Source organism: uncultured Phocaeicola sp. (assembly GCF_948499155.1).
GTDB lineage: Bacteria > Bacteroidota > Bacteroidia > Bacteroidales > Bacteroidaceae > Phocaeicola > Phocaeicola faecalis.
Map to the genome: position 1 here is coordinate 1 of NZ_CAOOSE010000002.1, position 57671 is coordinate 57671.

Sequence of the window (57671 nt, forward strand, 5' to 3'; positions counted from 1 at the left end):
CACATCAAAAGAGCTGCAAGCACAATTAATCCAATAAGTAATAAATACATTTTCTTTATTTTGATTTAGTGTTAATAATCAATTTCTCCAAAAATCTTATTTGGTCTGCAAAGTAAGCGTTTTTTTTTGGATATTTCAAATTTAATTTTTTAATAATTTCAAGAGCCTTTGAATATCTTTGTTGTTTAACGTATATTTTTGCCAATGTCTCGGTAAAATAACTCTCATCTTCCGTTTCCGGCTCTTTTTCTTCCACTTCCGATTCATCGGTCGCCTCTTGTGAAGATAGAAGGGGTTCGTCTGTATTGCTTTCCAAAAAATTGTCTATCAAATCCTGTCCTTTCAATGGCGGAATTTCGGCAACCGGAACTTTCTCTTCCGTTTCGGTCAATAGATAAGATGTATAGTCCGCCGTTATGTCCATCGGCAGTTGGGTGACATCTCTCTGTTCTTCCTCCGGCTGCCCGGCCAGAAATGCATCTATCAATGAGAGTGTACGGTCAAGCCCCAATAAATCGGAAGTCTTTGCTTCTCCTTCCGAGGGCATAATGGTAAACCGCTCGCCTTCAATCAAATAAAACAGCACTTTACGGTCGGCTATATACAAGGCCGCTTTCCTCAGCTCTTCTCCAAACGTAATGTCACGGAGCAAAAACAGATTTTTCAGATAGAGCAGTCTCACGGTCTGAAAATATGGATAACGGGCAAGCAAGGTACGAAGCTCGTAAAGGGTATCCCGATTCAAAAGCTCGGGATGTGCAATCCATTCATATAAGCGCTGTTGTGTCATGTCGAAGATAGGTATTACCAGTTGGCCACCGTCATATTAAATATCTGGTCCACAATATCTTTAATCATCTGATTTACCAATTCATCCTGTACGGACGAAAGCTGCTGAGTGGATTTATACTCACGGCTGGCCGAGAATTGCTGATTGGTAAAGTTATTCTTCGGGTTAGACTTATCGACAAAGTTCACTCTGACTGTCATACGGAGTTCCACCATATTTGAATAACCGTCGGAGCCGATACCTTTATTTACAGCATCATAGTTTGTGATTTCTCCCGAAAGTTGCAAATCGCCTCCACGTTTCACCTGTATCAGACGCGTTTGCTGCAAATAAACATCTTGCAGCGCAGTGTTGAACATATTCTCCATCGGACCCCAAACAAAGCCGACAGAACGGTTGGGGAAATTCTCGAAAGAGATTGTTTTAGTCTTCGCATAGTCAATGGACGCGCCATTAAATTTATAAGAAACCGAGCAAGCCGTGAGTATACCTGTCAGTACAATCAGGCAGCCCATCCATTTCATGTTCTTAATCCAAGCCATATTCTTTTATTTTTCTATATAGTGTGCGTTCTGAAATATTCAGGTCTTTCGCCGCATTTTTCCGTTTTCCGTGATGACGCTCCAAGGCTTTCCGTATCATTTCTTTTTCCACTTCATCCAATGACAGTGTTTCTTCCACATATTCCTCCGTGTTCTGAATATCGTCGTCCACCGGCATCTGCTTGGCTGCAGAGATGTTGATGGTAGGGACAGGAACGGGAGCCGGTGTTGCCGGAACCAGATTGCGTGAGGGTTCCTGGTAATAAGATACCGCAGTTGTCGTTGCCGGAGCTACGGTTGCTGCCGTTCCGCGTTCGGCCATCAGGGTATTGACCAACTTCTTGAGCTCGGTCACATCGCGACGCATATCAAACAATACTTGATATAAAATCTCGCGTTCACTGCCGAATGTTTTATCTCCCGGCTTTATACCGAACAGCATAGGCAAACGCGACTCCTGCTGTTGTGCAGGAAGATAATTCTGTAAAATAACGGGGGTGATGTCACGGTTTGTTTCGATAATGGATATTTGCTCCGTGATATTCTTCAACTGGCGGACATTGCCCGGCCACGGATAAGCCAACAGCATTGCTTTCGCATCTTCTGTCAACTGAATGGCAGGCATACGATATTTCTCGGCAAAATCCGAAGCGAATTTGCGGAAAAGCAAAGCGATGTCTTCCGCACGTTCTCTCAAGGGCGGTATCTTGATGGGGACAGTATTCAGACGATAATACAAGTCTTCGCGGAAACGTCCTTCGGAAATGGCTTCTGTCAGGTTGACATTTGTGGCGGCAACGATGCGCACATCTGTTTTTTGCACTTTCGACGAACCTACTTTAATATATTCTCCGCTTTCGAGCACACGCAACAAACGGGCCTGGGTGGACAAAGGCAATTCACCGACTTCATCCAAAAAGATTGTACCCCCATCGGCCTCTGCAAAATAACCTTTACGGTCACTGATAGCGCCGGTAAAAGCTCCCTTCTCATGACCGAAGAGTTCTGAATCTATGGTTCCTTCAGGAATCGCTCCACAGTTTACGGCTATATATTGTCCGTGTTTACGGCGACTGAATTGATGGATTATCTGCGGAAAGCTCTCTTTTCCGACACCGCTTTCACCGGTTATCAATACTGACAAGTCGGTAGGTGCCACCTGAATAGCCACATCTATGGCACGATTCAGTCCTTCTGCATTTCCGATAATACCGAACCTGAGCTTCACATTTTGTATTTCTGACCTAACCATATTTCTCATATTAATATGACAAAATTACAAATTCCCCGGCAGACAACAAGTAATTCTGGCAGAAAAATAAAAAACAGGCACGGATTTCACGGATTAATACGGTCTTTAATAAAGAGAAACCGTATATCCGCGTAAACCGCACCTGTTAAACAATGAAGATAATGGTTAGTCTATTTCCTGATCTGCTTCATAACCACCCATTTCGCGAATAGCATTCTTCAGAATAGCATACTGTTGGAAGAGGTGATTGACAGGAATTTCGTTTTCTGTATAGTCGTGCATCGGGCTCTTCAAGAAGAAGCTCAAGAAACGCTGGATGCCGAAACGTCCTGCACGTGCAGCCAAGTCGCTCAACAATACCAAGTCCAGACACAGAGGTGCAGCAAGGATTGAATCACGGCAAAGGAAGTTAATCTTAATCTGCATGGGATAGCCCATCCATCCGAAGATGTCGATGTTGTCCCAACCTTCCTTACTGTCGTTGCGGGGAGGATAGTAATTGATACGTACTTTGTGATAATAATCTGTGTACAGGTCAGGCTGTTCTTCAGGTACCAGAATTGATTCCAGTGTAGACAACTTGCTGACTTCTTTTGTGCGGAAATTAGCCGGTTCATCCAAAACCAAACCGTCACGGTTACCCAAAATATTAGTTGAGAACCAACCTTCCAAACCTAAACAGCGAGTTCCGATAATCGGAGCAAAACCTGATTTTACTAATGTCTGACCGGTCTTGAAATCTTTACCGGCGATAGGCATCTTAGTCTTTTCTGCCAATTCCCACATAGCGGGGATATCGACTGTAGTATTGGGAGCACCCATAATGAAAGGAGCACCTTCCGACAGAGCTGCATAAGCATAGCACATAGACGGAGCGATGTGTTCTTTATCGTCAGCCTTCATAGCTTCTTCCAAAGCAGCCAATGTTCCATGTATCTTTTCCTCAACCGGAACATAGATTTCTGTAGAAGCAGCCCAAAGAACCACAATACGGTCACAATTATTCGCAGTTTTGAAATTACGGATATCTTCGCGAAGTTGTTCCATCATGTCCCAACGGTTCTTGCAATCTTTCACATTGTCTCCATCCAGACGGCTGGCATAGTTGTGGTCGAAAGCAGCTTTCATCGGAACAATTTTTTCCAACTCATCCTTTACAGGATTAATGTCTTTCTCTTGCAAAACTTCAGCATTGACTGCTGATTCATAAGCATTAGCCGGATAAACATCCCATGCACCGAATACGATGTCATTCAGGTTTGCTAATGGAACGATTTCGCCATAATGCAAATACTTTTTATTTTCTCCACGGCCAACACGCATCTTATCATATTGAGTCATAGAGCCGACAGGTTTTGCCAAGCCCTTACGAGCCATCAGAACTCCCGTCATAAAAGTTGAAGTAACAGCGCCCAATCCTACACAAAGAACGCCCAATTTACCGGTAGCCGGTTTTACATTCATTTTTTCCATTCTAATTTCCTTGTTAAATTGCATCTCATAGTAGAGATTAAGATAATTGTGACAAAGTTACACCTTCTTTTGAAAACTACCATGCTTTTCTTAGTTTTTTTGTACCTTTGCAACCGTTAAACATTTAATAGGTATGAATGATATTTGTTGTATAGGGCATATAACACTGGATAAAATTGTAACACCAAAGCAAACGACTTATATGCCGGGAGGTACTTCTTACTACTTTTCTCATGGAATCAGCCACCTAAAAGACACCAAACATTATAAACTGGTTACGGCACTCGCCCCTACCGAGTTTAAAGCTGTGGAAGATATTCGCACCAAGGGGATTGAAGTAAAAGTTATTCCGAGCCGTCGCACTGTGTATTTCGAGAATACATACGGAGAGAATCAGGACAACCGCACCCAACGTGTTTTGGCTAAAGCCGACCCTTTCACCGTGGAGCAATTGGAGAATGTGGAAGCGAATATTTTTCATCTGGGAAGTTTGCTCTCCGATGACTTTCCCCTTGATGTAATCAAATATCTGTCAGGAAAAGGTACGCTGTCTGTCGATGCTCAGGGATACCTTCGCGAAGTAAGAGGTGAAAAGGTGTATCCGGTGGACTGGACAGAAAAAACAGAGGCACTGAGATATATTGATATCTTAAAAGTGAATGAACACGAAATGGAAGTGTTCACCGGATACAAGGAAGTGAAGCAGGCCGCGTATCAACTTGCCGAATGGGGAGTGAAAGAAGTCTTGATTACTCTCGGAAGTTTGGGCTCGGTCATCTTTGCCGAAGGACATTTTTTCCGGATTCCGGCTTATCCGCCTAAAGATATAGTGGATGCCACCGGATGTGGAGATACTTACGTCACCGGATATTTGTATATGAGGAACAAAGGGGCTTCGTATGAGGAAGCAGGGTGTTTCGCCGCTGCAATGTCTACACTGAAGCTTGAAGCATCCGGTCCTTTCAACGGTACGGAAGAGGAGGTGTGGAATGTCATTCACAAAAAATAACAGAAGCCTTTATTGTTCTATGGAGTCATGTTCTGCCCGCAAGGAATAAAACAAGACTACACAGAATGCCACAAAAGGTACGATAAATGACAAAGACATAGTACTGTTGTCTGCCACATATCCCATCAAAACCGGACCGATAGCTCCTCCTATCGGAGACATCATCAAATAAGAAGAGGCACGCTTGGTGTGGTTTCCCAGCCCTTTTAAAGATATAGCGAAGATGGTGGGGAACATAATGGCTTCAAATGCATAAATCAAGAACAAAGCGGCCAATGATATATGACCCAAATTGCATACTACGAGCAATGTGGCAAACACCGTTCCGACAGCACAACATAACAGCACACGTTCGGCACGGATAAATCTCATTATCCAGCTACCGATAAAGCGTCCGCACATGAACAGCCCCAGTCCTCCGAAAGAAAGCAGCACCGATGCATCACGAGCATTCATCCATCCGTCATCTACTACATAATTTATAAAGAAACTGTTGATTGAAATCTCTGCCACCTCATAGCAGAGCAAGGCAAATACCCCGAATACAAAGAGTTTATGCGACCATAATCCTTGTTTGCCGCCGTCTTCCGCACCTGCTTCATCCGTATGCACAATCTCCGGAAGTTTAATTCGGGAAAACACCAAAGCCACCCCCAGCACCACGATGCCCATCAACATATAAGGGAACGAAATGTGCGAAGAGCCTTCGTCGGAGAACAATAACAAACCACCGACCAATGGCCCGCAAATACAGCCTAATCCGTTAAACGATTGCGCCAAATTCAATCGACTGGCAGCCGTTTCCTTGTCTCCCAGCTCCGTCATATAAGGGTTTGCCGCTGTTTCAAGAAACACTAATCCACACGCTATCACAAACAAAGAGAGCAGGAAAAACTCAAAAGACATCCAGTATTCTCCAGGAATAAACATCAATGAACCGATGCCATATAGCAACAGCCCCAAAACCACTCCGCGCCGATAGCCATACTTTGTGATGAAAAGTCCTGCCGGAATAGCCATCACAAAATATCCCAGATAAAACAAGACCTGTACCATGGCCGAATGAGTACGGGTAATGTCCAGCACCTCTTGGAAATGTTTATTCAGCACATCAAGAATGGCATGCGCAAATCCCCATAAAAAGAACAAAGAGGTAACCAAAACAAAAGGAACTAAATAGTTCCTTTTGACCAATGCATATCTTTGCTTTTCCATGTTCCTTATAATAATGCCGGCAGGCCTGCCAAATTTGTAAGAATCACATCAGGTACGGATTCATCTATCACTTCTCCTCCCCAGCCTTCACCTTTCAACCAGGCAACCATACAACCGACTTGCTTTGCCGGGACAACATCTTTCGAAAAAGAATCTCCGACAACCAGCACTTTGCCGGCCTCATATCCCATTGCCTCCACTCCCAAACGATAAATGGCCGGATCGGGCTTGCGCACTCCTACCACCGACGATTCAATAATATCATCGAAGAAGGTATACAGTTCAAAGTCTTTAAGGATGGTTTGGATATTTCCATAAAAATTGGATACAAGCACCAGTTTATACTTTTTGGAAAGTGCTTCCACCACAGGACGAGTCACCTTCAGCACCTCCAGCACATATTCATAACAGCCGTCCGCTACCTGCTTTGCATAAGTTTGCAACATCCTTTCGTCCATCGGCAGTTTTCCCTGTTCAGCCAGATACTCCACCTGCAACTTGGTCTTGATAGAGAGAACATCATGAAAATTATGTTGCGGCCGAACAAAAGGATATTTAGCCAAAGCCCTTTCAGCAAACACATAAGCCTCCCGAAAACTTTCCTTGTCTACCGGCACATGGTATTCCGTATATTTACTCCACAAAACCTCTGCCCAATGGCGGCTGTTGGTATCTATCGTGCCGCCATAGTCAAATATAACTCCTTTGATATCTTTCAACATATTCATACTTATTTATTTGCAGGCGTACCATTACCAACTTTCATCAGCAACACACCTATTACAATCCAAATCAATTCTCGCACACGGGTAATCAATCCGGTATAAACGCCAAATGCACCCGGAATGGCTAGTCCGCCTACCGCCAACGCAAATCCCCCCTCACGTGCTCCCAACTGCATGGGAGAAAAGAAGAACATGTTGGCAAACAGAGAAGTAAACGCCATAATCAGAATACATGCGGGAAAGCTGACGTCCGTCGTCAGGATATTCAAAATGAAATACACTTCCAGGCATCCCAAGATACGCGCCATAAATTCCAGCCCCAATGAAGCATAAAAAGTGGACTTACGCTGTTTATGCAACTCCGCAATCTGGCTGTCCACACGTTCCAATGTCTCTCTTTTGTTTTCCGAAAACCGTTTCGCCCATCCTTTTATAAAAGGAATATGCTGCAACAACTTCAAAGTGCGCACCGCCATTCCGTTTCTATACCCTTTCATAAAAAAGTAAATGGCAAGCAGACAAAGAAAACCAACCACAAAAAGAACCGTTCCCATTGCAAAATCTACCGGACGAAGCGCCAAATACAAGAAGATGGAGAAGAACCAGAAACAAAAATGCGAAAAAATATGCATCATCACATATAAGATGACCGACGAAGTGGCTTTACTTGCACCCACATAAGGTGTCAGTTCCATAATGCGATAAGGCTCTCCGCCCATCAAGCCGACCGGAGTGGCATAATTCAAGGCAAAACCAGAAACGGTCAGTTTATATACTTTCCAAAACGGAATAGGCGTTCCCTTCTTTCCATCCCGAATAATAATGTACCAAGAAAGAGTATTGAATAAATAAATAATAACCCATAACCCTACGACAGCCGGCAACCAAATTCCGGCCCTGCGAAGATTAGCCAACAACTCGTCATACTCCATATCAAAAGTACAGAGCATCACAACAATGGCAACGATTCCGAATATCAGGAATATATTTCTATATTTACTTTTCACTATGCTGCGTATTTATGGTAAAAACGAGCACTGACAGCCTCGTGGCAATGGCGCATATATACGAACAATGAGGTCATCACTACAATCTCGAACACAAAATAAAGCCACGGTTCGCCTATCAGCAAACTAATATACAATGCAATAGCACGTGTATTGAAAGTCAGTATATTGGTATATTTCATTAACGGCTTGCTGGCAGCACGGAATTCATCGCGCAGTTCTTGTGGAATATTATCGCCATACTTCGCCTTCACCAGCGCATAGAATTGCTGGAAATTAGGAGTCATCCCCTCCTGCTGACGAGTATAGTTTCCATAGAAATAAAGGAATATTTTCCACCAGAAGTTTCCCTTCCATGGCAAGCTGTGGAATATTTCGCGCTGCTGCTTAAAGTTGTCCAGCTCACTACCGCTTTTCCCTTTCAGGAAATAAAGATGAATATTGCGGTAATAATCCGCCAGCGTACATTGTTTACTGTGACAAATCGTACCCGAAAGCAAAGCCAGAATCCAGATAAACACTCCCCAATGCATTCCGCCGCCGATATTGAAAGGCATCGGCTGATTCATCAGTCTGAGACAGATAGCTACATAAATGGTAAAGAACCAAATGTCACCCGCAAATCCGTCCAGCATACGTCCCCACTGGGTTTTCTGTCCTGTGAGTCGGGCCAACTGTCCGTCAGCGCTATCATAATGATTTGCCCACATCAACAACAAAATACCGATAATAGTGTGTTTCATATCGGGGTAATAGAACATCACCCCCGCACCTACACCCAAAATAATAGATAAGATAGTCACTACATTGGGATGTACTTTCAGCTTTTTAAAGAATAAGGCCCATGCATAGCCAATAGGCCGATTAAAATAAATATCCAAGAACTCCTCCGTGTCCATTGATTTGAAAGAAGCCTCTATTCCTTTCTTCTCACTCTCTTTACTCATGTCTTTATTTTTTCATTTGCTTTTTCTTTGCCCGGTTATAGATGCACGCTGCAATCTTTCCGCCTGCTTCCTCACGGCAACGGGCAAAACTGGGCCAGTCATTAAAATCAATTATCTTAAGTTCGCCCTCGGCAGATACCACACAATCACCTCCGTAAATGGGGACATTCAGTACCTCGGCCGCCATATCGCTATATTTCTTAAGTTCTTCTTCGCTGAAGGGAATCCCTTTGGCCACGCCATTGATTTTCTCCAAACCGAATTTGCTGTGCGAACAAGGAGAAGGATAGAACCAATAAAAGAAGTCCGTTCCCTGAACACCATAAAATTTAATCAAATCACCCTGAAGATGCTCGTTTATCACAGCTATCGGTATATGCCGGCTACGGAAATCAGCCAAAACCCGTTCGGCCTCTTCTTTGCCGGTGACATAACATACATCTTCCTTTACCATAGCATGAGAATCACCGCGTTTTATCCAACACGGATAACAGTCTTCCTCAAACTGCTGTTCCGTAGATATGATGAAACTCCGCGGATGGGGGACACCGTGCTTTATCAAAAGTTCCGTCATGGGTCTGCGTACGCAATTATCGATTCCATAAGCCGAATTTACAACCAAAGCCCCTTCATCTTCCAAAGATTTCAGGCGGGCAATTGTCGCCCTGTCACGAGCCATGTCAAATATCACATCCGCTTTTATTCCGCAAGCTACAAATTCTTTCTCCGCATAGAGCTCTACCTTACATCCCAACAGCCTCAACTCATCCGCCACCTTATTAAAAATGGCGGCATCATTGTCTACATGATTAGGAGAATACTCATTACCACGGCTTACCCCTATTATTGAAAATTCATCCATTCCTTTATGTTAGTGCTTTAAGTTTATTCTTTTCCGGCCAAAAAAGCCTCCGCCTTCACGATATCGCCGGCATGGTCTACGTCCAAGATTTTCTTAAAAGGATAGGCTTTCAGTTTCAGGCCGTCCGCGACCAGTTGTCTTTGGAAATTACGCATACGTGACATTCCTTTGTCCATACATGCGTGTAAAGTTCTGATAGCAGCCGGTGTCAGACAATAAATGCCTCCCGAAATATAACGACACCCGGGAATTGCCGCATCATGGAATCCCGTTATGTTCAAAGCTTCATCGGTAGAGATATAAAGTGGCTTTTCATCGTCAATATAATCTGTAACTGCCATATATCCGTCGTTATCAGCTTGCTTGAACGCTTCAATAAATGTGGCAAACTCTTCTTCACGGAAGATTGTATCTACGGTAGTCAGACAGAACTTGTCATCCTGCAAACAAGAACTCAACTCATAAAAGCTGTGCATAGAACTGGGAGTAGTCTTCACTATCACTTCCAAAGGCACTTCCGTTTCTTGTTGCAACTTAGCAAGATGCTCCTTAGTCAACGGACTCTCATTATTAATAATAACGACCACCTTATCAGCCCCATTACGGATAAAAATCCGTATCAGACGGTCAATCATAGCCACTCCATTGAGTTGCACTAAAGGTTTGGGTAAAGCAACCCCTTCTTGTGAAAGACGGGATCCTTCACCCGCTGATATAATTGCGAACTTCATTTCTCTTAATCTTCTTCGTCTATAGTATCCAACTTCAACTTATCACTGTCATCACGTCTTTCATAATATTGCTTGCGCAACGGATGCGCATGAATCGCTTTCTCAACGATACGATTGCGAAATACATCCATCGCTACATAAATGGCCTGACGGAATGAATCTTCCAAAGCAATACCCTGACCGGCAATATCATAAGCTGTTCCATGCGCCGGAGATGTGCGTACAATGGGCAGTCCTGCGGTATAATTTACACCTTCGTCCATGGCCAATGCTTTGAACGGTGCCAAGCCCTGATCATGATACATAGCCAGGATACCGTCAAAATGGGTATAATTACCCGATCCCATAAATCCGTCAGCAGGGTAAGGTCCGAAGCATTGCACCCCTTTGGCAACCATCTCTTTGATGGCCGGAATAATAATTTCATTTTCCTCTGTACCTATCAGTCCATTGTCTCCCGCATGAGGATTCAGTGAAAAGACTGCAATACGTGGACTGTCAATCCCGAAGTCTTCTTTCAAAGAACGATGGAAGATGGCAAGTTTCTCCATAATCAGTTCTTTCGTAATATCTTTGGCTATCTCACGAACCGGCACATGCCCTGTCACCAACGCCACACGGAAATCATTCTTCAGTAAAATCATTAAAGCCTTCTGTCCTTCCCCCACACGCTCCTCGATATATTCGGTATGTCCGGGAAAATGGAATGTCTCCGACTGAATCGTATTTTTATTGATAGGAGCAGTAACCAATACATCTATCAGACCGTCTCTATAATCCTGCAAAGCTCTTTCCAAGGCATCCAAAGCAGCCTTTCCCACCTCTGTTGTAGGTTTTGAGAGTTCAACCTTCAGTTCGTCTTCCGTGCAGTTCAGAATACTCAGTCTATCCGGCATAGCATCATCAGCCGAGTTGATGATGCTAAAGTTTGCCTGAATATCCATTGCTTTACGATGATAAGCCGCAACCTTTGGAGAGCCATAAATAATAGGTGTACAAAGTTCCAGCATAGTCGGATCCGAGAAAGTCTTCAGAATGACTTCGTATCCCACTCCGTTGATATCCCCGTGAGTAATACCAACTCTTATCTTGTTATTATCTTCCATTTAGTTATTATTAATCTGTTCTATTTTATTCTGCCTTTGCAGTTGAATCCACCTTTTCTTCAGGAATATCGGCATTGACCACCACTTCGTCCAACAGCGTTTCATTCGGCAATCTCAACGTATAGAGCGAAGCCTCCATCTGGCGCATCAGGTTACGTTTCATCTTATCGGGAGAATAGATAAATGCTTCAGCCACAATCACACGTCCGTTGGCGCGGTCTACACGAGCATGAGAAACGAACGGGCCACCCATCATGTCGCCTTCCATTTCCCATAATCCGCGTGCCTCCTGAGCATATTCGCCTTTTACCATAATATTCTTGACATCGACAAACATAGAGTCGGTAGCCATATACATACCTTCACGTTCACCCGGGATATTAGCTTTCATTACCGAATCGCGTTTATGCACAAAGAACTCTTTAGTAAAGGTATTCTTGTCAGTATAAGGATAAGAATATATGACGAAGTTCATATCGGCGGAAGCACGGTTGGTAGAAGCCCACAAGAAATTTTCACCGGTCTTATAATTCGACAATTCCTGAGGAATCCAAACATCACAATCAAACATACTACCCACTTTGGCAGAAACGGCATCGTTATGTTTTTCTTTCAGCAGATTAATCTGGCGATTGATCTCAGATTTCACAAAGAAGTCGATAATCACCTGACTGTTCTTTGCCACAAAGTCTGCAAATTCCTGTTCGTTAGGGGCCTGAATAGTCATAATCATTTGCGGTGCAGCATATACGTCACGCGAGAATTTTATCTTAGGCTGCGTATAGATATCCTGAATATCGACAAGAATGATATTACGGAAAATCTTCATGACACGATCAAAGTGTTCGGGAGCGATATTTGAAATACGGAACGAGCGTTCTGCTTGAGGTAGTCCGGGAACATTCGTATCCAGCACATCAAATAATGCACGTCCTGCAGGACGGTCCCACACTGCCTTATTTACTACCACCAACACTTCATAAGGTCTTCCGCTGGAAGTCGGAGTAAACAAGTTTTTCTGTCCTTTCTTACAAGAAGCCAGCACCAGCACCACCAGTACCAAACTCAAATAGAATGCGATTCGTTTCATAATTCTTATGGTATTATATTTAGTAATCTATAGTGTAACGCCTTTCTCTTTCTGTTGTTTGGCTGTCGACAACATTCCGCAGGCTGCAAATATGTCCTCCCCTCTTGATGCACGAATGGTAGCGAAAACCCCATGTTGTGTCAAATAATCACGGAACGCCACCATTGTTTCCATGTCCGTTCCTTCCAAATCAACATTCGGGATAGCATGGAAACGGATTAAATTGATGCGGCAGTCGATGCCACGCAGCAATTTAACGATTTCTTTGGCATATACCAAAGAATCGTTCACACCTTTAAATACAATATATTCAAAAGACAACCGTCTCTGTTTACTGAAATCATAATTACGCAATATATCTACAATTTCGGTAATAGAGAAAGCTCTTTCAGCAGGCATCAATTCTTTTCTCTGCGACGGGAAAGGAGTATGCATACTGATAGCCAGATGGCAGTCACTCTCATTCAGGAAACGTTCCAATCCCTTTCTCAATCCAACAGAAGATACGGTTATTCTTTTCGGGCTCCAACGATAGCCATAATCAGAGGTAAGTATTTCGAGCACCTTCAGCACTTCGTCCAAGTTGTCAAAAGGTTCTCCCATCCCCATAAACACAAGATTGGTCAGCGTATCGCGTTCCGGTATGGAATATATCTGGTTCAGAATCTGGTTGGCAGTCAGGTTAGCCGTAAAACCTTGTTTCCCGGTCATGCAGAACTTACAATTCATCTTGCATCCCACTTGTGAGGAAACACACAGAGTAGCCCGGTCTTCATCCGGTATATACACAGCCTCTACAAAATTTCCGGCCGCCGTACGAAACAGATACTTCACCGTCCCGTCTACCGAGCGCATGGCTTCCACCGGTGCGGAGGCTCCGACTTCATACCCATCTTTCAACATCTCACGATGCTTCAGTGACAAGTTAGTCATTTCGTCTATCGAAGCGACTTTCTTCTCATACAACCAAGATGCAATCTGCTTTGCAGCAAATTTAGGCATTCCCAGATTCTGCGTTATGTGCTGAATCTCATTTAAAGTCCTGCCAAGTAATACCGTTTTTGGAGTTTCCATTATATTTAAAAGACAATTAGCGTACAAAGGTAGAGAAAAAATAATATATATTACCTATCTTTGCGCCGAGAAATACATTTAAAGATGAGAAAAACAATTAATTGTTTTATTCCATACGAAGAAAACACAGCAATAGGCAAAGCTGTTACAGCTTTGAAAGACAGTAGTGTCGTCAACAAAATCTATTTATTGAGAGTCACCGAAGAGCCGGCTTTATCCCTTCCCTCAGGATGTGAAATATTAACCATTGATTCTTTGAACAGCAGTGATACGATTAAGAAGATTGCTCAAAAGGCAAACACTCCTTTCACGTTATTGTATACCAAAACATCTCCGTTCGAGTTAGGTTATATGGCATTGGAACGCATCGTCAGTTTCCTGCAAGACCATGAGACCGGCATGGTTTATACCGACCATTACGAATGGAAAGAAGGAGAAAAGAAAAAGCATCCCGCCATCGATTACCAACCGGGCAGTGTACGCGATGATTTCGACTTTGGCTCTTTGCTGGCATTCAGAAGCGAATATCTTATCGGGGCAGCCGACTCTATGGAGAACGACTGCGAGACCTACCAATATGCCGGACTTTATGCTACTCGTTTATTCATAGCCGAAATGGGAAAGATTACCCATATCAATGAATATTTATACACCGAAGTAGAACAGGATAACCGCTTGTCGGGCGAAAAGCAGTTTGATTACGTCAACCCGCGCAACCGTGAAGTACAGATTGAGATGGAACAGGCCTTCACCCGATACCTGAAAAGAACAGGTGCCTATTTGCCACCTAATTTTAAAAAGGTAAACTTCCATACAGAAGTGTTTGCCAATGAAGCGTCCGTCATCATTCCCGTCAGAAACAGGGTTCGCACCATAGACGACGCCATCCGTTCCGCCCTCGGACAGAAGACAGAATTCCCCTTCAATATTATCATCACAGACAATCACTCCACAGACGGTACATCGGAAGTAATTGCCCGCTATAAAGACAATCCGCAAGTTATACATCTGCAACCCGAACGCACCGATTTGGGAATAGGCGGTTGCTGGAACCTCGCCATCCATCATCCCCAGTGTGGCCGTTTCGCCATACAACTGGACAGTGACGACCTCTATAGCAGTCCGCAGACATTGCAAACCATTGTAGACACCTTTTATAAAGAACAATGCGCCATGGTGATAGGCACGTACCGAATGACGGACTTCAACCTGAACACCATTGCTCCGGGCATCATAGACCATAAAGAATGGACCATAAGCAACGGCCACAACAATGCCCTGCGCATCAACGGCCTAGGTGCTCCCCGTGCTTTCTTCACCCCCCTTTTAAGAGAAATCGGAGTCCCCAATGTCAGTTACGGAGAAGACTACGCATTAGGGCTGGCCTTTTCACGCACCTATAAGATAGGTCGCATTTACGAAGAATTATACCTTTGCCGCCGTTGGGAAGGGAACTCGGATGCCGCACTCAACATTGAGCAAGCCAATACCAATAACCATTACAAAGACAGCCTCCGCACACACGAAATCAATATCCGCAAGAGCTATAGCACGCAGTACAAGAATAACAACAGGAACGAAAGAAAAATACAGAACAAACGTTTCATAAAAGAACAGTTTGCCGACTGGAAGCTGGCCGGTGACAATCTTACCGCCCTAAAAAATGTGCTCGTCAAACAGGAAACGGTTTGCGGCATCCCGTTTACCGTGCAGCACAACCCCGCACGCATGGTTTCCACCGGAGCCAAGGTAGACCCCCAAAGCATATCCGACCGCCCTTGTTTTCTTTGTGAAAAGAATCAGCCGGAAGAACAGCGTACTCGCTGCATCGGATATCACTTCAATCTGTGTGTGAACCCCTATCCGATATTACCATACCACATCACCATTCCACATACAGAGCATCACGAACAAGTATTGCCTTTGGATTTTTGCGAATCCATCAATCTAATTTTCAGTGAACTGCCCTCCGAATATGCTTTATTCTACAATGGAGCGCTTTGCGGAGCTTCCGCCCCCGATCATTTGCATTTTCAGGGAGTGCCAATGGAAAATATCCCCTTGGTTAATTTCTACCGTCAGCCGGACACCGAAAAGACATTACTCTTATCAAACAATAAAGTAACAGTAGATGAAACGCACAAAAAGCTTCTAATCAATTCATCCTACTTGTATTATATCAATCATTACGCCTGTCCCCTGTTCAGCATAGAGCAATACCACGACGGAAAGAAGGACGAATCACTGTTCGAAAATATAATGAAAGCATTGCCGTGCAGCAATACCGAACCAGAAGCGAAAGTAAACATACTGGCATGGCAAGAAGATGAAAAACAAACCATCCTCATTATTCCGCGCAGCAAGCACCGCCCCGAATGTTATAGCGCCGAAGCCGGCAAACAAATGCTTGTCAGTCCGGGAACCCTTGATATGGCAGGCATCATTGTCACTCCACGCAAAGAAGATTTTGAAAAAATATCGGCCGCAGACATCCGACAAATCCTGCAAGAAGTCGGACTGGCACGCGAAGATGCACAGGAAATAATTAAAAAGTATCGAAAACAAAACAGACTATGAAAGAACCCGAAATAAATGTAGGAATAGTAAATGCACAAGAAATTCATTTTTCACTGAACGGCAGTTTTTTTGCCAAAGGCGAGATTGTATGCGGCGAACAAAGTGTTTCTTTCAGTGAAGGAGGTATCCTATGGAACGGAAATCTATATCGTGAACTGACCTTCACCCCACAAGACGAGCGCACTTCATTCTCCCTCTACGATGTAACCATCGGAATCAACTTCCACTGGGAGCGTCAGGAAACCCAGAGCTTTATGGGGACATTGAAACTGGTAGTAGATGAAGGCAAAATAACAGCTATCAATATTCTTCCGGTAGAAGACTATCTGATAAGCGTCATTTCATCGGAAATGAGTGCCACCTCTTCATTGGAGTTTTTGAAAGCACACGCAGTTGTTTCGCGCAGCTGGCTTTTTGCCCAGATGGAGAAACGCAAAGCCATGTGCAACAAGAATGAAGGATTCTTTTCTTTTGTGAAGACCGAAAACGAATACATCCGTTGGTATGACCGCGAAGACCACACCATCTTTGATGTATGTGCCGACGACCATTGCCAGCGTTATCAGGGAATCACCAAGGCATCCAATGCAACAGTTGCCGAAGCCATCCGCGCCACACGCGGTCAACTGCTCATGTACGGTCAGGGCATTTGCGACGCCCGTTTTTCCAAATGCTGTGGAGGAGCAACCGAAGAGTTCGGTTATTGTTGGGAGGACAAAGACTACCCCTACCTGTCCGCCATCAGAGATGACGGAAAAGAAACTCCGCAACCGCTTCCCGACTTAACCAAGGAAGTTGAAGCCGAACGGTGGATACGCACCTCTCCTCAGGGCTTCTGCAACACACACGACAAGAAAGTCATCTCGCAGATACTGAACAACTACGACCGCGAAACGACAGACTTCTATCGTTGGAAAGTGCGCTACACCCAAGAGGAACTGGCCGAACTCATCCGTCAGAACACAAAAACCGATTACGGAAACATCATCGATTTAATTCCCATCCAACGGGGAAAATCAGGACGCATCTGCAAATTAAAAATCGTAGGCACACTGAAAACCCTCACCATCGGTAAAGAACTGGAAATTCGCCGCACCCTTTCCTCCTCCCATTTATTCAGTTCGGCTTTTGTCATTGACAAAGGAGAATTGAAAAACGGTGTACCGGAATGGTTCCTGCTGACAGGCGCCGGCTGGGGGCACGGAGTAGGCTTATGCCAAATCGGTGCCGCCGTTATGGGAGAACAAGGTTATACATACGACAAGATTCTGCTGCACTATTATAAAGGAGCAGACATCCGCCGTTTCTATTAATCCAATCTTATAGGTAATAATGAAAAAGACATCACCGTGGGCATGGATACCCACCCTTTACTTTGCGCAAGGATTGCCATACGTCGCAGTGACCATCATCTCGCTTGTCATGTATAAAAGGCTGGGTATCAGCAATACCGAACTAGCCTTCTATACCGGCTGGCTCAACCTGCCCTGGGTCATCAAGCCACTGTGGAGTCCGTTCATCGACCTCATCAAGACCAAACGCCGGTGGATTGTCACCATGCAGATGCTTATCGGTGCGGGGCTGGCCGGCATTGCCTTCACCATCCCCACCGACCATTTTTTTCAATTGACACTCGCTCTGTTCTGGTTGCTCGCCTTCAGTTCCGCCACACACGACATTGCTGCCGACGGATTCTATATGCTGGCACTCGACTCTCACGAACAAGCACTGTTTGTAGGCATCCGCAGCACTTTTTACCGCATCGCCACTATTGCCGGGCAAGGGCTGCTTATCATGTTGGCAGGCCGGCTGGAGACAGTGACAGGCAACATTCCCTACTCCTGGTCTATCACTTTCTTTCTGCTTGCTGGAATATTCCTCGCCGTGTGGCTTTACCATCGTTTTATTCTCCCCCATCCGGCTGCCGACCATCCGGCAAAAGAAGTATCCGCTTCTGGGCTGATGAAAGAATTCTTTACCACCTTTACCACCTTTTTCCAAAAGAAGCACGCCGCCGTTGCTATCGCATTCATGTTGCTATACCGACTTCCCGAAGCACAATTAGCCAAAATGGGAATTCCTTTCTTACTCGATCCTGTTGAAAAAGGAGGCTTGGGACTTACCACCGAAGAAGTAGGATTCGTGCAAGGAACAGTCGGTATCATAGGACTGACGTTAGGAGGTATTCTGGGAGGTATTGCCGTAGCCCAAGGGGGTCTTAAACGCTGGCTTTGGCCGATGGTATGGGCTATCTCATTACCTGATTTTGTTTATGTATACCTCAGCCATGTACAGCCGGACTCCTTGTTGCTTGTCAATATTTGTATTTTCATTGAACAGTTTGGATACGGTTTCGGATTCACGGCCTATATGCTCTACCTCATTTACTTTGCCAACGGCGAACACAAGACGGCACACTATGCCATCTGTACCGCTTTTATGGCACTTGGCATGATGATTCCGGGAATGGCTGCCGGATGGTTGCAAGAACACCTGGGATACAACCACTTCTTTATTTGGATTATGATATGTTGCATTGCCACATTCGGAGTCACGGCACTGCTGAAGATTAACCCCGAATTTGGAAAGAAAACCTTAAAAAGTTAATGTTAAATTCAACAATACAAGCCATTGCATTGTTTCCTTTTCAGACGATAACATATAAAACAGAAGGTATATGAAAAAAATTATTTTATTGGTATTAGTTGTATTGTTTGGCTGTGTAGGATACTCACAAGCGCAAACATCTGAAAAGAAGCTGAGTCGTCAAGAACGAAAGGAAGCCAAAAGAGCCATGGAGCAAGCATTGTTTGAAGAAGCCAAACAAGCCATAGAAGACAAAGCCTTCACCCTAGAGGCAGATCAGGTTATTTTTAAACGGGGCAGAACAGCATTTGTCTCTTCAAATACAAACTTTGTGACTGTCAATGGTGAGAGAGCTTCCGTACAGGTAGCTTTCAATATTCCTGCAAGCGGTCCTAATGGTTTGGGCGGAGTAACTGTGGATGGCAATGTATCTGGTTATAAAGTGACCACAGACAAAAAAGGTCATGTCCGACTGGCAATGAATATCACAGGTGTAGGCATTTCTGCCCAAGTCAATATAACACTGACCAACGGCAGCAACAATGCGACAGTGGATATCCTTCCTAATTTTCACTCCAACAGACTTACCTTGTCAGGCACTCTGTTGCCATTGGATAAATCAAGCGTATTCAAAGGAAGGTCTTATTGACAGACAGGCCGCTTCAATAAAGTTTTTCATTGCAAGTAATGCTTGTCCTTATTGAGGATATTTCAACCGGTCAGGAACCTGTGACTGATAAAGATGCATTTTTTCAATTATTATTCATATCTTTGCATATACTATAACCATTTATCAGTAACCATGATTGTAATAGCAGACAGTGGTTCCACCAAAACCGATTGGTGCATAGGCAACAACCTAACAGATTACCGGATAGTTCAGACTCCCGGCATCAATCCGTTTTATCTTTCCACCAAAGAAATAATCCGGCAAATAACAGAAACCCTTCTCTCACAGTTGACGGAAAAAGACACCGTCACCGAACTCTATTTCTATGGTGCCGGTTGCACTCCCGAAAAGGCATGCATTGTAGCAGATGCTCTCACCAAATGTTTTCCACACGCTCATATTGCGGTAGAAAGTGACTTGTCGGGAGCCGCCCGCGCCTTGTGCGGACACAAAAAAGGCATTGCCTGTATATTGGGAACGGGATCAAATTCCTGCGAGTACGACGGTGAAAGAATTGTTTCCAATGTTTCTCCACTAGGGTATATATTGGGAGACGAAGGAAGCGGAGCTGTGCTGGGTAAACGACTGGTGGGTGACTGCCTCAAAAAACAACTCCCCCCCGACTTGTGCGAACTGCTGCTGAAAGAATATGAGCTGACTCCTGCCCTTATCTTGGACAAAGTATACCGGCAGCCGCTTGCCAACCGTTTTCTGGCAAGTCTCACTCCTTTCTTATCCGCACACCGACAGAGAACTGAGATTCATGCGTTACTACTTTCCTGCTTCACCGATTTCTTCGAAAGGAATGTGATGCTGTATGAATATACCGATTGCCCCGTTCACTTTATCGGTTCCATCGCATGGCACTTCCGGACAGAGGTAAAAGAAGCAGCCGATGCATTGGGCATTCAAGTCGGCAAGATAGTGAAGAGTCCGATGGAAGGATTGATAAATTATTATTTCAGAATATGAGTTTTATTAAAATAACCGAGCAACCGTCTTTGCACGAAGACCTCGAACAGTTATCCGTGCGAAGCCTATTGGAAAGTATCAATGAGGAAGACCAAAAAGTAGCCTTAGCTGTGCGCTCCTGTATTCCCCAAATAGAAAGACTGGTAACTGGCATCGTGGAACGGATGCAGCAAGGCGGACGAGTGTTTTATATCGGAGCCGGAACCAGCGGACGCTTGGGAGTATTGGATGCCTCGGAGATTCCACCGACTTTCGGTATGCCCGATACTTATATAATAGGTATAATAGCCGGAGGCGAAACGGCTCTGCGGCATCCGGTGGAGAATGCGGAAGACGATATGCTGAAGGGATGGGAAGAATTACAGACTTTCCACATCAATGACAAAGATACCGTGGTAGGCATTGCCGCTTCGGGAACAACGCCTTATGTCATCGGCGCATTGCAACAGGCACGGAAACGGGGCATACTGACGGCAGGAATCAGCAGCAATCCCGATTCTCCCCTTTCACACGCAGTGGATATTCCCATCGAAATGATTGTAGGTCCGGAGTTTGTGACCGGCAGCTCGCGTATGAAAAGCGGCACAGGACAGAAAATGATTCTCAATATGATTAGCACTTCCGTAATGATAAAATTAGGAAGGGTGAAAGGAAACCGAATGGTCAATATGCAACTGAGCAACCAAAAACTGGTAGACCGGGGGGTAAGGATGATTATGGAAGAACTGCGACTGGACGAAGGAAAAGCAAAACAATTGTTACAGGAATGTGGTTCAGTAAAAAAGGTCTTTGACATTTATAATAAGAAATAAATTGTATAACTAAAAACGATTAAAACATGAAAAGCTGGAAACTGGAAGCCATTATCTTAGCAGTAGGTATGCTGGTAATGGGCTATTTTATTAAAGCCGGACTGGATGCTTTCTCCAGTAAAGACCGGGTAGTAACTGTTAAAGGACTGGCAGAAATGGAAGTGCCTGCCAACAAGGTCACTTGGCCTCTGATGTATAAGGAAATGGGAAATGACCTGCCTACCTTATATAATAAGATAAACAATACGAATCAGGCCATCGTCACTTTCCTCAAACAGAAAGGCATCACCGAACAAGAAATCAGCATCAATGCTCCCGAACTGATAGACCTGCAGGCCGACCGCTATAACAGTAACCCGATTCAGTTCCGCTACAATATTACAACCGTCATCACTGTTACGTCTGACAAAGTGGAACTTGTGCGCAACTTGATAAAAGAACAGAGCGAGCTTCTGAAACAGGGTATCGCCATCACCGGAGGAGACTACCGCTACAATGTGCAATATGACTACACTGGACTCAACACTGTGAAACCCCAAATGATAGAAGAAGCAACAAAGAACGCCCGCGCCGCCGCCATCAAGTTTGCCAAAGACTCGGACAGCGAACTGGGAAAGATAAAAAGAGCCTATCAAGGACAATTCAGCATCGAAGACCGCGATGCAAACACTCCTTATATCAAACGAATACGCGTGGTGACCACCATTGACTATTCACTCGAAGATTAAAAGGTCAGACACCCATTTTATGGAGTATTCTGAAGAGTTCATCTTTGTTCAGGGGCTTTGACAAATAACCGTTGAAGCCTCTGGACATTACTTTTCTTCTGTCTTCGTCATACGCAAAAGCCGTTACTGCCACAATGGGGATGTCGGATGATAGTTGGCGAATGGCATCCGTCGCCTGATAACCGTCCACCACAGGCATACCTATATCCATCAAAATAATAGCCGGGTTACATTCCAGATATTTGGCAATGGCCTCTTCACCGTTCACGGCACGTATCAGGTCATACTGCTTTTCCAGATATATCTTATAGAGCAAATAATTGTCGTCCATGTCTTCGGCTATCAGGATGGTGCGGCGAACAGCACCCTCACCGTATGCAGCTTCATCAACCCCGACTGATTCCGAATCATCTTCCGTCCGTTGCAAGGGTAAGAAGTCGAAAGGTTTTACAGGCAGAGTAAACCAGAATGTGGAACCTTTGCCATATTCCGAAAAGACCCCTATCTCACCACCCAGTTTCTTGATAATGGTCTGGCTAATAGACAATCCCAGCCCTGTGCCTTGCTTTTTGGCATCCAGTTTCATGAAACGCTCAAAGACTTTATCCACGTTCTCAGCCGGGATACCAGTCCCCGTGTCCTGCACATAGAAGTAAATGTCATCCTCACGCACCTTATATCCTAAGGTGATAGTGCCTTCTTTGGTATACTTGAATGCATTCGACAGAAAATTGGAAAGCACCTGTGACACCCGGTTCTTTTCGGTATGGATAAAGCACACTGGCAGGCAGGGCTCAAACACAATGCGCACCGGACTGTCCGCTTCTTCCAGCCGCAATCTGAAGATTCCTTCCAGTTCACGCATTATTTGATTAACATCTGTATCGGAATAGATAAACTCCAGTGTCCCCGCCTCTATCTTTGACATATCCAGAATATCATTGACCAACTGCAACAGCATATTCGTATTACCTTTGATAATCTCGACATAAGAATTACGTTCGGCCTCGGAAGCATTAGCCAATAGTCCTGCAAAACCGACTATCGCATTCAGCGGAGTCCGGATTTCATGGCTCATATTGGCAAGGAAGGCTGTCTTCTGCTCACCTGCCACTTCCGCCACTTGCCTGGCTACTTCCAGCTCTTCCTGTATCTTCTTCAAGCGGGTAATGTCACGCACGGTCAACAATACCTTTTCATCTCCGTCCAGCAACATATATGCACCCGAAACGCTCACTATACAATCCACATAATTACCGGTATCATTCGACAAATAAAGCCTCATCGGGGCTTCCAATTGGGAAAAGCCGTTTTTTTCGCGAAAGCACTTTTCGATGGAAGCACGCACCGGGCAATATTTGCAGTTCTCGTGAGTGCCGCACGCACCTGAATCCAATGCATTCTTGCAACGGAGCAACTCACCCACCCTATGAAAGACGCCGTCGTCCGCCTCGTCGTTCAAACTATAATAATTGGTTTTCTCTACCAGAAAATTACGATTGGCCAATACGATGTACGCATCAATATTACGCAAGATGGCATCCGAAAAATCCTTGTTTAAACTAAGTTCGCTCTCTTTGACAACAACTTCTTTACTCAGATTTTTTGTTTTCTTCGTTTCTAGCCACCACTTTATTACAAAAAATAAAGCAACAACCGTTAATAGTATAGATGGTAGCATTTGCTAAATAGGTTTATGTTGTCACAAAGATATGAACATAATTTAATAACGACTCATAATTAGATAATTAAATATTCAATTTTAAAGAAAAAGCCTCAAATCTATTTGTGATTCAGTAATTTATTGTATCTTTGCGCCCGAAATTAGATAATCAATATAATGTCTAACGTAATTAACTGAGAATTTTAACAATTTTATTAATGGAAAATTTAAAAAACATCGCTCCTGTTGAAGACTTCAACTGGGAAGCTTACGAAAACGGCGAAGCCATTACAGGCATTAGCCACGAAGCTCTTGAACAAGCTTATGACAGTACACTGAACAAAGTAAATGACCGCGAGGTTGTAGACGGTACTGTTATCGCAATGAACAAACGCGAAGTAGTTGTTAACATCGGCTACAAATCAGACGGTATCATTCCTTTGAATGAGTTCCGTTACAATCCTGAACTGAAAGTAGGTGATACTGTAGAAGTATACATTGAAAACCAGGAAGACAAAAAAGGACAGTTGATTCTGTCACACAAGAAAGCACGTGCAACTCGCTCTTGGGATCGTGTTAACGCTGCTCTTGAAAACGAAGAAATTATTAAAGGCTTTATCAAGTGCCGCACTAAGGGTGGTATGATTGTTGACGTATTCGGTATCGAAGCATTCTTGCCGGGTTCTCAAATTGATGTTAAGCCTATCCGTGACTACGATGTATTTGTAGGTAAGACAATGGAATTCAAAGTGGTTAAAATCAACCAGGAATTCAAAAACGTTGTTGTTTCTCACAAAGCTCTTATCGAAGCTGAACTTGAACAGCAGAAGAAAGAAATCATCGGTAAACTTGAAAAAGGACAGGTACTCGAAGGTACTGTTAAAAATATCACTTCTTACGGTGTATTCATCGACCTTGGCGGCGTAGACGGTTTGATTCACATCACTGACTTGTCTTGGGGCCGTGTAAGCGATCCGAAGGAAGTTGTAGAACTCGACCAGAAGTTGAACGTTGTTATCCTTGATTTCGATGACGAAAAGAAACGTATCGCTCTTGGTTTGAAACAACTGACTCCGCACCCATGGGATGCTTTGGACGCTAACTTGCAGGTAGGTGACAAGGTGAAAGGTAAAGTAGTCGTTATGGCTGACTACGGTGCATTCATCGAAATCGCTCCGGGCGTAGAAGGTTTGATTCACGTATCTGAAATGTCTTGGTCACAGCACTTGCGTTCTGCTCAGGACTTCATGAAGGTGGGTGACGAAGTAGAAGCTGTTATCCTGACTCTTGACCGTGACGAACGTAAGATGTCTTTGGGTATCAAACAGCTGAAACAAGATCCATGGGAAACTATCGAAGATAAGTATCCTGTAGGTTCCAAGCACACTGCAAAAGTTCGTAACTTCACTAACTTCGGTGTATTCGTAGAAATCGAAGAAGGTGTAGACGGATTAATCCACATCTCTGACCTGTCTTGGACTAAGAAAGTGAAACATCCTTCTGAATTCACTCAGATTGGTGCAGACATCGAAGTTCAGGTATTGGAAATCGACAAAGAAAACCGTCGTTTGAGCCTTGGTCACAAACAGTTGGAAGAAAATCCTTGGGATGTATTCGAAACTGTATTTACTGTAGGTTCTGTACACGAAGGTACTATCATCGAAATGCTGGATAAGGGTGCTGTAGTAGCTCTTCCTTACGGTGTAGAAGGTTTCGCAACTCCGAAGCACTTAGTAAAAGAAGACGGCTCTCAAGCTCAGTTGGATGAAAAACTGTCATTCAAAGTGATTGAATTCAACAAAGACGCCAAGAGAATCATCCTTTCTCACAGCCGTATCTTCGAAGATGCTGCTAAAGCAGAAGAAAGAGCTGAAAAGAAAGCTGCTTCTAACGCAAAGAAAGCCACTAAGAGAGAAGAAACTCCTGCTATTCAGAACCAGGCTGCTTCTACAACTCTGGGCGATATCGATGCCTTGGCTGCTTTGAAAGAACAGTTGGAGAACAAAAAGAAGTAATCAGATTACTTTAAAATAACACAGAAAAGGATGTACCACCAATCGGTACATCCTTTTTTTATGCCATTATTCCTTAAAAAGAAAGCTCTTTTATGGAATATCCGATAAAAAACCGTACCTTTATGAAGTAATAAAATTTCGAGTTAGTATTTCACAACGACTTCTCCCCGTCTTCTTATTACCTATTTATTAATTCAATGCAGTATTCATATATATAATACTGCATATATACTAATTTAAAAAGATTCAAATGGCGAAACCAATTTCATTTACCAAAAGAGATTTAGAAAAGAAAAAACAAGAAAAACGTTTAGCAAAACAACAAAAGAAAGAAGAAAGGAAGAATAGCGGTACATCATCTTTCGAAGATATGATAGCATACGTAGACGAGAACGGTGTAATAACCGACACCCCTCCCACTCCAAACGAAAAGCCTCAGGAAATAGATATCACTACTATCGAAGTGTCCACTCCACGCAAAACGGATGAACCTGTGATAACCGAATATGAAGGAAGAGTAGAGTTCTTCAACACTTCCAAAGGATATGGCTTTATCAAGAACCTGAAAAATGCAGAGAAGTATTTTTTCCATGTAAGCGGACTGCAAGACGAAGTAACGGACGGAAATTTGGTAACTTTCAAACTGGAACGCGGGCCACGAGGTATGAATGCTGTAGAAATCAAACGCAAAAAATAACTCGGACGGCTGCATACGTTTTTACAACCTTTTTATATTTTTCATCCAAAAAGATAGTATCTTTGCGGCGATGGAAAAATTTGAAGTACATATATTAGGCTGTGGTTCGGCATTGCCGACAACAAGACATTTTGCCTCTTCGCAAGTCGTGAATATCCGTGAAAAGTTATTCATGATAGATTGCGGAGAAGGAGCACAGCTACAGTTACGCCGTTCTAAATTAAAATTTACGCGTCTTAACCATATATTTATATCTCATCTGCACGGTGACCATTGCTTCGGGCTGATGGGACTTATTTCTACGTTCGGACTGGTGGGGCGCACGGCTACGCTGCACATACATTGCCATACCGACCTCGAACGGATACTCATGCCCCAACTGGAATACTTCTGCAAAGGAATGGCATACAATGTGGAATTCCATCCGATTAACCCCACAAAAGCCGAAGTCGTTTATGAAGACCGTTCCGTGACGGTCAGCAGTATCCCGTTGCGTCACCGCATTCCCACCTGCGGATTCCTTTTTGCGGAGAAACCGACCCCCAACCATATCATCAGAGATATGATTGATTTTTATAAAGTACCCGTGTTTGAACTCAACCGCATCAAAAACGGAGAAGATTATGTGTTGCCGGACGGTAGTGTTGTCCCCAACAACCGCCTGACCACCCCACCGGCGCCTCCCCGTAGCTATGCCTATTGTTCGGACACTATTTTCCATCGCCCTGTCATAGAACAAATAAAAGGAGTGGATTTACTTTTTCACGAAGCAACCTTTGCACAATGTGATGCCCAACGCGCCAAAGAAACATTCCACACCACCGCCATGCAAGCTGGTGAAATGGCCCGCGACGCAGGTGTAAAGCAGTTACTCATCGGACATTTTTCGGCCCGTTATGAAGACGAAAACATTCTATTACAGGAAGCAAAAGGTGTATTTCCTAATACACTGCTTGCCAAAGAGAACCTGAAGGTCACACTATAAAGAAAACACAAAACCGGTTCATGGATACCTATAATGAAAAAGAAATAATAGCATTATTGCAAGATCCCAAGCGACAACGGGAAGCATTCGAATGCATCGTGAAACAGTATAGCGAGCAACTGTACTGGCAGATCCGCCGTATGGTGCTTTCGCACGATGATGCCAATGACCTGTTGCAGAATACATTTATCAAAGCCTGGATAAATATCGACTACTTCCGTGCCGAAGCTAAAATGTCTACATGGCTCTATCGTATCGCCTTGAATGAATGCCTTACCTTCTTAAACAAACAACGCGCAATCAACCAATTGTCCATCGATGAAGCCGACGCCGAAATGGTGAATAAACTGGAAGGAGACAGTTACTTCAGTGGAGACGAAACCCAGAGACTGTTCCAAAAAGCACTGCATACACTTCCCGACAAGCAACGGATGGTCTTCAACCTGAAATACTTTCAGGAAATGAAATATGAAGAGATTTCCGAGATATTGGGAACAAGTGTGGGAGCCCTGAAAGCCTCCTATCACCACGCAGTGAAAAAAATAGAGAGTTTTTTAAAAGAATGCCTTTAAACCTTTTCAAATAAAAAGCATCTAAAAAACAGAAAGGAGAGTGAACTATGAAAGAAGAAGATGAATTGCTGAGGAAGTGCGGAACCAAGAATCCGTTTACAGTACCCGAAGGTTATTTCGAAAACTTCTCTAAAGAACTAATGGATAAACTGCCGGAAAAGGAAATACCCCTTTCCGAACCTGTCATCACCACATGGCAACGTGTGAAACCATGGATATATATGACAGCCATGTTCTGCGGATTAATGTTGAGCGTCAGAGTTTTTGTCGGACGCCCCAAACAAGATACACCTATATTTACAGCAGCAGAAGCGGCCGAGTTCTCTGACGAATATGTAGAAACCATCATGGAACATTCGATGATGGATGATTACACACTTTATCAATATCTGACAGAGGCCGATACTGAAACATACAATTAAATTTTTAGTCGAAATGATACAAAGACTGACTACCCTACTATTTATTCTATGCCTCACCCTATCTGTGCAGGCACAAAAGAAGCCGGGATTCTCTAAAGAGGAATTTAGAGCCAAACAAGAGGCATACCTCACCCAAAAGGCAGAACTGACACCGGAAGAAGCCGGCAAGTTCTTCCCGATTTACTTTGAGTTACAGGATCGTAAAAAAGCCATCAATGACAAAGCCTGGCAAAAAGCGCGTAAAGGGAAAAGCCCTAACACCACGGATGCCGAATATGAAGAAATTGTGGATGGAATCGCTCATGCACGTCTGGAATCAGACAAGCTGGATATCGAATATTTAAACCGCTTCAAGAAGATTCTCTCCCCTCAAAAGCTATTCAAACTGCAACGGGCCGAGGTCAAGTTTCATCGTGATTTGCTGAAAATCATGCATCAGCCCAATAAACCTGATGCCCATAAAAAATAGAAAGGCAACCCTATTATAAAGAATAGAAAATGTGTCAAAAGTAAGTTCCGGAAAACCGGCTTTACTTTTGACACATCATTTTTTTATTTCTTAGTCAGGTATTTCTTGCTCAGCCATTTTCTTATCGGTTCGTCATACAGTTTAAGACAAGCGTAAGCCAGTAACACATTCCATGCACATACACACACAGCTACCTCCCAAGTTTCGCCCAATGTGAAATATTCATTCTTGATGAGCCAAGCATAAAACAGATACATAAACGGATAGTGAATGATATAAAGCGGGAAGGAAATATCACCCAGAAATTTACAGATACGAGTAGACGTTTTATCTGTCGTGCTGCCCGATGCACCCAACCATACCAACGCCGGGAAAACAACGATAATGCAGAACATCTCGAACACACCGTTCATGAGTATCGGCTCCGCACCTTCTACAAAAGGAATATGAAATAAAATCAGCAACACAATCGAACATATCCAGAACGCTCCTCTAATCTTCAGCGGTTTGAAACAACGTGACAAAAGCATACCCATAGAGAAAGGGAACAACATACGCAGTAATCCGCCTACAAAATTGACTCCATCCAGTGTCCAACCTACACCGATACTTCCATAACCGGCAGCATCAGAACAAGCAAATGTTGTCAATGCGATACCCAATATCACGACCATCACCGTCAATGCCTTGGTAGAAAACTTATGGATGAATAATGCGTAGAAGATATTACCGATATACTCGAAAAACAAAGACCACGCCGGACCATTAAGCGGAAACATCTCACCATTTCCACGCACCTCATATCCTGCACCGGGAACGGCAGGAATAAAGAACATGGCACACAAAAGAGCCAGCATCACCAAAGAGGTAGCCACATGGCTGCCGTCCCACTGCACACTGCCCTGAATAAAAAAGGTGATTGCCCCCAGTACAGCCCCCAACACCACCATAGGATGCAGACGCACCAAGCGCCGCTTGAAGAAATTCTTCACTGTAAGTGTCTTTCCCCAACGGTCGTCATACGCATAGCCAATAACGAATCCCGATAGAATAAAGAAAAAATCCACGGCCAGATAACCGTGATTGATTGTCTCTATAGAGGTTCCTCCGGCAAAAGCATAACCTTCGAACACATGATACCATACTACTAATAAAGCCGCAACACCTCTTAACCCATCCAATAGGTCGTAATGAGGCTTAGAGTCTGCAAATGACGCAGAAGAAGAAATTTTTTGCATAATAAAACCAAATGTTAAATAAGTATTTTCTAATTAAAGGTTGTTTTTCATGTTGCAAAGCTACGCATTTTTAAGACTAAAAAAATTGTTCTGCGACAAAAACAAGGAATATCATAATCCTTATCTCATACGTAAACGCCACATATCATCGTCAAACGTCACAAATAAGTTGGAAACAATTGATAGGCTGAACTGCATAAAAATTATTCATTGACATACCATTTGCCGCCATCCAATCAATGTGAGGAAGTTCGATTCCCACCACATAAATATTATCATTAAGGAAAATGTTCCAACCATAGAACACCATACAAATATATTAAATATCATCTTCCCAATCAATAACGACTATACAGGGAAAATAACATTTAAATTTATCCTTCATAGAATGGAAACAAGAGAGATATTTCTGCTTCTATACCCGGCTAATTAAAGAGGTAATAGTAATATATTTTCTTGGTAAAAAAGAGCCTAATACTATAAGAACTATGTTTTTCATCTGAAAAATAACATATGTTGCAAATATATAATAAACATATAACATGCAGTCATGTTTATGGCTGGAATCGCGCACAAATAAACATTTATTAACCATTTGAGCTATATGGTAGAATATAAGTAGAGCACTTGATATTCATAAATAGAAAAATGATAGTGGGGATTAAGCATTCAATTATTAATATTTATCCTCATATCATTGCCAATATCATTCACACAATGCATTTACTTCCAATTCACCTTCCATAACTGTTGTGTAGTGGTAGAAATAGAGTAGAAAACTATTTTTTCTGCTCTTTATACAAAGGATATATCGGATATAATGGTAAAAAAGCTATTTTAGTAACTAATTAATAATGAGATGTTTAATATTTGGAATAGTTCTTATAGAACTTAAACTAATAGAAAATTAAAGGAACGTGTCTTTATAAAAATAGTAAATCTTATTATTAATGCTTATGAATTTGAAAAATTTCACTCTAAGGAGTGAACGTCTCTTAGTAATTGCACTGCTAGCATGTAGCACTCCACATGCGTTTGCAATTTCAATGGTAAGTGAGGATTCACATAATCCAGTAGTAAATCAACAGGATACTCATGTCAAGGGAACTGTTATAGATGCCAGGACAGGGGAACCTATCATCGGAGCCAACATTGTAGTCAAAGACACCTCTAACGGCACTATCACAGGAGTCGACGGCGATTATTCACTGAAGGCTCCGGTAGGCTCCATGTTAGAAATTTCTTTTATTGGCTATAAAACAATCGTCGTCAAAGCAGTGGCAGGGTTGCAAACAATCAAACTGCAAGAAGACAGCTCTCTATTGGATGAAGTAGTAGTTGTTGGATATGGAACACAAAAAAAAGTGAACCTGTCAGGAGCTGTCGATGCAATCTCTTCCGAGGCTTTGGAAGACAGGCCTATTATCAATGCCGGACAAGGATTGCAAGGTGTGATTCCAAACTTAAATATCACTATTTCTAATGGTGCGGCCAACTCTGCTCCTTCATTTAATATACGTGGTGAAACCTCATTGAATGGTGGTGAACCTTTAATTTTGGTAGATAATATCCCAACGACTTCAGGTGAGCTTTCCCGCTTGAATACCAATGACATTGAAAGTGTTTCTGTTTTAAAGGATGCCGCTTCCGCTGCAATTTATGGTGCCCGTGCAGCTTTCGGTGTTATTTTGGTAACAACAAAGCGAGCTAAATCCGAGAAAATAGCCATTAACGTCAACGCATTTTATTCGACCCGTAAAGTTACACGCGTACCGGAACACGTGACAGACCCTTATATGGTAATGAAAATCAAACACGATGCTGCTACACCTTTATATAATCTATATCCGGAAAAGCAACTGGAAATTGGAAAATACTTTTCAGAACATCCTAATGAAGACCGGGTAGTCATCAATCCGGATGATCCAGAATCTTGGTTGTATTATGGCTCTACTGATTGGATGGATGAAGTATATGAGTCATCTGCCCCCTCCTATACCGTAAATTTCAATATTTCCCAAAAAACAAAAAAGACTTCTTATTATTTATCAGGTGAATATGCACGCCAAGATGGTATGCTACGCTATGGAAACGATATTTATGATCGTTACAATATTCGCGGTAAGGTCGATTTCCAGATCACAGACTGGTTGAACTTAAGCAATAACACCTCATTTGTACAACGGACATACGACCAGCCAAGCTTCGGGCGTACAGATTGGGGACTATCTGACTTTTTCCACGAAGTAAACCGCACCAACTCATTAGATGTACCTCGTAACCCTGATGGTTCATGGACACAAAACGGCGGTGCCATTCTTGGAGCTTTGCAGGAAGGCGGACGCAAAATAAATGATAGCCGTGAATTCTCAACAACATTTGGTCTGACATTGGACATTATAAAAGATATATGGCAAGTCAAAGCGGATGCAACCTGGAGACGTGACAGTGAATTAAACCGTAATTCTTATCACAACTATCACTATAAAACAGGTCCTAATAAACCAGAACAAGCCAGCGGACGTCCAACTCGTGCATCTCGTTCTACTTCGTTCTATAATTATAACGTATACAATGTATATACTGATTTCCACTATACATTTGCAGACAAGCATTATGTTCAGGCTTTACTAGGTTTTAACCAGGAAACCAGAAGAACCAATTCTTTCTCCATGTATCGTGATGATTTGATCAGTGCCTCCTTCCCCACTCCCGAACTGGCCGTTGGTGAAAAAGGAATCGGTGAAGATATTAGCGAATGGGCTGTGAGAGGCATGTTCTTCCGCGTTAATTACATCTATAATGACAAATATATTTTAGAAATGAACGGTCGATATGACGGTACTTCACGTTTCCCTAAAAAAGATCGTTTCGGTTTCTTCCCTTCAGGCTCTGTCGCTTGGGTCTTGTCTAAAGAAAAATTTATGGAAAACATTAACCAAAGCATTGGTTTGGACATGTTGAAATTCCGCGCCTCTTACGGTGCTTTAGGAAATCAGAATGTTGGCACATATGCCTATCTGCCAACTATGAGTGCCGGACAAATAGGACAAATATTGGACGGTTCACAGCCGGTAGCCGTATATGCTCCGGAAGTGGTATCCAATACACTGACTTGGGAGAAAGTTAGAACCATTAACGGCGGTATTGACCTGGCACTCTTGAACAACCGTTTATCTGCCAGCTTTGACTACTATGTGCGTTACACAGAAGGTATGCTGACCAAAAGCAAGACATTGCCAAGTGTATTTGGAGCCAGTGAGCCCAAGACTAATGCAGCCGACCTGAAAACAAAAGGTTGGGAATTATCTTTAAGGTGGAGGGATCAGTTTATGATGGCAGGCTCACCATTTAACTACAGCATCAAAGTAGCTTTGGCCGACAGCCGCGCATTCATCACTAAATATGATAACCCGAATAAACGGTTAGGAGACTATTACGAAGGTCAGGAAATAGGTGAAATGTGGGGATTAACTACCGAAGGTTTCTTCCAGACGGAAGAGGAAATTAAAAACCACGCCGACCAAAGTGCAGTAGGCGAAGACGATCAGAGCTATAAATTCTATGTAGGTGACTTGAAGTTTGCCGATTTAAACAATGACGGAAAAATTAATAAAGGTGACTGGACACTAGCCAATCCAGGTGACTTCCGCAAAATTGGTAACAGTTCGAACCGATATCCTTACAGTTTTGATCTTTCGGCAGACTGGAAAGGATTTGATATTCGCGGATTCTTCCAAGGTATAGGTAAGAGAGACTGGTATGCAGGCGGTGGAAATCATTACTTCTGGGGAATCTACGCACAGCCTTGGACAAATGTACAAACTCATAATCTGGATCACTGGACACCGGAAACTCCCAATGCTTATTATCCTCGCGTTAAGGCTTACATTGCCGAATCAACAGGTAGTGAGCTGGCTTGTGTGCAGACAAGATATATGCAGGATGCCTCTTATCTACGTATGAAGAACCTGACTATAGGCTATACATTACCACAGAGCCTGACCCAAAAACTGAATATCGAACGTGTCCGTTTCTATTTCAGTGGTGAAAACTTATTCGAAATCACTCATCTGAAAGCCAATCTCGACCCGGAAGCCTTGGATTCCAGCAGCAAGGTATATCCGCTACAGCGTTCTTATTCTTTTGGTGTTAACTTAACTTTCTAATTAATTTACGGATATGAAACAATTAAAAACTATATATACAGTAGCTGCCTTTATAGGATGTGCACTTTTTACCGGATGCAATGATGACTATCTACAAAAATTTCCTGAAGACAGTTTGAATGAAGAGGCATTCTTTAAAACTGTAACTGATTTGGAAACCTATACTAATGGCTTTTATGGAATGTTTGGAGCCTCGTATGATGATTTATTTTCCGATAATATCGGTCACGGAACAGGCGATTACACATTTAGTCAAAAATTAAAAGGACGTATTGATGAGACTAAAATAGGATCATTTGGATGGAAAAAAGATGGAGTATGGGAAAATATTCATGATATTAATTTTATGTTGATTAATGCCCATAAAGCGGAAGGCGATGAAAATGAAAAGAAACATTATATCGGTTTAGCCCGTTTATGTCGTGCTCTGCAATATTATGGCTTAATCAAGAATTATGGTTCCGCTCCTTGGTATTCTACCCCAATTACAACAGATGATGAAGAAGCATTATACAAAACTCAGGATTCACGTTCGTTGGTTGTCGACTCAATTATGGCCGATTTACAATATGCCTGTGATTATATGCAGGAGGGAAGTAGCCGCACACGAGTTACTCGTTACGCCGCTTTAGGATATATGGCACGCATTGCCTTACACGAAGGTACCTTCCGCAAATATCATGAAGAAGTAAGTGAACTGGCTGGTACAGCCAATTCATTCTTGGAAAAAGCTGTTTGGGCAACCAATGAAATAATGACTTCCGGACAATTTGAAATCACCGGAAAAGGAGCTGCAGCCTACCGAGATTTATTCACCAATCCTGACTTGAGCAAGAATAAAGAAATGATTTTATTCTCTGATTATGATAAAGATTTAAATCGTAAGAATAACACTTCAACGGTATTAAATTGGCAATGGAATCTAAGCCGCAGTTTGGCAGACAGTTATCTAAAATTGGATGGAACTCCTATAACAGAAACTGATCGTACCAAGACTTTTGTAGATATGTTTACCGACCGTGATCCCCGTATGGCTGAAACCATTATGTATCCGGGATTTATTAACGAAGGAAACAATAGTACACTGCCCACTAAAATTGTATTAGATTATGGCGGTTTGGGACAAATCAAATTTTTGCCACGCACAGACGCAACTTATGGTGGATGGGGTGAAAACATAACCGACCTTCCTATCATCCGCTATGCCGAAATTCTATTAGTAAATGCGGAAGCAAAAGCAGAGCTTGGCATATTGACCCAAAACGACCTGAATGCAACAGTAAATTTACTCCGTAGCCGTGTAGGAATGCCCGAAATGACTATTAATGTCCCGATAGATCCAGCCTTGGAAGCATTATATCCAAGCGTAAGTGGGGCATTGAAAAATGTTATACTTGAAATCCGTCGCGAACGCCGGGTGGAACTGGCATGTGAAGGTTTCCGTTACGATGATACAATGCGCTGGGCTGCCGGCAATATCTATGAAAGGCCATTTGAAGGTGTCTACCTTCCGGGATTCGGTATATACGACTGTACCGGCGACGGCGTGCCTGATGTAGCCTTATTCAAATCCCCCAATGACAAAATGGGATATACTGATGAAACATTGAAAGAACTTTCTGTATATTACACAGAAGATGAAAACGGTGCTCCCAAACAGATTTATTTAAGTGAAGGTGATAAAGGAAATATTCGCTTCTATTCCGATACTGATGAGGATACAAATAAATTTATTTCGCCTAAATATTATTATTATCCACTGTCAAAAGATGAATTGGTACTAAATCCGAATTTGAAGCAACCTATTGGATGGTAACAGTATAATGAAAGATACTATAATGTAGCAACCATTGCGTTTTCAAGATAACTGATTTTAGTCAAACCTCTGACAGCCCTGCCAATCCATGGTGCTGTCAGAGGTTACTTTTATCACCACACATAAAAAAACAAAAGTTCTCTTATTGCAAAGCTACACTTCATTGGTCTGCGACAAAAATAAGGTGTGTACAATATGTGCAGGCTGATGCGTACGTACGTGTAGCCCGATACGTATATATGTATAGGCCTATGCGTATATACATGTAGGCTGATGCCACCGTATGTGTAGCCCGATGCATACGCGCGCATTAAAAAATATACAGCACACACTGAATGTTGCAAAAAGACCTTTATGTTTTCGAAAAAGACCTTTATGTTTTCGAAAAACATCAGCACCTTTTTAAAAAAGCTCGGTATGTTTTTCATGTAGGGGCAGATGGAATGATTCCCTCATTAAGCCGGTCATTCCTTCTTTTCCGTTCATCCTTACATTTTAATTAAAACATTCAGATAATCAACCCGTTAAGAATGACAGGACATCCCCTCATCCTCGTTTCAGCTGCGCTTCCAAGTCCCTTCAAAATCTGCCTTCAGCATTTGTCATCGCCAGAGGAAGTTTTACAAATGAAAGGAGGCTGAAAGGGTGGTGATGGGATATCCCTTCACTACCGAATCCCCCATCAACAGGACGTTTCAACGGTTAATGAAACGAGAAAAGGAAAAACTGTTTTCCGCTTGTAGAGCGAAAAACACAGTTGTTTTTTATGGATTCAGCATTGTATGACAAGTCATTTATGGGAAAAGCCGTATCAACCATTTATAAAATGAATATACTTGGCAGCTCGTTTGTTTTAAGCCTGTAGGGTTCAAAGAAAAAATCCTATTCAAGGGAGCATGGAAAGAAGTTCAAAACGGACACTCAACGGCAACCATAGAGAGAAATCCGCAACAGGCTGAAAAATTTCGTTTGACTAATAACAAGCAAGAAGTAAAAAACGCAGTTAAAATGAAAATACCTAAAAAGGGGTCAAGTCAAAAAGTATGTGGGTATAATATTTGAGAAACATTTAAAGTTTGCAATGCTAAAAACATACATCCTTCCAAAGTATTATAAATCAAGTACATCAGACGAACACCTGATTGGACGTCAGCATTGTAACTCAGAGGTCATGCTTATCACCCACAGGGTTTTCGGATTGCCCCCTAAAAAGCCATAATTATGGCATTGGACATATTCCGGTTCAAGAAAACCCATCAAACGAAAGTACCCTTTATTATGTAGTAAACAATATAAAGTACCCTTTATTATGTAGTAAACAATATAAATGATAGGCCAAAGCTATAAATCTTACATAAAACAAAAACACCCAGCTTTACATTATTTGGGATGTAAAACTGGGTGTTTATTTTGTAACTTGCTGATTTTCTAGCATTTACAGCGGAGAGACAGGGATTCGAACCCCGGGTACCTCGCAGTACAACGGTTTTCAAGACCGCCGCAATCGACCACTCTGCCACCTCTCCAAAACTCCTTTGAGAAGTACTTTCTTCCTGAAAGCGGTGCAAAGGTACGCTTTTATTTTAAAACTGCAAATACTTGGGCACTTTTTTTGCTAGAAAAATTTCAAATCGTATTTTTGCAGTCAAATAACTAACGTAAGCAAGAAAGAACTTAAACATGATATACCCTCAGAACTTTGAGCAGAAAATAGGATTCGATTCTATCCGCCATTTATTAAAAGGAAAATGTCTTAGCACCTTGGGAGAAGAACGCGTAGACGAAATGGCTTTCTCTGAAAAATATGAAGAGATAAACGAACTACTGGAACAGGTTATAGAATTTATCCGCATCATTCAAGAAGAGGAGGAATTCCCCGACCAATATTTCTTTGATGTGCGCCCGTCACTGAAACGTATCCGTGTAGAGGGTATGTATCTGGATGAACAGGAGCTATTTGACTTGCGCCGTTCGCTGGAAACGATACGGGACATCGTACGTTTTCTGACTCGTACTCTCGAAGATGAGGAAGTGGAGGAAGGAACCTCCCCCTACCCTGCTCTAAGAAGGCTGGCAGGAGACATTATCGTGTTTCCACAACTTATCACACGCATCAATAATATCCTTGACAAGTTCGGAAAGATTAAAGACAATGCCTCCAATGAATTGTTACGCATACGCCGCGAATTGGCGTCTACCACAGGAAGCATCTCACGCAGTCTGAATGCCATTTTGCGAAATGCCCAATCCGAAGGGTATGTAGACAAGGACGTCACACCCACCATGCGCGACGGCCGATTGGTTATCCCTGTCGCTCCCGGTCTGAAAAGAAAAATCAAAGGTATTGTACACGATGAGTCGTCTACAGGAAAAACCGTATTTATCGAACCGGCAGAGGTGGTGGAGGCCAACAACCGCATCCGTGAACTGGAAGGTGAAGAACGCCGCGAAATTATCCGTATCCTCACAGATTTCTCAATAACGGTGCGTCCTCAAGTTCCTGCCATTTTACAGTCATACGAGTTCTTGGCCGAAATCGACTTTATCCGTGCCAAAGCACAGTTTGCCATACAGACCAATGCCATAAAACCTTCATTGGAAAACAAACAGGTTTTAGATTGGAGAACAGCCATACACCCTTTGCTCCAACTCTCGTTGGCAAAACATAATAAAAAAGTAGTACCGCTTGACATTGAGCTGAACCATGAACAACGGATTCTTATTATCTCCGGGCCTAATGCAGGGGGTAAGTCTGTCTGCCTGAAAACGGTGGGCTTGCTACAATATATGGTACAATGCGGAATGCCTGTTCCCATGCATGAACGCAGCCACATCGGAATCTTCAGCAATATCTTTATAGATATAGGTGACGAGCAATCCATCGAAGATGACTTAAGTACTTACTCTTCCCATCTTACCAATATGAAGATTATGATGAAAAGCTGCAACGAACGGAGCCTCATCCTTATCGACGAATTCGGAGGCGGAACAGAGCCTCAGATTGGCGGTGCCATAGCCGAAGCCGTATTGAAGCGTTTCAACGAGAAAGGCACATTCGGCGTTATCACTACCCACTATCAGAACTTGAAGCATTTTGCCGAAGATCATGAAGGGGTGGTAAACGGGGCCATGCTTTATGACCGCCATCTGATGCAAGCACTTTTCCAACTTCAAATAGGAAATCCGGGGAGTTCATTTGCTGTAGAAATCGCACGCAAAATAGGATTGCCTGAAGAAGTAATAGCGGAAGCATCGGAAATAGTAGGTAGTGAATATATCAATGCCGATAAATATCTGCAAGATATCGTGCGCGACAAACGTTACTGGGAGACTAAACGCCAGAACATCCGCAAACGTGAAAAGCAAATGGAGGAAACCATCAGTAAATATGAGGCAGAAATTCAAGAACTGGAGAAAAGCCGGAAAGACATCTTGCGAAAAGCCAAAGAAGATGCCGAACGCCTGCTTCAAGAATCGAACGCACGTATAGAAAATACAATTCGCACTATTAAAGAGGCTCAGGCTGAAAAAGAAAAGACGCGACTGGCACGCCAAGAATTGTCTGAATTTAAAGAGACAATAGAAGATATCGAAAAGGCAGACAAAGAAGACAAAATAGCCCGAAAAATGGAGAAACTGCGTGAAAAGCAGGAAAGAAAGAAAGACAAGAAAAACAAAGACCAGTCTCAGAATACAACTGCCGCCCCCCCCAGCGTGCCCAAAGTGCAACCGATAGAAATCGGTACATCAGTTAAATTGAAAGGGCAATCGGGTATCGGGGAAGTACTGGACATAAACGGCAAAAATGCGACAGTCATGTTTGGCATGATAAAAACGACTGTAAAAATAGAGAGGTTGGAACGAAGCGATATCTCTCTATCCGTTGCACAAAAGCCGATTGCCAAAAGCACATTTGTAAGTAGTGAGACACAAGACCGTGTATATGAAAAGAAACTAAACTTTAAGCAAGATATCGATGTGCGAGGTATGCGTGGAGATGAAGCGATTCAGGCAGTCACTTATTTCATTGACGATGCCATCCTGCTGGGAATAAGTCGTGTGCGTATATTGCATGGAACGGGAACCGGCATTCTGCGCACGTTGATTCGTAAGTATTTGGCAACAGTTTCGGGGGTAGCTCATTATCAGGATGAACATGTCCAGTTTGGAGGGGCAGGTATTACGGTTGTCGACCTAGAATAATATTTTTTAGTAATAATGGGATGTTTCCAACTAATTTTATATATATTCGCAGCAAAATAGAGAATATTAAAAGCTGGTGATTGCAGAAACTTCCCATACTCTCATTAGCATTAAGCTAGACGAACAAGAGTTCCATAATATTTTTGATAAATATTATGTGACTCTTTGTCTGTTTGCGAATCAATACACCGAAAGTGACGAAGCGTCTGCCGATATTGTTCAAGATTCTTTTGCCAAATTATGGCAAATCAGAGAAGATTTCTTCTATTTACATCAGATTAAAGCTTTTCTCTATACAGCAGTTCGCAACAAAGCTTTGAATGAATTGGAACATTCCAAGATAGTACATGAATACGCACAAAAAGTCATCGAGAGGAAAAAAGATTCCTTTTTTCATGACGCGGTGGTGGAAGAAGAGACCTACCGGATTGTGACAGAAGCCATTGACAAACTGCCCGACCAAATGAAAGCCATTATGAAATTGGCTTTGGAAGGAAAAAAGAATGCTGAAATAGCTGAAAAGCTTCATATATCCGCAGAAACTGTCCATACTTTAAAAAAAATCGCTTATAAAAAGCTCCGCGAATTCTTAAAAGAGTATTATTATCTTCTCTTCTTCTTTATATAACATCGTTCACTCCCGGTAGTTTCATTGCAGAGCAAAAAAGCTTTGCGGCAAAGCATACGTGGATTATTTCAAAGCACATGCCGATTAAAACAGATTTTTTCATTGATACATTCTTTATTTTTGAAAAAGAAACAGGAAAGAGTATATTTTAAAAAAAGTTCGTTTTTAATTCACCCTATTTCTTAATTGACCTGTATTATTATAAAAGACAATAAAAACAGGTAAATATATGATAAAACAAGATTTCCATATTGCTAATCTGATAGCCCGACATTTATCCGGTGAAATTACCCCTAAAGAAACCGAACAGTTAAACAGTTGGAGAAACGAAAGTATCTCTCACGAAAACCTCTTCAAAAAAATATGCAAAGAAGAGAATTATAGGAAACACATCGAAAAGAGCCATTCATTCAACACAGAAACAGGATGGTCGGAAGTAAAGAAACAAATCAAGAAAGACAACCAAAACAAGCATTTTATAAACGTGCTGGGTTATGCGGCCGCCATTTTATTACCTATCCTATTTATCGGTATTTCAATAAGATACAGTTCGCACAGCCATGGAGACCAGCAGACTTTAATGGCTCATCATCCCATTTTACCTGGACAGGCAAAAGCTATTCTGACGCTGGACAACGGACAAACTATCAATCTGAACAAAGAAGCAGGTACCGAATTACAAAAACTGGAAGGTACAAGTATTGTAGTCGATTCCACCACTTTAAATTATCAGACAGCACAGAGTGCCCTTCCCAAAACAAGACCTATATATAATAAGGTAGAAATTCCACGAGGAGGTGAATATGCACTTGTTTTGAGTGACGGCACCAAAGTGCACCTGAACTCCATGAGCAGTCTGCGATTTCCGGTAACTTTTGCCAATGAGAAAAGAGAGGTCGAACTGGAAGGAGAAGCCTATTTTGAAGTAAGCAAAAATGGCTTGCCGTTTATAGTCAGCACTCATGGAATGCAAATCGAAGTATTGGGAACAACTTTCAACGTATCGGCTTATCCGAATGAAGAGTGCCAAACGACATTAGTAAACGGTTCTGTAAAAATCAATGCAGGCCAAGGAGAAAGCCTTATACTGAAACCATCCCAACAGGCCTCCATTGCTCCAGGCAGCAATGACATACAGGTAAAGACCGTCGATACTTCCTTTTATACTTCATGGATAAAAGGTAAAATCAACTTTAAAGACCAACGCCTGGAAGATATCATGAAGATACTGTCGCGCTGGTATGACATGAAGGTGGTCTATGCAAACGCTGATATAAAAAATATACGCTTCGGCTGCAATATCGACCGTTATGAGGATATTGCTCCATTCGTCAACCTACTGGAAAAGACTGAAAAAGTACACGTCAAGATTAAAGATAAAACAATAACATTCTATAACTAATTTAAAAGTAATTACTATGGACAAGAGAGACAATTACACTAAGCATGGGAAAAGTAGTAAACGTCTGTGGATTACGTTTCTATTTTTCTGTATCATCGCTACCGGTTTCATGCAAGCATCCAACAAAATGTTTGCACAAACCACTGTCACAGCAACATTCAAGAATGCTACTCTGACCGAAGTACTTTGGGAAATCCAAAGACAAACCGACTTTACATTCGTTTATAGTACTCAAGATGTAAAACAGGTTAAAGTCCAAAACCTAAATGTAAACAATGAAAGGATTGCCAACGTATTGGATAAATGCCTTCAAAATAGCGGACTTACTTATGCTGTGCATGACGGAGTGATTGCTATCAAACCGGCAAGCGAAGCTAAAGAAAACGCTGCTCCGCAACAAAAGAAAACCATCACCGGAACAATCATAGATGAATCCGGCTCCCCCGTTATCGGTGCTAATATCCTAGTCAAAGGAACTACAAACGGTACCACCACCGATTTCAACGGTCATTTCTCATTAGAGGTAAACCAAGTTCCGGCTACGTTGATTATTTCTTATATCGGATATACCCGCCAGGAAATCAAAGCTGTAGCAGACAAGCCACTGAAAATTTCGCTGGTACCGGACAATAATATGATAGATGAAGTGGTTGTTACCGGTTACGGTACGTTCAAAAAATCGGCCTATGCCGGTTCAGCATCCAATGTCAAAGCAGACAAAATGAAAGATATTCCTACCGTATCTTTTATGGATATGCTGCAAGGCAATGCACCGGGCGTACAATTCAGTTCTTCATCCGGCCAACCGGGTGCTTCCGCATCATTAAAAATTCGCGGTATGGGTTCATTCAATGCCAGCAACTCACCTTTGTACGTCATTGACGGCATACCCGTACAGTCAGGTTCCATCAACTCCATCACGTCAGATGCCGGACTGGATGCCATGGCTACTATCAATAGCTCGGATATCGAAAATATCACTATCATCAAAGATGCCGCTGCTGCTTCATTATACGGCTCACGTGCCGCTAATGGTGTCGTTTTAATCACGACCAAGAAAGGAAAAAGCGGCAAACCGCAAATTTCTTTGAAAGCAGACTGGGGCTCTTCTGACTTTGCCATGGATTATCGTCCGGTGATGAACGGTGAACAACGCCGTGAATACATCTATAATGGTCTCAGCCTCAACCAATATAGAAAATTGGCCAAAAAGAACAAAGACGGTTCTATGAGCGAAGAAGAGATGTGGAAGCAGGCAAACGAATATGCAGATGGCAAGATAGACAAATATGCTCCCATCCCCTGGTGCGGTTTTGAAGATTGGGATAAATATATGTTCAAGAAAGGTAATCACCAAAATTATGAATTATCTTTATCCGGCGGTACAGATAAACTGAAATACTATTCTTCTTTAGCATATATGAAGCAACAAGGTATCGTTCAAAACTCCGGTATTGAACGCATGACAGGACGTGTAAATGTAGACTTTCAGGCTACTGACAAACTTAAAGTGGGTGGCAACATGATGTTTACCAGCCTTACTCAGGATGTATATAGCGAAGGAACAAGTTACACTGCCCCATTCTATGCCGCACGCAGCAAAGTAACTCCATCCGACCCTGTCTATAATGAAGACGGAACTTATAATCAGGATCTATTATCTAACAAAAGACGTAATCCGGTATTGGCAGCAGAATATAACTACCAACGCGAATATGTGAAACGTACATTCAATACCATTTTTGCAGAGTATGAATTTATCAAAGACCTGAAACTGAAATCAACATTCAGTTATGACTACAGTGTCAGTAAAGGTAAAGATTGGAAAGATCCCCGCACATCGGACGGAGAAAAGAACAATGGCGGTATGGAAAAAAAATACAGTGAATACAGCCGTATGATATGGGGTAACCAACTGAGTTATCGCAAAACCATTGCCGACAACCATCACTTGGATGCATTGGTAGCCTATGAAATAGATTCAAAAGAAAGTGACGGACTATCAGGATATGTCACCAACTTCCTGACTCCCTCTAAAAATGAAATTTCCAACGGACAAACTCAAGAATCCATCAGCGGTTCCAGCAGTAAGACCCGCATGGTTTCATACGTAAGCCGTTTGAATTATGATTATAAGAACAAATACTATATCGGCGGAAGCTATCGTATGGATGGCAGTTCACGCCTGCACAGAGACAATCGTTGGGGTAGCTTCTGGTCGGTTTCCGGTGCATGGAGAATGATGGAAGAAGAGTTTATGAAACCTGCCAACGATTGGCTGACCGACCTGAAACTGCGCGTATCTTACGGTGTAAACGGAACATTACCGTCAGACTATTTCGGTTATATGGGCTTAAGCAGTATCAGTGGCGGTTACATGGAACAGCCCGCCATTGCCCCCTCACAAATAGAAAACAGGAACTTAGAATGGGAAACCAACTATAACCTCAATATCGGCCTTGACTTCTCATTATGGAACCGTATCAATTTTACACTCGAATACTATACCAGAACCACAAAGAACTTGTTGATGGACTGTCCGGTTTCCATGACTACAGGATTCAGCTCTTACTTGATGAATATCGGTGAAGTAAAGAACAAGGGATTTGAATTTGAAATCAACTCAACGAATATCAAGACAAAAAATTTCACATGGAACACCTCGTTCAATATCTCACACAATCAAAACAAGATTGTAAAACTGGACGGTGAACAGACCCAGATTATCAGTGGTACTCAAATCCATAAAATCGGCAGTTCATACCGCACATTTTATATGATTCAATTTGCAGGTATCAACCCCGAAACAGGTGCACCGCAATTCTATACCAACGAACAAGATGCCAATGGCAACTACATCAAAGAGATAACAGAAGACCCAAGCAAAGCAAAATCAATAGCTTTGGATAAGCAGGCAGAGCCGAAAGTGACCGGTGGATTGTCAAACACATTACGTTACAAATGGTTTGACCTGAGCTTCATGTTCTCTTACCAGTTCGGTGCATACTCTTACGATACATGGGCACAAAAAACCGAACACGGAGGTTCTGAACTACTATTGAATATTCCGACCTATTACCTGGACAACTGGAAAGAACCGGGCGACGTTAGCAAATACGAAGTCTTCATCGAATCTCCATCTGTCAAGATGAAATCCGTGACAACAGACCGCCGTCTGCACAGCACCGACTTTATCCGATTAAAGACTTTAACTTTCGGTATCACAGTGCCTCAGAGTTGGACGCGCAAACTTGGAATCGACAACCTCCGTTTCTACGCCTCAGCAAACAATCTGTGGACATGGGCTGCCTATGATTATTACGATCCGGAAGCAGTCAGCGGTGGTACCGCCGGTTGGGGAACTCCTCCTTTGAAGACTGTCACTTTTGGTCTTAACATGAATTTCTAACCCTAAAAAAGAATGTAAAATGAAAACTATAAAATACTTATTTTTGGGAGCTCTATTAAGTCTCACCACAGCTTGCGGCAATGATTGGCTGGATTTGGAACCAACGACCAAAGTACCGTCAGATACCGCCATTGAGAATCTGACCGGAATGGAAGCCAGCCTTAACGGTATATACGACCTCATGCGTAATGCATATTATTATTCGGGACGCATGATGTATTATGGAGATGTAACGGGAGATGACGCCCAAGCCATTGAAACAGGCAAACGAACCAGTAGCTATTATTTCCTGAACTATACAAAAGACAATGGACCGTCTACCCATTGGTCTTATGCATACAAGATTATTCAAGATTGCAATATCATTCTAGGCAGCTGCGATAAACTGGAAATCAATGAAGATGATGAAGACGACTTCAACGACCTGAAAGGACAAGCTTTGGCATTACGCGGCATGGCATTATTCGACCTCACCCGTTTCTTTGGCTATCCGTATGCCAAAGACAACGGTGCATCTTTAGGCGTGCCCATCGTCAAAGAGATTTCCGACACAGAAAGCAAACCTTCACGTAGCACTGTTGCCGAATGTTACGAAGCCATAATCAATGACCTGAAAGATGCTTCCGAACTGTTGAGTGGCAGTTTCAATAAAGGTAAAATAAACAAATGGGCAACACTGGCACTGCTGAGCCGAGCCTATCTGTATATGGAAGACAACACCAATGCACTCGCCACCGCCGAAGCAGCTATCAAAGGGGCAGAAGGCAAAAAGTATGCCTTGTGGACAAACGAAGAATATCCCAACGCATGGGAAAAAGAATACGAAAAATCAGCTCCCGGCGAATATCTGTTCGAGCTGGTCAACCTCACCGTGGATGGAGTGGGAAAAGAAAACATCTCCTATCTGACTTGGGAGGACGGTTATGATGACTATTGTCTGACTTCCTCCTTCTATGAAGTGATGAAAGAAGACCCCGACGATATCCGTAACACAGCATACGTAATCGGTAAAAAAGCCAAACGAGCTTATATCAACAAGTTCCTTCCCCAAGGTGACAAAGCAAGAGAAGACGCCAGCATTCATGTATTACGCCTTTCCGAAGTCTATTTGATTGCAGCCGAAGCAGCTGTCAAACTAAACAATAACGACAAGGCAGTGAAATATCTGGATGCCATTGTAAACCGTGCCAATCCCGAAAAGACGGTAAAAGGAAAGACCATCACATTGGACGATGTCTTGCTGGAACGCCGTAAGGAACTCTTTGGTGAAGGACACCGCATGTTTGACGCCATCCGTAACCACAAACGTATTGAACGCACGGAAGCCACCAAGACATTCCCTGAAATAGCAGATACCAAACACATTTCCATGCTGGAGGAGAGTATGTCATTCGACTGGAGTTACTACCGCGTTGTATTGCCGATTCCTAAAGCGGAAATCAATGCCAATCCCAATATTCTGCAAAACCCCGGTTATGGCGATTAATCATTAAAACAAATATATGCTTATGACAAGAAAAGCCAGCTTAATCAACTACTTTCTTCTTGCATTCACCCTAACCTTTCTCAGTTCCGGCCTCACGGCCGGAACTCTTGGTTTAGACGGCAAAAAAAAGGATAAAGAGAAAAAAGAAGAACTATCGGCCGACGGACCTTACGTGCTCTATCAGCCTGATGGGAAAATCCGTGTAATCAGCATCGATGTAAAAGGAAAAATCACCGACAACACCTATCCAACCTTACCCAAAGACTTCACCCTGCACGTGACAGACCACAAAGGCAATTATCCTTTCGATGTAAAACTTCATCCGATAAGACGTCCCGACTGGCAATATGCGCAACCGGCAAAGGTATTCGTCATGTCCGACCCCCATGGAAGATTGGATTGTGTCATCAGCCTGTTACGCGGAAACGGCATTATCGACAAAAACTATAAATGGAGTTTCGGCAACAATCACCTGATGATCATCGGCGATATATTTGACCGTGGAAAAGACGTTCCCCAAATCTTTTGGCTTTTTTACAAGCTGGAAGATGAAGCTGCCCAAGCAGGCGGGCACGTATCTTTCATGCTGGGCAACCATGAACCGATGGTGCTTGCCAACGACCTGCGCTACACCAAAGGAAAGTATAAACTGCTAGCCGAGAAATTGGGCGTCGAATATCCCCGCTTATTCGCTCCCGACACCGAACTGGGTAGATGGATCGGTACGCGTAACACCATGCAAATCATTGGCAATGACCTCTATGTGCATGCCGGTCTTGGAAAACAGTTCTATGACCATAACCTGAACATTCCTACGGTAAATGAAGAAATAAGCAAAGCCCTCTTTATGAATAAAAAAGAACGTAAAGCTCTTTCTCCCCTCACTGCCTTTCTATACGGCAACGACGGCCCAATCTGGTATCGGGGACTTGTGCGGAAAGACGCCAAATATCATCCCATGCCACAAGACTCTTTACAGATGGTAATGGAGCGTTACAAAGCACGGCATATCATTGTGGGACACACCATCTTCAAAGACATCTCCACATTTTATAATGGTAAAGTTATCGGCGTAAACGTAGACAATAAAGAAAACCGCAAGAAAAAACGCGGACGCGCCATACTGATAACCAATGGCACTTACTACGTAGTGGGAGATAAAGGAATCCAACGGAAGCTTTAAAGGTCTCTGTCACAAACAAGAGGAAACGTCAAAAAGTCCTCTTGTTTTTTTATTCTCTTCTTGCTCCTTTTTCTCCTTTAATTTTATATCTTTGTTTCCGAAAATATTAACCTTTATAAAACAAAATGAAATCAATCCGAGAACTCTATCGCATAGGTACCGGTCCTTCCAGCAGTCACACGATGGGACCGCGCAAGGCTGCTGAAATATTTCTGGAGAGACATCCCGAAGCAAAAGCCTTTCAAGTAACATTATATGGAAGTCTTGCAGCCACCGGCAAAGGCCACATGACCGATGTAGCCATCCTCGATACATTGCAACCGCATGCACCTGTCGAACTGATATGGAAAGCACACATCTTCTTCCCTTTCCATCCCAATGGTATGACATTCAAGTCATTGAACGAAAATGGAAAAGTCACAGACGAATGGACTGTGTTCAGCGTGGGAGGCGGCGCACTGGCAGAGGAAGGACACGACAAAGGTTCCACTCCCGACATATACAACATGAGCCGAATGAGTGAAATCCTGTATTGGTGCGAACATACCGGTCGCAATTATTGGGAATATGTTCAGCAATGTGAAGACGAAGATATTTGGGACTATCTGGCTGAAGTATGGAAAACCATGAAAGAATCCATCGAGCGCGGTTTGGACCAAGAAGGCGTATTGCCCGGCCCGCTGAACTTACGCAGAAAAGCTTCCACCTACTATATCAAAGCCAAAGGCTACAAAGATAATTTGCGCTCACGCGGACTAGTTTTCTCGTATGCACTGGCTGTGAGCGAAGAAAACGCTTCAGGCGGAAAGATAGTGACTGCCCCCACCTGCGGTTCCTGCGGCGTGGTTCCGGCAGTGCTTTATCACTTGCAGAAAAGCCGCGACTTCAGCGACACCCGTATTCTGAGAGCGCTTGCCACAGCAGGATTAATAGGAAATATTGTAAAGCATAATGCATCTATTTCGGGAGCCGAAGCAGGCTGTCAGGCGGAAGTGGGAGTCGCATGCTCCATGGCATCTGCCGCTGCCAGCCAATTGTTTGGCGGAAGTCCCGCACAAATAGAATATGCTGCCGAAATGGGATTGGAGCACCACTTAGGTATGACTTGTGACCCTGTGTGCGGATTGGTACAGATTCCGTGTATCGAGCGCAATGCTTATGCTGCCGCACGTGCACTGGATGCCAATATTTATTCGGCATTTACCGACGGCAACCACCGCGTCTCGTTCGACAAAGTGGTAGAAGTGATGAAACAGACAGGACACGACCTTCCTTCTCTTTATAAAGAAACCAGCGAAGGCGGTCTGGCAAAAGACTATAAACAGATGGAATAATACTAATAATGGGCGGATAACTCATCCGCCCATTATTAGTATTATTCCTGTTCCTCTCCCCACAAGTCCACATCACTTGGCGCTTTCCATACCGCCCATGCAATGCATCCGCCTATCAGGACAAGAAACAATATTATACATAGCCATATCATACTCTAATTTTATTTATCTGTTATAATCGAAGCAAAGTTATATAAAATTTCCTAACCATATCAATAATCGTTTGGAATAAATATGATTGGCACGCAATAGACTCAGCTCTCCTTTTGGGCTATTGCAATCCATGAATGGCGTACTGCACAAGAGGCCGGCGTGTAATGTTGTCTCACCAAACGTACTTTTCCCGATTGCCTCTTCTCGAAAATTCCAATTCTATTCATCGTTTTTTATAATAAAGAGTTGAAGACAATCAGTCACTTAGTTTCAGGAATCCACCAAACTGATCAAAGTCCACTTCCAGCCCATTCTCTAGGGTAAGTTCATAGCCCTTGCGGTCACGCTCTATCTTGACAATCTTATGGCCGCCATAATTTTTCTGCATATATTTGGCTATCGTATTAGGAATAAATGTGGCAGGTACGGACTTGTTCTTACAGTCAATTTCAAGCCACTCTCCTTTTGAGTTGAACTCCAGCTCGATGCCATCGGACATCTTCACGTCATAAGAGGTGGAAAGAAAGATATCTTTCTCAATCTTGATATACTCCACTTTTGCTTGCGGAAAATGCTTGCCAATCATCTCACGGGCAGCAACGGGCAGTTTATTCACGTCACGGGTCACTTTGTCACCGGCCTGGCTGAACTGTACAAAGCACAACAGCAGGGCAAATAAGGCAAAAATCTTTTTCATAATCTTACTCATTTTTTAGTTTGCAATGTAACTCACACAACAACCTAATACATGAAAAGATTGAATGCCTTCTTTTTATTTCCTTATTTTAGAATTAATTAAGGCTGTCACTTTGCAGTGGAGGCAAGTCTCCCATGTCTTCATCTCTCTCCATGCTCATTTTGCCGTCGGGAGTAATGGCAATGGAGAAAGGGATATATAAATCGGTCATTGGAATACTGACACTGGCAGCCAAAATGATATTCTTGGAATTCGAAGTTTTTTCATCGTCAAACACCATTCCTTCGAGGATGGAATGCGCCAGATAACGTTCGGGAATGAGGGAAGCAAAATTTTGCTTGGTAAAAGTCTTTGAGAAGAGAGTTGTCCCGTTTTCGCGGGTAATTTTAAGCACAATGCGATTGTCAGCAAAAATGCCGGCATCACTCTTTACGCTCTTCAGGGAGTCGCTGGGCGAACGGTCAATGAACAGCCTATACTTCTTCCCCTTGCAAACAATATCCTGATTAATGCGCGAAACCTGCATGCGCTGCACGCCTGTCACACGGTCTACGCTGTCTATCTGAAATATATGTTGGTCTGAATCGCCCGAAGCATCTTTCTTGCTTCCGCAACCGGTTGCCATGCATAGCACAACGGCAAATATGAAATATAGTTGTTTCATTTTACTCTCACTTTTGTGATGGCAAAGTAACAAAAAGGAACGGACACAAGCAAATAAACGTCCATAAAAAGCGAAAACCGGGCAATATCACATTGGCCGGCCTTCAGAGAAAACTAAAAACTAAACTAAATTATTATATTGGTTAGACTTCAAGAAAAGGGAAAGGTTTAATGGAAGAAGAAAAAAATCAAAAAAAGTTTTCCCCTCCGTTATAATGCTTTCCAAAAATCCATAAAGTCTTTATATTTTCCATAACATACCAGCCGGTCTTCTTCTTCCAACTGATAATCTTCCTCAAATTTATTTTCCACTGCATGCTCCATGACAGAAATGCCCAGACTATTGACCACCTGCTTCCCTTTTATCAGGGCGATAATCTTGATATTAAACTCTTTTTCCAGTGACAAATCGCTCACTTTATATCCCACGAAAGAGTCGGGCAACTTGAATTTCATCACATAATGTTCTTCATCTATCTCGAACGACTCCACATTGACATGCAAGTCCAACAACTGCACCAGACTACGCGCCGCCTCCTCTTCGGGCGTAAGAATACTATCAAGATTGAAAGCTTCCAGCACCGTTTTATGCACTTCGTCCACCGCACGCGCATAGATATGCTTCACTCCGTTCTTCTTCAGCAGCGCCACCACACGAATGGAAGCGCCGAAATTCTCACCTATGGCAACAATCACCACATCTACATCTTTCAGCGGCAACACCGAAAGTGACTGCTCGTCGGTAGCATCGATAATGAAGGAAGTGGCTATCTTGTCTTTCAGCACATCCACCCGGCGCTCGTTGGTATCCACGCCTATCACTTCGTGTCCCAGTGCAGAAAGTTCTTCTGCCAACACACTGCCGTAATTCCCCAAACCTATGATAATGTATTTCATATCGTTAGTTGATTATAATGTTATCACTCGGATATCTATATTTGGTTATTTTCTTCTGTTTGATAATGCTTGACATCAAGGTGAGCACACCCACACGGCCCACAAACATCAGAACAATGACTATCAACTTACTGTCGCTTCCCAGTGTGGGAGTCAAGTCGAGACTCGAACCGACCGTGCTCAATGCCGATGTACACTCAAATACCAATGCCATGACAGAGGCCTGCGGCTCCAACAGACTCAGCGTAAATATGCCTGCAAAAACAATGAGCAGATAAAGAATGAGCGTGGCATTGGAACGGCGGATGGAGTCGTGGGACAACTCACGGTTGAATATCGTGACTTTATCCGCCCCTATCAGGATGGCACGCAGATTGAGCATCACCACGGCAAATACATTCACTTTCACACCGCCCGCCGTAGACTGTGTGCCGCCGCCAATCATCATCAGTATCACCATCAGCAACAAAGTCTGCATACTGAAGGTAGTCATCCCCACACTGGAGAATCCCGCGGTGCGGGGACAAGTGGCATTGAAAAATCCCTGTACCCATTTATCCGTAGCCGACATTCCGGCAAAAGCATTGTTCCACTCAAGCGCAACGATGGCCACCGTTCCCACTATCAGCAAAATAGCGGTCATAATAAGCACGATTCGGGTATTCAGATTATAAAGGTGTATCTTGCGCAGCGTGCGTTTGTTTCCTTTGATGTAACGATGGTAAATACGTTTCGCTTCATAGGCAACCGTTTCATACAGATTCACCAATATAGGAAAACCGATACCACCGAGGATGATAAGGAAGGAAATGGTTATATAAATCGTATTATGACCGTGCATCACCATTTCATTGCCCAAATTGCCCGGCAGCGTAGAGAACCCCGCATTACAAAAGGCGGAAATGGAATGGAAGACGGAAAAGGCAAGCTCTTCCCTGACAGTCATATCCATTGTGCCGTGTATATTGAGAAAGATAATACCCATGCCGGCAGCTTCTATCACCAGCGTAAACCCCAATATATATAATAAGGTGGAAAGCAGGGAACTGAGAGATTGCGAGCTGACCATGTCGCGCACCACCAACTGATTGTAAAGAGACGTGTTCCCCATAAAAAACATGGCGAAGAAACTGGTCAGCGTCATCACTCCCAATCCGCCTATCTGGATAAGCATAATGATAATAAAGAGTCCTTCGGGAGTAAAAGTAGAAGAGACATCTACCGAAACCAACCCCGTGACACAGGTGGCACTTGTGGCCGTAAACAGTGCATCAATAAAGGATATGCCGTGATAAGTGGCACGCGGAAGCATCAGCAGGGCAGCCCCGATGAGTATAAATATCAAGAAACTGGATGCAAAAATCAGTGAAGGATTGGTACGCCTGCCCAGCAACCTGACAATTCCGTTGGAGAGTTGCAGCAAAGAGAGCAGCGTAAGCAGCACTACATGGTAGAGCCTGCTGTTGAAAAAAGCCCAAAAGGTATGAATGCCGCCCTGTACCTCCGGTTCATGAAACACCACCGGGACGAGAGTAAAGTAAAGCATAACGCTCAACAGCCATGCCAGTCCCCGATATTTGCGTCGGGTGTCGGAGTAATTCAACAACAGATGCAAGGTAGTATCCGTCAAAAAGACAATCCATACGATATGATACAGACGGTTGATGACTTCTATCTCCTGAAACGAAATAAGAAAACCGTGCTCATACACCAGTGTCATGATGAGAAGGGCGGACATCACATACGTAATGACATCCATCCATTTCAGCAACTGTTCAATATATGGCCTTACCAGCTTCTTGCGATAAATGAAAAGTTTGTGTAAACGCTCCATGTCGATTTATCTTGTATCTACAAATAATTCACTCCGTTTTAATCTCGAAAGCAAACTTAATCAAAATTTCAATATCTCTTTTAACTATAACAACAAATAACTTCTTGTTTTTCTTTCGGCAACAAAATAAAAAAAGAAGCCGTTTTATTAGTAAGCAATTCTTTTTTTACGTAATTTTGACCCCAAAACTATTAATTTGAAATGCTATGAGTACAAAACAGAAACGTTTTATCTTGCCAGAGGACGAAATTCCTAAATACTGGTACAATATACAGGCTGACATGAAAACCAAACCCATGCCGCCTCTGAATCCCAAAACCAAAGAAGCCCTGAAGCCCGAAGACCTCTACCCCATCTTTGCCAAAGAGCTTTGCCGACAGGAACTGAACCAAACCGATGCGTGGATTGAAATTCCCGAAGCCGTACGCGAAATGTACAAATACTATCGCAGTACACCGCTGGTACGCGCCTATGGACTGGAACAGGCTTTGGGCACTCCCGCACATATCTATTTTAAAAATGAAAGCGTGAGTCCCATCGGTTCGCACAAACTGAACTCAGCACTTGCACAAGCCTATTATTGTAAAGAAGAAGGTATCACCAACGTCACCACCGAAACCGGTGCAGGCCAATGGGGAGCCGCACTCTCTTATGCCGCTAAAGTGTTCGGACTGGAAGCAGCCGTCTATCAGGTGAAAATCAGCTACAACCAGAAGCCTTACCGCCGCAGTATCATGCAGACATTCGGTGCCACCGTTACCGCTTCGCCTTCCATGTCTACCCGCGCCGGTAAAGATATCATTACCCGCAACCCTAATTATCAAGGTTCACTGGGAACAGCCATTTCCGAAGCTATCGAACTGGCCATGACCACTCCCAACTGTAAATATACACTCGGCTCTGTGCTGAGCCACGTGACGCTACATCAAACCGTCATTGGTCTGGAAGCTGAAAAGCAGATGGAAATGGCAGGCGAATACCCCGACATGATTATCGGATGTTTCGGTGGCGGTTCCAACTTTGGCGGTATCTGTTTCCCATTTATGCGCCACACCATCCTCGAAGGAAAGAAAACCCGATATATTGCTGCAGAACCGGCTTCATGTCCGAAATTGACCCGCGGTAAATTCCAATATGACTATGGCGACGAAGCCGGATATACTCCTTTATTGCCAATGTTTACACTAGGGCACAACTTTGCTCCGGCCAACATCCATGCCGGCGGTCTCCGCTATCATGGTGCAGGTGTCATCGTATCGCAGTTATTGAAAGACAATCTGATGGAAGCGGTAGATATTCAGCAGCTAGAGTCTTTCCGGGCAGGCTGTCTGTTTGCACAGGCCGAAGGTATTATTCCGGCACCGGAATCTTGTCACGCCATTGCCGCTGCAGTGCGCGAAGCCGAAAAATGCAAAGAAACAGGCGAAGAAAAAGTCATCCTGTTCAATCTTTCGGGCCACGGTCTGATTGACATGGCTTCATACGACCAATATCTGGCAGGTAACCTGATGAATTATGAGTTGAAAGACGAAGACATCCAGAAGAATCTGGACGAAATAAAGAATATGTAACTGTAAATTCACTCTAAAGGAAGCACGGACAACACAGAATTCCAATCCGTATTTGTGTTCGTCCGTGCTTTCTTTTTCACCTTAGAAATTATATTGCGCACTCAGGTTTATCCGGTTCGCTTCACGACTCAAGTCGTTGAAGTCCTTACGCCATCCGTGCAAGTATTCCGCACCCACCTGCAGATTGTGCGAAACATTCCAAAACACGTTTGCCACCAGATACTGACCCTTTTTATACTGAGTCTCATTAAAGTTAGCATAGCAATCTTCAGTAAACAAACGTGACTGGCTATAGGAAGCGGAAGCAAAAACACGTTTCGAAAAATTATATTGCAATCCTGCAAACCATCCGCGCATGGGAAGCACCTGCATCCGCCCGGCCTCATCCGCCACCGGCACAATGTCCACATTCAAGTTGCTTATGTCATTCAGATATTGGGCAATACCCTTACCGTATGTAAACTGTCCGTATGCACGGAAATTGCCCCATCCGGCCGTAGCCGATGCCTGAACACCCCATCCGGTAATGGATTTCGCCTTATTGCTGACCTCATCTTCATAAGTCATGCTACGCAAGATTCCGCCCACACGCACATGGCTACCCTTTGTCCAAGAGTACTGCACATAAGCAGGGATATCCGGCATACGCTGTTTACTGATTCTTACCTCTTTGGCCGGAGTTCCGTCTACGGAAGGCATTTCCACACCCACTCCCACTTTCAGTCCTTTCACCAAATCAGCCTCGTAACGCAACTGGGTGGCACGATAGAAAGTCATGCCGTCCGGACCCTGAAAGTCGATGGTCGGAGGACAAGCCGCCAGGTCCATGAACAACCCCGTGTCATACCCCATCGTGAATCCAAGAAAAGAAAGATAAGCGTTCTGAAGCTCGAAAGTTTTGCCGCTACCCCGAAAGTTGCCTGCTGTATAGACAATGAAATTGCCCAGATGCTTGGTGCGCCCCACTAATTTAAGGAAGATGGTAGACGTGCTGGCATCCATCTGGAACTGATTGCGCACTTGGGTGCTTCCCGGTTGCGGAATAAGAGCAGGAATAAAATCGATATCATCCACCGTTCCGTCAAAATCATACTCCATGGTAGTCTTCAAATAACCGCCAATACCGAGGGCTAATTTCCCCTGCTGGTCAGTGAGCAAGAAACGCGGTGCACGGGGATCATGGAAATGCGGACGTTGTGTTTCATTAAATACATCGATTAATTCTTGCTTTCCATTTTTATCCTTCGAGATAATAATTACCGGACCGGGCCCTTCAAGTTCCGGATAGTTGTCTTTTTGTTGCGCAACGGCCGGTGCAACCATCATTGCGCCGACAGCAACGCAAATCATTGATTTTAAGATTGTTTCCATAAAAATTGAGTTTAGGTAAATAGTCAATTCAATGGAGTATGAACAAAAAGTCAGAAAAAAAGTTTGGGAAATATTTGGTAATTCAGAAAAAGTCACTACCTTTGCACTCGCAATCGAGAGAGAAATCATCGATGCCAAGGATGGCCCCTTCGTCTATCGGTTAGGACGCAAGATTTTCATTCTTGAAAGGGGGGTTCGATTCCCCCAGGGGCTACCAACTAAAACGAGCAATCAAAATTTTGATTGCTCGTTTTAGTTTATCAGGGTAATTGAAACTCTCCCCACACAAAAGTAGGGTTCGTCAACACGGGCCAAGTCAAAAAGTATGTGGACATAATATTTGAGAAACATTTAAAGTTTGCAATACTAAAAACATACATCCTTCCAAAGTATTATAAATCAAGTACATCAGACAAACTCCTGATTAGGGGTCAGCATTGTAACTCAGAGTTCATGCTTATCACCACAGGGTTTTCAGATTGACCCTTTTTAAACTCTGCATCGTTTTGAGCTCCCTAAGTCGTTTCATTAGGCAGCCTAAGCGTTTTCGTCCTTTCGATCATGCTTGTGTGTCCGTCGGATTACTACAGTCTCCGGCAGCGGACTGTATAGTCCGTTGCAGTGAA

The 57671-nt window shown here is 43.2% G+C and carries 45 protein-coding genes and 2 tRNA genes; 25 read left to right on the forward strand and 22 right to left on the reverse strand.

Annotated elements, in window-relative coordinates; all coding sequences use genetic code 11:
- Positions 1-55: 55 nt before the first annotated feature.
- The 4 genes from QYT14_RS01855 to QYT14_RS01870 all read right to left on the reverse strand — a co-directional run bounded on the left by QYT14_RS01855 (position 56) and on the right by QYT14_RS01870 (position 4057).
- Positions 56-790, reverse strand: coding sequence for a tetratricopeptide repeat protein (locus QYT14_RS01855; RefSeq protein WP_288324323.1), 735 nt, complete (start codon positions 788-790; stop codon positions 56-58).
- 14 nt (positions 791-804) lie between these two features.
- The gene (locus tag QYT14_RS01860) at positions 805-1332 is read right to left on the reverse strand and encodes an LptE family protein (RefSeq protein ID WP_237038965.1); all 528 of its coding nucleotides are present in this window, start codon (positions 1330-1332) and stop codon (positions 805-807) included.
- Positions 1319-2584, reverse strand: coding sequence for a sigma-54 dependent transcriptional regulator (locus QYT14_RS01865; RefSeq protein ID WP_288324322.1), 1266 nt, complete (start codon positions 2582-2584; stop codon positions 1319-1321). Before QYT14_RS01865 ends, QYT14_RS01860 begins: the two co-directional genes overlap by 14 nt.
- A gap of 165 nt (positions 2585-2749) precedes the next feature.
- On the reverse strand, positions 2750-4057 hold the full coding sequence (locus tag QYT14_RS01870) for an inositol-3-phosphate synthase (protein ID WP_237038963.1): 1308 nt from the start codon (positions 4055-4057) through the stop codon (positions 2750-2752).
- Between the two features lie 133 nt (positions 4058-4190).
- Here QYT14_RS01870 and QYT14_RS01875 point away from each other — a divergent pair, with 133 nt between their 5' ends.
- Positions 4191-5066: a PfkB family carbohydrate kinase gene (locus QYT14_RS01875; RefSeq protein ID WP_288324321.1), complete on the forward strand. Its 876-nt coding sequence runs from the start codon at positions 4191-4193 to the stop codon at positions 5064-5066.
- A 9-nt stretch (positions 5067-5075) separates the two neighbouring features.
- On the opposite strand, the gene QYT14_RS01880 is transcribed toward QYT14_RS01875, so the two are convergent.
- The 9 genes from QYT14_RS01880 to rlmN are packed head-to-tail and all read right to left on the reverse strand — an operon-like array spanning position 5076 to position 13823.
- Entirely contained in the window at positions 5076-6281 is a 1206-nt protein-coding gene (locus QYT14_RS01880; protein WP_288324320.1) for a sugar MFS transporter, read from the reverse strand.
- 5 nt (positions 6282-6286) lie between these two features.
- Entirely contained in the window at positions 6287-7009 is a 723-nt protein-coding gene (locus QYT14_RS01885) for an HAD family hydrolase (protein WP_288324319.1), read from the reverse strand.
- 2 nt (positions 7010-7011) lie between these two features.
- Positions 7012-8013, reverse strand: a complete 1002-nt coding sequence (locus QYT14_RS01890) for a lysylphosphatidylglycerol synthase transmembrane domain-containing protein (protein ID WP_288324318.1) — start codon at positions 8011-8013, stop codon at positions 7012-7014.
- Positions 8013-8960 carry a CDP-alcohol phosphatidyltransferase family protein gene (locus tag QYT14_RS01895; protein WP_237038958.1) on the reverse strand — a complete coding sequence of 316 codons (948 nt, stop codon included), beginning with the start codon at positions 8958-8960 and terminating at the stop codon, positions 8013-8015. The genes QYT14_RS01890 and QYT14_RS01895 overlap by 1 nt, the downstream gene beginning before the upstream one ends.
- Positions 8961-8964: 4 nt before the next feature.
- Positions 8965-9822, reverse strand: a complete 858-nt coding sequence (locus tag QYT14_RS01900) for a hypothetical protein (RefSeq protein WP_288324317.1) — start codon at positions 9820-9822, stop codon at positions 8965-8967.
- A gap of 23 nt (positions 9823-9845) precedes the next feature.
- Positions 9846-10553: a sugar phosphate nucleotidyltransferase gene (locus tag QYT14_RS01905; protein ID WP_237038956.1), complete on the reverse strand. Its 708-nt coding sequence runs from the start codon at positions 10551-10553 to the stop codon at positions 9846-9848.
- Positions 10554-10558: 5 nt separating this feature from the next.
- The gene (gene pdxA, locus QYT14_RS01910; RefSeq protein WP_288324316.1) at positions 10559-11659 is read right to left on the reverse strand and encodes a 4-hydroxythreonine-4-phosphate dehydrogenase PdxA; all 1101 of its coding nucleotides are present in this window, start codon (positions 11657-11659) and stop codon (positions 10559-10561) included.
- A 25-nt stretch (positions 11660-11684) separates the two neighbouring features.
- Positions 11685-12749 (reverse strand): DUF4837 family protein, encoded by a 1065-nt coding sequence (locus QYT14_RS01915; RefSeq protein WP_288324315.1) that lies wholly within the window; start codon positions 12747-12749, stop codon positions 11685-11687.
- A gap of 27 nt (positions 12750-12776) precedes the next feature.
- Positions 12777-13823 carry a 23S rRNA (adenine(2503)-C(2))-methyltransferase RlmN gene (gene rlmN / locus QYT14_RS01920; protein ID WP_288324314.1) on the reverse strand — a complete coding sequence of 349 codons (1047 nt, stop codon included), beginning with the start codon at positions 13821-13823 and terminating at the stop codon, positions 12777-12779.
- An 84-nt stretch (positions 13824-13907) separates the two neighbouring features.
- Here rlmN and QYT14_RS01925 point away from each other — a divergent pair, with 84 nt between their 5' ends.
- From QYT14_RS01925 to QYT14_RS01955, 7 genes are all read left to right on the forward strand, one after another.
- The gene (locus QYT14_RS01925) at positions 13908-16400 is read left to right on the forward strand and encodes a DUF4922 domain-containing protein (RefSeq protein WP_288324313.1); all 2493 of its coding nucleotides are present in this window, start codon (positions 13908-13910) and stop codon (positions 16398-16400) included.
- Positions 16397-17713: a SpoIID/LytB domain-containing protein gene (locus QYT14_RS01930; protein ID WP_288324312.1), complete on the forward strand. Its 1317-nt coding sequence runs from the start codon at positions 16397-16399 to the stop codon at positions 17711-17713. The genes QYT14_RS01925 and QYT14_RS01930 overlap by 4 nt, the downstream gene beginning before the upstream one ends.
- Before the next feature lie 19 nt (positions 17714-17732).
- Positions 17733-19007 carry an MFS transporter gene (locus QYT14_RS01935; protein WP_288324311.1) on the forward strand — a complete coding sequence of 425 codons (1275 nt, stop codon included), beginning with the start codon at positions 17733-17735 and terminating at the stop codon, positions 19005-19007.
- A gap of 70 nt (positions 19008-19077) precedes the next feature.
- On the forward strand, positions 19078-19635 hold the full coding sequence (locus QYT14_RS01940) for a DUF4251 domain-containing protein (protein WP_237038949.1): 558 nt from the start codon (positions 19078-19080) through the stop codon (positions 19633-19635).
- A 153-nt stretch (positions 19636-19788) separates the two neighbouring features.
- Positions 19789-20628 carry an ATPase gene (locus QYT14_RS01945; protein ID WP_288324310.1) on the forward strand — a complete coding sequence of 280 codons (840 nt, stop codon included), beginning with the start codon at positions 19789-19791 and terminating at the stop codon, positions 20626-20628.
- Complete coding sequence (gene murQ / locus QYT14_RS01950) at positions 20625-21440, forward strand: N-acetylmuramic acid 6-phosphate etherase (protein WP_288324309.1); 816 nt, start codon at positions 20625-20627, stop codon at positions 21438-21440. Before QYT14_RS01945 ends, murQ begins: the two co-directional genes overlap by 4 nt.
- 26 nt (positions 21441-21466) lie before the next feature.
- A complete protein-coding gene (locus QYT14_RS01955; protein WP_237038946.1) occupies positions 21467-22168 on the forward strand; it encodes an SIMPL domain-containing protein in 702 nt (233 codons plus the stop codon).
- 4 nt (positions 22169-22172) lie between these two features.
- On the opposite strand, the gene QYT14_RS01960 is transcribed toward QYT14_RS01955, so the two are convergent.
- Positions 22173-23849, reverse strand: coding sequence for an ATP-binding protein (locus QYT14_RS01960; protein WP_288324308.1), 1677 nt, complete (start codon positions 23847-23849; stop codon positions 22173-22175).
- 200 nt (positions 23850-24049) lie between these two features.
- Here QYT14_RS01960 and rpsA point away from each other — a divergent pair, with 200 nt between their 5' ends.
- The 6 genes from rpsA (at position 24050) to QYT14_RS01990 (ending at position 28991) form a co-directional block, all read left to right on the forward strand.
- Positions 24050-25846, forward strand: a complete 1797-nt coding sequence (gene rpsA, locus QYT14_RS01965) for a 30S ribosomal protein S1 (RefSeq protein ID WP_237038944.1) — start codon at positions 24050-24052, stop codon at positions 25844-25846.
- Between the two features lie 250 nt (positions 25847-26096).
- A complete protein-coding gene (locus QYT14_RS01970) occupies positions 26097-26543 on the forward strand; it encodes a cold shock domain-containing protein (protein ID WP_237038943.1) in 447 nt (148 codons plus the stop codon).
- A gap of 70 nt (positions 26544-26613) precedes the next feature.
- On the forward strand, positions 26614-27528 hold the full coding sequence (locus tag QYT14_RS01975; protein WP_288324307.1) for a ribonuclease Z: 915 nt from the start codon (positions 26614-26616) through the stop codon (positions 27526-27528).
- Positions 27529-27548: 20 nt separating this feature from the next.
- A complete protein-coding gene (locus QYT14_RS01980; protein ID WP_237038941.1) occupies positions 27549-28100 on the forward strand; it encodes an RNA polymerase sigma factor in 552 nt (183 codons plus the stop codon).
- Between the two features lie 47 nt (positions 28101-28147).
- Positions 28148-28522: a hypothetical protein gene (locus QYT14_RS01985; protein WP_237038940.1), complete on the forward strand. Its 375-nt coding sequence runs from the start codon at positions 28148-28150 to the stop codon at positions 28520-28522.
- A 13-nt stretch (positions 28523-28535) separates the two neighbouring features.
- Positions 28536-28991: a hypothetical protein gene (locus QYT14_RS01990; protein WP_237038939.1), complete on the forward strand. Its 456-nt coding sequence runs from the start codon at positions 28536-28538 to the stop codon at positions 28989-28991.
- 83 nt (positions 28992-29074) lie between these two features.
- Here the strand turns inward: QYT14_RS01990 and QYT14_RS01995 are convergent, their stop codons facing one another.
- Positions 29075-30229: an acyltransferase gene (locus tag QYT14_RS01995; RefSeq protein ID WP_177798233.1), complete on the reverse strand. Its 1155-nt coding sequence runs from the start codon at positions 30227-30229 to the stop codon at positions 29075-29077.
- Positions 30230-31275: 1046 nt separating this feature from the next.
- Between QYT14_RS01995 and QYT14_RS02000 the strand changes: the two genes are divergently transcribed.
- Both QYT14_RS02000 and QYT14_RS02005 read left to right on the forward strand, forming a co-directional pair.
- Positions 31276-34398, forward strand: a complete 3123-nt coding sequence (locus QYT14_RS02000) for a TonB-dependent receptor (protein ID WP_288324306.1) — start codon at positions 31276-31278, stop codon at positions 34396-34398.
- A gap of 13 nt (positions 34399-34411) precedes the next feature.
- Positions 34412-36214, forward strand: coding sequence for a RagB/SusD family nutrient uptake outer membrane protein (locus tag QYT14_RS02005; RefSeq protein WP_288324305.1), 1803 nt, complete (start codon positions 34412-34414; stop codon positions 36212-36214).
- 1441 nt (positions 36215-37655) lie between these two features.
- On the opposite strand, the gene QYT14_RS02010 is transcribed toward QYT14_RS02005, so the two are convergent.
- A tRNA-Ser gene (locus QYT14_RS02010) sits at positions 37656-37740 on the reverse strand.
- 154 nt (positions 37741-37894) lie between these two features.
- Between QYT14_RS02010 and QYT14_RS02015 the strand changes: the two genes are divergently transcribed.
- The 7 genes from QYT14_RS02015 to QYT14_RS02045 all read left to right on the forward strand — a co-directional run bounded on the left by QYT14_RS02015 (position 37895) and on the right by QYT14_RS02045 (position 49859).
- Positions 37895-40417 carry a Smr/MutS family protein gene (locus QYT14_RS02015; protein ID WP_237038938.1) on the forward strand — a complete coding sequence of 841 codons (2523 nt, stop codon included), beginning with the start codon at positions 37895-37897 and terminating at the stop codon, positions 40415-40417.
- A gap of 76 nt (positions 40418-40493) precedes the next feature.
- A complete protein-coding gene (locus tag QYT14_RS02020) occupies positions 40494-41045 on the forward strand; it encodes an RNA polymerase sigma-70 factor (RefSeq protein ID WP_288324304.1) in 552 nt (183 codons plus the stop codon).
- A 229-nt stretch (positions 41046-41274) separates the two neighbouring features.
- A complete protein-coding gene (locus QYT14_RS02025; protein ID WP_237038936.1) occupies positions 41275-42447 on the forward strand; it encodes a FecR family protein in 1173 nt (390 codons plus the stop codon).
- Positions 42448-42463: 16 nt separating this feature from the next.
- Positions 42464-45856: a TonB-dependent receptor gene (locus QYT14_RS02030; RefSeq protein ID WP_237038935.1), complete on the forward strand. Its 3393-nt coding sequence runs from the start codon at positions 42464-42466 to the stop codon at positions 45854-45856.
- 19 nt (positions 45857-45875) lie between these two features.
- Positions 45876-47342, forward strand: coding sequence for a RagB/SusD family nutrient uptake outer membrane protein (locus tag QYT14_RS02035; RefSeq protein ID WP_237038934.1), 1467 nt, complete (start codon positions 45876-45878; stop codon positions 47340-47342).
- Between the two features lie 22 nt (positions 47343-47364).
- The gene (locus QYT14_RS02040; RefSeq protein ID WP_288324303.1) at positions 47365-48525 is read left to right on the forward strand and encodes a metallophosphoesterase; all 1161 of its coding nucleotides are present in this window, start codon (positions 47365-47367) and stop codon (positions 48523-48525) included.
- Positions 48526-48650: 125 nt separating this feature from the next.
- Positions 48651-49859: an L-serine ammonia-lyase gene (locus QYT14_RS02045; RefSeq protein WP_237038932.1), complete on the forward strand. Its 1209-nt coding sequence runs from the start codon at positions 48651-48653 to the stop codon at positions 49857-49859.
- A gap of 254 nt (positions 49860-50113) precedes the next feature.
- On the opposite strand, the gene QYT14_RS02050 is transcribed toward QYT14_RS02045, so the two are convergent.
- The 5 genes from QYT14_RS02050 to QYT14_RS02070 all read right to left on the reverse strand — a co-directional run bounded on the left by QYT14_RS02050 (position 50114) and on the right by QYT14_RS02070 (position 54103).
- The gene (locus QYT14_RS02050; RefSeq protein ID WP_288324302.1) at positions 50114-50239 is read right to left on the reverse strand and encodes a hypothetical protein; all 126 of its coding nucleotides are present in this window, start codon (positions 50237-50239) and stop codon (positions 50114-50116) included.
- 29 nt (positions 50240-50268) lie between these two features.
- The gene (locus QYT14_RS02055; protein ID WP_237038931.1) at positions 50269-50709 is read right to left on the reverse strand and encodes a PepSY-like domain-containing protein; all 441 of its coding nucleotides are present in this window, start codon (positions 50707-50709) and stop codon (positions 50269-50271) included.
- A gap of 94 nt (positions 50710-50803) precedes the next feature.
- Positions 50804-51373 (reverse strand): DUF4738 domain-containing protein, encoded by a 570-nt coding sequence (locus QYT14_RS02060; RefSeq protein ID WP_288324301.1) that lies wholly within the window; start codon positions 51371-51373, stop codon positions 50804-50806.
- Between the two features lie 209 nt (positions 51374-51582).
- The gene (locus QYT14_RS02065; protein ID WP_237038929.1) at positions 51583-52269 is read right to left on the reverse strand and encodes a TrkA family potassium uptake protein; all 687 of its coding nucleotides are present in this window, start codon (positions 52267-52269) and stop codon (positions 51583-51585) included.
- A gap of 4 nt (positions 52270-52273) precedes the next feature.
- Positions 52274-54103 carry a potassium transporter TrkG gene (locus tag QYT14_RS02070; RefSeq protein ID WP_288324300.1) on the reverse strand — a complete coding sequence of 610 codons (1830 nt, stop codon included), beginning with the start codon at positions 54101-54103 and terminating at the stop codon, positions 52274-52276.
- A gap of 206 nt (positions 54104-54309) precedes the next feature.
- Between QYT14_RS02070 and QYT14_RS02075 the strand changes: the two genes are divergently transcribed.
- A complete protein-coding gene (locus QYT14_RS02075) occupies positions 54310-55674 on the forward strand; it encodes a TrpB-like pyridoxal phosphate-dependent enzyme (protein WP_288324299.1) in 1365 nt (454 codons plus the stop codon).
- A gap of 81 nt (positions 55675-55755) precedes the next feature.
- Here the strand turns inward: QYT14_RS02075 and QYT14_RS02080 are convergent, their stop codons facing one another.
- A complete protein-coding gene (locus QYT14_RS02080) occupies positions 55756-57045 on the reverse strand; it encodes a porin (protein WP_288324298.1) in 1290 nt (429 codons plus the stop codon).
- 142 nt (positions 57046-57187) lie between these two features.
- Between QYT14_RS02080 and QYT14_RS02085 the strand changes: the two genes are divergently transcribed.
- A tRNA-Glu gene (locus QYT14_RS02085) sits at positions 57188-57262 on the forward strand.
- Positions 57263-57671 lie beyond the last annotated feature (409 nt).

Excerpts from the sequence above, each read along its gene's own strand:
- QYT14_RS01855 (WP_288324323.1), bottom strand. The coding sequence starts at position 790 with ATGACACAACAGCGCTTATATGAATGGATTGCACATCCCGAGCTTTTG.
- QYT14_RS01860 (WP_237038965.1), bottom strand. The coding sequence starts at position 1,332 with ATGGCTTGGATTAAGAACATGAAATGGATGGGCTGCCTGATTGTACTG.
- QYT14_RS01865 (WP_288324322.1), bottom strand. The coding sequence starts at position 2,584 with ATGGTTAGGTCAGAAATACAAAATGTGAAGCTCAGGTTCGGTATTATC.
- QYT14_RS01870 (WP_237038963.1), bottom strand. The coding sequence starts at position 4,057 with ATGGAAAAAATGAATGTAAAACCGGCTACCGGTAAATTGGGCGTTCTT.
- QYT14_RS01875 (WP_288324321.1), top strand. The coding sequence starts at position 4,191 with ATGAATGATATTTGTTGTATAGGGCATATAACACTGGATAAAATTGTA.
- QYT14_RS01880 (WP_288324320.1), bottom strand. The coding sequence starts at position 6,281 with ATGGAAAAGCAAAGATATGCATTGGTCAAAAGGAACTATTTAGTTCCT.
- QYT14_RS01885 (WP_288324319.1), bottom strand. The coding sequence starts at position 7,009 with ATGAATATGTTGAAAGATATCAAAGGAGTTATATTTGACTATGGCGGC.
- QYT14_RS01895 (WP_237038958.1), bottom strand. The coding sequence starts at position 8,960 with ATGAGTAAAGAGAGTGAGAAGAAAGGAATAGAGGCTTCTTTCAAATCA.
- QYT14_RS01900 (WP_288324317.1), bottom strand. The coding sequence starts at position 9,822 with ATGGATGAATTTTCAATAATAGGGGTAAGCCGTGGTAATGAGTATTCT.
- QYT14_RS01905 (WP_237038956.1), bottom strand. The coding sequence starts at position 10,553 with ATGAAGTTCGCAATTATATCAGCGGGTGAAGGATCCCGTCTTTCACAA.
- pdxA (WP_288324316.1), bottom strand. The coding sequence starts at position 11,659 with ATGGAAGATAATAACAAGATAAGAGTTGGTATTACTCACGGGGATATC.
- QYT14_RS01915 (WP_288324315.1), bottom strand. The coding sequence starts at position 12,749 with ATGAAACGAATCGCATTCTATTTGAGTTTGGTACTGGTGGTGCTGGTG.
- rlmN (WP_288324314.1), bottom strand. The coding sequence starts at position 13,823 with ATGGAAACTCCAAAAACGGTATTACTTGGCAGGACTTTAAATGAGATT.
- QYT14_RS01925 (WP_288324313.1), top strand. The coding sequence starts at position 13,908 with ATGAGAAAAACAATTAATTGTTTTATTCCATACGAAGAAAACACAGCA.
- QYT14_RS01930 (WP_288324312.1), top strand. The coding sequence starts at position 16,397 with ATGAAAGAACCCGAAATAAATGTAGGAATAGTAAATGCACAAGAAATT.
- QYT14_RS01935 (WP_288324311.1), top strand. The coding sequence starts at position 17,733 with ATGAAAAAGACATCACCGTGGGCATGGATACCCACCCTTTACTTTGCG.
- QYT14_RS01940 (WP_237038949.1), top strand. The coding sequence starts at position 19,078 with ATGAAAAAAATTATTTTATTGGTATTAGTTGTATTGTTTGGCTGTGTA.
- QYT14_RS01945 (WP_288324310.1), top strand. The coding sequence starts at position 19,789 with ATGATTGTAATAGCAGACAGTGGTTCCACCAAAACCGATTGGTGCATA.
- murQ (WP_288324309.1), top strand. The coding sequence starts at position 20,625 with ATGAGTTTTATTAAAATAACCGAGCAACCGTCTTTGCACGAAGACCTC.
- QYT14_RS01955 (WP_237038946.1), top strand. The coding sequence starts at position 21,467 with ATGAAAAGCTGGAAACTGGAAGCCATTATCTTAGCAGTAGGTATGCTG.
- QYT14_RS01960 (WP_288324308.1), bottom strand. The coding sequence starts at position 23,849 with ATGCTACCATCTATACTATTAACGGTTGTTGCTTTATTTTTTGTAATA.
- rpsA (WP_237038944.1), top strand. The coding sequence starts at position 24,050 with ATGGAAAATTTAAAAAACATCGCTCCTGTTGAAGACTTCAACTGGGAA.
- QYT14_RS01970 (WP_237038943.1), top strand. The coding sequence starts at position 26,097 with ATGGCGAAACCAATTTCATTTACCAAAAGAGATTTAGAAAAGAAAAAA.
- QYT14_RS01975 (WP_288324307.1), top strand. The coding sequence starts at position 26,614 with ATGGAAAAATTTGAAGTACATATATTAGGCTGTGGTTCGGCATTGCCG.
- QYT14_RS01980 (WP_237038941.1), top strand. The coding sequence starts at position 27,549 with ATGGATACCTATAATGAAAAAGAAATAATAGCATTATTGCAAGATCCC.
- QYT14_RS01985 (WP_237038940.1), top strand. The coding sequence starts at position 28,148 with ATGAAAGAAGAAGATGAATTGCTGAGGAAGTGCGGAACCAAGAATCCG.
- QYT14_RS01990 (WP_237038939.1), top strand. The coding sequence starts at position 28,536 with ATGATACAAAGACTGACTACCCTACTATTTATTCTATGCCTCACCCTA.
- QYT14_RS01995 (WP_177798233.1), bottom strand. The coding sequence starts at position 30,229 with ATGCAAAAAATTTCTTCTTCTGCGTCATTTGCAGACTCTAAGCCTCAT.
- QYT14_RS02000 (WP_288324306.1), top strand. The coding sequence starts at position 31,276 with ATGGTAAGTGAGGATTCACATAATCCAGTAGTAAATCAACAGGATACT.
- QYT14_RS02005 (WP_288324305.1), top strand. The coding sequence starts at position 34,412 with ATGAAACAATTAAAAACTATATATACAGTAGCTGCCTTTATAGGATGT.
- QYT14_RS02015 (WP_237038938.1), top strand. The coding sequence starts at position 37,895 with ATGATATACCCTCAGAACTTTGAGCAGAAAATAGGATTCGATTCTATC.
- QYT14_RS02025 (WP_237038936.1), top strand. The coding sequence starts at position 41,275 with ATGATAAAACAAGATTTCCATATTGCTAATCTGATAGCCCGACATTTA.
- QYT14_RS02030 (WP_237038935.1), top strand. The coding sequence starts at position 42,464 with ATGGACAAGAGAGACAATTACACTAAGCATGGGAAAAGTAGTAAACGT.
- QYT14_RS02035 (WP_237038934.1), top strand. The coding sequence starts at position 45,876 with ATGAAAACTATAAAATACTTATTTTTGGGAGCTCTATTAAGTCTCACC.
- QYT14_RS02040 (WP_288324303.1), top strand. The coding sequence starts at position 47,365 with ATGACAAGAAAAGCCAGCTTAATCAACTACTTTCTTCTTGCATTCACC.
- QYT14_RS02045 (WP_237038932.1), top strand. The coding sequence starts at position 48,651 with ATGAAATCAATCCGAGAACTCTATCGCATAGGTACCGGTCCTTCCAGC.
- QYT14_RS02050 (WP_288324302.1), bottom strand. The coding sequence starts at position 50,239 with ATGAATAGAATTGGAATTTTCGAGAAGAGGCAATCGGGAAAAGTACGT.
- QYT14_RS02055 (WP_237038931.1), bottom strand. The coding sequence starts at position 50,709 with ATGAAAAAGATTTTTGCCTTATTTGCCCTGCTGTTGTGCTTTGTACAG.
- QYT14_RS02060 (WP_288324301.1), bottom strand. The coding sequence starts at position 51,373 with ATGAAACAACTATATTTCATATTTGCCGTTGTGCTATGCATGGCAACC.
- QYT14_RS02065 (WP_237038929.1), bottom strand. The coding sequence starts at position 52,269 with ATGAAATACATTATCATAGGTTTGGGGAATTACGGCAGTGTGTTGGCA.
- QYT14_RS02070 (WP_288324300.1), bottom strand. The coding sequence starts at position 54,103 with ATGGAGCGTTTACACAAACTTTTCATTTATCGCAAGAAGCTGGTAAGG.
- QYT14_RS02075 (WP_288324299.1), top strand. The coding sequence starts at position 54,310 with ATGAGTACAAAACAGAAACGTTTTATCTTGCCAGAGGACGAAATTCCT.
- QYT14_RS02080 (WP_288324298.1), bottom strand. The coding sequence starts at position 57,045 with ATGGAAACAATCTTAAAATCAATGATTTGCGTTGCTGTCGGCGCAATG.